This window comes from Nocardioides sp. B129/18, assembly GCF_055282735.1.
Genome location: NZ_JBUZJI010000011.1, coordinates 1 through 55,548, shown reverse-complemented (window position 1 = coordinate 55,548; position 55,548 = coordinate 1). Strand labels below are relative to the sequence as shown.

59 protein-coding genes and 1 riboswitch (1 of these 60 only partly in view) are annotated in these 55,548 nt (G+C 74.3%); of the genes, 4 read left to right on the top strand and 55 right to left on the bottom strand.

All coding sequences use genetic code 11. The annotated features are described in order from the left end of the window. On the top strand, positions 1-123 hold the 3' end of the coding sequence (locus tag ACZDWJ_RS10160) for an aldose 1-epimerase family protein (RefSeq protein ID WP_463520836.1). It extends 789 nt beyond the left edge of the window; the window shows 123 of its 912 coding nt (coding positions 790-912); its start codon lies off the left edge, out of view; the stop codon is at positions 121-123. A gap of 19 nt (positions 124-142) precedes the next feature. Here ACZDWJ_RS10160 and ACZDWJ_RS10155 read toward each other — a convergent pair whose 3' ends face one another. From ACZDWJ_RS10155 to ACZDWJ_RS10145, 3 genes are read right to left on the bottom strand one after another with little or no spacing between them, the layout of a single operon-like run. Beyond that, positions 143-616 carry a PH domain-containing protein gene (locus ACZDWJ_RS10155; protein WP_463520835.1) on the bottom strand — a complete coding sequence of 158 codons (474 nt, stop codon included), beginning with the start codon at positions 614-616 and terminating at the stop codon, positions 143-145. Beyond that, the gene (gene hisG, locus ACZDWJ_RS10150; protein WP_463520834.1) at positions 600-1,448 is read right to left on the bottom strand and encodes an ATP phosphoribosyltransferase; all 849 of its coding nucleotides are present in this window, start codon (positions 1,446-1,448) and stop codon (positions 600-602) included. The genes ACZDWJ_RS10155 and hisG overlap by 17 nt, the downstream gene beginning before the upstream one ends. A gap of 13 nt (positions 1,449-1,461) precedes the next feature. Further along, positions 1,462-1,725, bottom strand: coding sequence for a phosphoribosyl-ATP diphosphatase (locus ACZDWJ_RS10145; RefSeq protein WP_463520833.1), 264 nt, complete (start codon positions 1,723-1,725; stop codon positions 1,462-1,464). A 95-nt stretch (positions 1,726-1,820) separates the two neighbouring features. On the opposite strand from ACZDWJ_RS10145, the gene ACZDWJ_RS10140 reads away from it, so the two are divergent. Beyond that, positions 1,821-2,432 (top strand): GNAT family N-acetyltransferase, encoded by a 612-nt coding sequence (locus ACZDWJ_RS10140; protein ID WP_463520832.1) that lies wholly within the window; start codon positions 1,821-1,823, stop codon positions 2,430-2,432. Between the two features lie 24 nt (positions 2,433-2,456). Here ACZDWJ_RS10140 and ribH read toward each other — a convergent pair whose 3' ends face one another. The 11 genes from ribH to ligD form a co-directional block, all read right to left on the bottom strand. Then, the gene (gene ribH / locus ACZDWJ_RS10135) at positions 2,457-2,936 is read right to left on the bottom strand and encodes a 6,7-dimethyl-8-ribityllumazine synthase (RefSeq protein ID WP_463520831.1); all 480 of its coding nucleotides are present in this window, start codon (positions 2,934-2,936) and stop codon (positions 2,457-2,459) included. Next, entirely contained in the window at positions 2,933-4,198 is a 1,266-nt protein-coding gene (locus ACZDWJ_RS10130) for a bifunctional 3,4-dihydroxy-2-butanone-4-phosphate synthase/GTP cyclohydrolase II (RefSeq protein ID WP_463520830.1), read from the bottom strand. Before ACZDWJ_RS10130 ends, ribH begins: the two co-directional genes overlap by 4 nt. Beyond that, positions 4,195-4,914, bottom strand: coding sequence for a nicotinamide mononucleotide transporter family protein (locus ACZDWJ_RS10125; RefSeq protein WP_463520829.1), 720 nt, complete (start codon positions 4,912-4,914; stop codon positions 4,195-4,197). Before ACZDWJ_RS10125 ends, ACZDWJ_RS10130 begins: the two co-directional genes overlap by 4 nt. After that, positions 4,911-5,501: a riboflavin synthase gene (locus ACZDWJ_RS10120; RefSeq protein WP_463520828.1), complete on the bottom strand. Its 591-nt coding sequence runs from the start codon at positions 5,499-5,501 to the stop codon at positions 4,911-4,913. The genes ACZDWJ_RS10125 and ACZDWJ_RS10120 overlap by 4 nt, the downstream gene beginning before the upstream one ends. Beyond that, entirely contained in the window at positions 5,501-6,538 is a 1,038-nt protein-coding gene (gene ribD, locus ACZDWJ_RS10115) for a bifunctional diaminohydroxyphosphoribosylaminopyrimidine deaminase/5-amino-6-(5-phosphoribosylamino)uracil reductase RibD (protein ID WP_463520827.1), read from the bottom strand. The genes ACZDWJ_RS10120 and ribD overlap by 1 nt, the downstream gene beginning before the upstream one ends. An 82-nt stretch (positions 6,539-6,620) precedes the next feature. Continuing rightward, positions 6,621-6,750: riboswitch (FMN riboswitch) on the bottom strand. A 103-nt stretch (positions 6,751-6,853) separates the two neighbouring features. Continuing rightward, positions 6,854-7,516: a ribulose-phosphate 3-epimerase gene (rpe, locus tag ACZDWJ_RS10110; RefSeq protein ID WP_463520826.1), complete on the bottom strand. Its 663-nt coding sequence runs from the start codon at positions 7,514-7,516 to the stop codon at positions 6,854-6,856. Positions 7,517-7,564: 48 nt separating this feature from the next. Continuing rightward, on the bottom strand, positions 7,565-8,185 hold the full coding sequence (locus ACZDWJ_RS10105; protein ID WP_463520825.1) for a hypothetical protein: 621 nt from the start codon (positions 8,183-8,185) through the stop codon (positions 7,565-7,567). A gap of 30 nt (positions 8,186-8,215) precedes the next feature. After that, positions 8,216-8,647 carry a TY-Chap domain-containing protein gene (locus ACZDWJ_RS10100; protein ID WP_463520824.1) on the bottom strand — a complete coding sequence of 144 codons (432 nt, stop codon included), beginning with the start codon at positions 8,645-8,647 and terminating at the stop codon, positions 8,216-8,218. Positions 8,648-8,714: 67 nt separating this feature from the next. Then, the gene (locus ACZDWJ_RS10095; protein ID WP_463520823.1) at positions 8,715-9,407 is read right to left on the bottom strand and encodes a hypothetical protein; all 693 of its coding nucleotides are present in this window, start codon (positions 9,405-9,407) and stop codon (positions 8,715-8,717) included. Positions 9,408-9,467: 60 nt separating this feature from the next. Beyond that, complete coding sequence (locus ACZDWJ_RS10090) at positions 9,468-10,418, bottom strand: lipid kinase (protein WP_463520822.1); 951 nt, start codon at positions 10,416-10,418, stop codon at positions 9,468-9,470. A 147-nt stretch (positions 10,419-10,565) separates the two neighbouring features. Then, a complete protein-coding gene (gene ligD / locus ACZDWJ_RS10085) occupies positions 10,566-11,522 on the bottom strand; it encodes a non-homologous end-joining DNA ligase (RefSeq protein ID WP_463520821.1) in 957 nt (318 codons plus the stop codon). An 86-nt stretch (positions 11,523-11,608) separates the two neighbouring features. Here ligD and ACZDWJ_RS10080 point away from each other — a divergent pair, with 86 nt between their 5' ends. Continuing rightward, positions 11,609-12,142: a SigE family RNA polymerase sigma factor gene (locus tag ACZDWJ_RS10080; RefSeq protein WP_463520820.1), complete on the top strand. Its 534-nt coding sequence runs from the start codon at positions 11,609-11,611 to the stop codon at positions 12,140-12,142. After that, positions 12,139-12,909, top strand: a complete 771-nt coding sequence (locus ACZDWJ_RS10075) for a hypothetical protein (RefSeq protein ID WP_463520819.1) — start codon at positions 12,139-12,141, stop codon at positions 12,907-12,909. The genes ACZDWJ_RS10080 and ACZDWJ_RS10075 overlap by 4 nt, the downstream gene beginning before the upstream one ends. A 35-nt stretch (positions 12,910-12,944) precedes the next feature. Here the strand turns inward: ACZDWJ_RS10075 and ACZDWJ_RS10070 are convergent, their stop codons facing one another. From ACZDWJ_RS10070 to ACZDWJ_RS09870, 41 genes are all read right to left on the bottom strand, one after another. Further along, a complete protein-coding gene (locus tag ACZDWJ_RS10070) occupies positions 12,945-14,369 on the bottom strand; it encodes an RsmB/NOP family class I SAM-dependent RNA methyltransferase (protein ID WP_463520818.1) in 1,425 nt (474 codons plus the stop codon). Further along, positions 14,362-14,796: an MmcQ/YjbR family DNA-binding protein gene (locus ACZDWJ_RS10065; RefSeq protein ID WP_463520817.1), complete on the bottom strand. Its 435-nt coding sequence runs from the start codon at positions 14,794-14,796 to the stop codon at positions 14,362-14,364. Before ACZDWJ_RS10065 ends, ACZDWJ_RS10070 begins: the two co-directional genes overlap by 8 nt. Continuing rightward, the gene (gene fmt, locus ACZDWJ_RS10060; RefSeq protein ID WP_463520816.1) at positions 14,796-15,728 is read right to left on the bottom strand and encodes a methionyl-tRNA formyltransferase; all 933 of its coding nucleotides are present in this window, start codon (positions 15,726-15,728) and stop codon (positions 14,796-14,798) included. The genes ACZDWJ_RS10065 and fmt overlap by 1 nt, the downstream gene beginning before the upstream one ends. Beyond that, complete coding sequence (gene def, locus ACZDWJ_RS10055; protein ID WP_463520815.1) at positions 15,728-16,285, bottom strand: peptide deformylase; 558 nt, start codon at positions 16,283-16,285, stop codon at positions 15,728-15,730. Before def ends, fmt begins: the two co-directional genes overlap by 1 nt. Positions 16,286-16,357: 72 nt before the next feature. Further along, the gene (locus ACZDWJ_RS10050; RefSeq protein ID WP_463520814.1) at positions 16,358-18,445 is read right to left on the bottom strand and encodes a primosomal protein N'; all 2,088 of its coding nucleotides are present in this window, start codon (positions 18,443-18,445) and stop codon (positions 16,358-16,360) included. Between the two features lie 95 nt (positions 18,446-18,540). After that, positions 18,541-19,737 (bottom strand): methionine adenosyltransferase, encoded by a 1,197-nt coding sequence (gene metK, locus ACZDWJ_RS10045; RefSeq protein ID WP_463520813.1) that lies wholly within the window; start codon positions 19,735-19,737, stop codon positions 18,541-18,543. Between the two features lie 210 nt (positions 19,738-19,947). Then, positions 19,948-21,300 carry a bifunctional phosphopantothenoylcysteine decarboxylase/phosphopantothenate--cysteine ligase CoaBC gene (gene coaBC, locus ACZDWJ_RS10040; protein ID WP_463520812.1) on the bottom strand — a complete coding sequence of 451 codons (1,353 nt, stop codon included), beginning with the start codon at positions 21,298-21,300 and terminating at the stop codon, positions 19,948-19,950. Then, positions 21,206-21,529, bottom strand: coding sequence for a DNA-directed RNA polymerase subunit omega (gene rpoZ, locus ACZDWJ_RS10035; RefSeq protein ID WP_463520811.1), 324 nt, complete (start codon positions 21,527-21,529; stop codon positions 21,206-21,208). Before rpoZ ends, coaBC begins: the two co-directional genes overlap by 95 nt. A 60-nt stretch (positions 21,530-21,589) precedes the next feature. Continuing rightward, on the bottom strand, positions 21,590-22,180 hold the full coding sequence (gene gmk, locus ACZDWJ_RS10030; RefSeq protein ID WP_463520810.1) for a guanylate kinase: 591 nt from the start codon (positions 22,178-22,180) through the stop codon (positions 21,590-21,592). Further along, entirely contained in the window at positions 22,177-22,503 is a 327-nt protein-coding gene (mihF, locus tag ACZDWJ_RS10025) for an integration host factor, actinobacterial type (RefSeq protein ID WP_463520809.1), read from the bottom strand. Before mihF ends, gmk begins: the two co-directional genes overlap by 4 nt. A gap of 130 nt (positions 22,504-22,633) precedes the next feature. After that, on the bottom strand, positions 22,634-23,095 hold the full coding sequence (locus ACZDWJ_RS10020; protein ID WP_463520808.1) for a hypothetical protein: 462 nt from the start codon (positions 23,093-23,095) through the stop codon (positions 22,634-22,636). Beyond that, positions 23,092-23,949: an orotidine-5'-phosphate decarboxylase gene (gene pyrF / locus ACZDWJ_RS10015; RefSeq protein ID WP_463520807.1), complete on the bottom strand. Its 858-nt coding sequence runs from the start codon at positions 23,947-23,949 to the stop codon at positions 23,092-23,094. Before pyrF ends, ACZDWJ_RS10020 begins: the two co-directional genes overlap by 4 nt. After that, on the bottom strand, positions 23,946-24,809 hold the full coding sequence (locus ACZDWJ_RS10010; protein WP_463520806.1) for a tRNA-dihydrouridine synthase: 864 nt from the start codon (positions 24,807-24,809) through the stop codon (positions 23,946-23,948). The genes pyrF and ACZDWJ_RS10010 overlap by 4 nt, the downstream gene beginning before the upstream one ends. Beyond that, positions 24,806-25,684, bottom strand: a complete 879-nt coding sequence (locus ACZDWJ_RS10005) for an iron-sulfur cluster-binding protein (RefSeq protein ID WP_463520805.1) — start codon at positions 25,682-25,684, stop codon at positions 24,806-24,808. The genes ACZDWJ_RS10010 and ACZDWJ_RS10005 overlap by 4 nt, the downstream gene beginning before the upstream one ends. Next, on the bottom strand, positions 25,681-26,763 hold the full coding sequence (locus ACZDWJ_RS10000) for a quinone-dependent dihydroorotate dehydrogenase (protein ID WP_463520804.1): 1,083 nt from the start codon (positions 26,761-26,763) through the stop codon (positions 25,681-25,683). The genes ACZDWJ_RS10005 and ACZDWJ_RS10000 overlap by 4 nt, the downstream gene beginning before the upstream one ends. A gap of 7 nt (positions 26,764-26,770) precedes the next feature. Further along, positions 26,771-30,157: a carbamoyl-phosphate synthase large subunit gene (gene carB / locus ACZDWJ_RS09995; protein WP_463520803.1), complete on the bottom strand. Its 3,387-nt coding sequence runs from the start codon at positions 30,155-30,157 to the stop codon at positions 26,771-26,773. Then, positions 30,157-31,305 carry a glutamine-hydrolyzing carbamoyl-phosphate synthase small subunit gene (gene carA / locus ACZDWJ_RS09990; RefSeq protein ID WP_463520802.1) on the bottom strand — a complete coding sequence of 383 codons (1,149 nt, stop codon included), beginning with the start codon at positions 31,303-31,305 and terminating at the stop codon, positions 30,157-30,159. Before carA ends, carB begins: the two co-directional genes overlap by 1 nt. A gap of 174 nt (positions 31,306-31,479) precedes the next feature. Continuing rightward, positions 31,480-32,493, bottom strand: coding sequence for an NADPH:quinone reductase (locus tag ACZDWJ_RS09985; RefSeq protein WP_463520801.1), 1,014 nt, complete (start codon positions 32,491-32,493; stop codon positions 31,480-31,482). Positions 32,494-32,797: 304 nt separating this feature from the next. Beyond that, the gene (locus tag ACZDWJ_RS09980; RefSeq protein WP_463520800.1) at positions 32,798-34,096 is read right to left on the bottom strand and encodes a dihydroorotase; all 1,299 of its coding nucleotides are present in this window, start codon (positions 34,094-34,096) and stop codon (positions 32,798-32,800) included. Then, complete coding sequence (locus ACZDWJ_RS09975; RefSeq protein ID WP_463520799.1) at positions 34,093-35,022, bottom strand: aspartate carbamoyltransferase catalytic subunit; 930 nt, start codon at positions 35,020-35,022, stop codon at positions 34,093-34,095. Before ACZDWJ_RS09975 ends, ACZDWJ_RS09980 begins: the two co-directional genes overlap by 4 nt. Beyond that, positions 35,022-35,618 (bottom strand): bifunctional pyr operon transcriptional regulator/uracil phosphoribosyltransferase PyrR, encoded by a 597-nt coding sequence (pyrR, locus tag ACZDWJ_RS09970; RefSeq protein WP_463520798.1) that lies wholly within the window; start codon positions 35,616-35,618, stop codon positions 35,022-35,024. Before pyrR ends, ACZDWJ_RS09975 begins: the two co-directional genes overlap by 1 nt. Positions 35,619-35,711: 93 nt before the next feature. Beyond that, complete coding sequence (locus ACZDWJ_RS09965) at positions 35,712-36,851, bottom strand: MalY/PatB family protein (RefSeq protein ID WP_463520797.1); 1,140 nt, start codon at positions 36,849-36,851, stop codon at positions 35,712-35,714. A 49-nt stretch (positions 36,852-36,900) separates the two neighbouring features. Beyond that, the gene (locus ACZDWJ_RS09960) at positions 36,901-38,298 is read right to left on the bottom strand and encodes a dihydrolipoyl dehydrogenase family protein (protein ID WP_463520796.1); all 1,398 of its coding nucleotides are present in this window, start codon (positions 38,296-38,298) and stop codon (positions 36,901-36,903) included. A 106-nt stretch (positions 38,299-38,404) separates the two neighbouring features. Continuing rightward, entirely contained in the window at positions 38,405-38,812 is a 408-nt protein-coding gene (nusB, locus tag ACZDWJ_RS09955; RefSeq protein WP_463520795.1) for a transcription antitermination factor NusB, read from the bottom strand. Beyond that, the gene (gene efp, locus ACZDWJ_RS09950; protein ID WP_463520794.1) at positions 38,812-39,375 is read right to left on the bottom strand and encodes an elongation factor P; all 564 of its coding nucleotides are present in this window, start codon (positions 39,373-39,375) and stop codon (positions 38,812-38,814) included. Before efp ends, nusB begins: the two co-directional genes overlap by 1 nt. Before the next feature lie 102 nt (positions 39,376-39,477). Beyond that, a complete protein-coding gene (locus ACZDWJ_RS09945) occupies positions 39,478-40,323 on the bottom strand; it encodes an SIMPL domain-containing protein (RefSeq protein ID WP_463520793.1) in 846 nt (281 codons plus the stop codon). Between the two features lie 126 nt (positions 40,324-40,449). Further along, complete coding sequence (locus ACZDWJ_RS09940; RefSeq protein ID WP_463520792.1) at positions 40,450-40,890, bottom strand: type II 3-dehydroquinate dehydratase; 441 nt, start codon at positions 40,888-40,890, stop codon at positions 40,450-40,452. After that, positions 40,887-42,059 (bottom strand): 3-dehydroquinate synthase, encoded by a 1,173-nt coding sequence (gene aroB, locus ACZDWJ_RS09935; RefSeq protein ID WP_463520791.1) that lies wholly within the window; start codon positions 42,057-42,059, stop codon positions 40,887-40,889. The genes ACZDWJ_RS09940 and aroB overlap by 4 nt, the downstream gene beginning before the upstream one ends. After that, on the bottom strand, positions 42,056-42,574 hold the full coding sequence (locus ACZDWJ_RS09930) for a shikimate kinase (protein WP_463520790.1): 519 nt from the start codon (positions 42,572-42,574) through the stop codon (positions 42,056-42,058). Before ACZDWJ_RS09930 ends, aroB begins: the two co-directional genes overlap by 4 nt. Positions 42,575-42,576: 2 nt before the next feature. Further along, positions 42,577-43,755 (bottom strand): chorismate synthase, encoded by a 1,179-nt coding sequence (gene aroC / locus ACZDWJ_RS09925; protein WP_463520789.1) that lies wholly within the window; start codon positions 43,753-43,755, stop codon positions 42,577-42,579. A gap of 63 nt (positions 43,756-43,818) precedes the next feature. After that, positions 43,819-44,538: a prepilin peptidase gene (locus tag ACZDWJ_RS09920; protein ID WP_463520788.1), complete on the bottom strand. Its 720-nt coding sequence runs from the start codon at positions 44,536-44,538 to the stop codon at positions 43,819-43,821. Positions 44,539-44,545: 7 nt separating this feature from the next. Then, positions 44,546-45,367, bottom strand: coding sequence for a shikimate dehydrogenase (locus tag ACZDWJ_RS09915; protein WP_463520787.1), 822 nt, complete (start codon positions 45,365-45,367; stop codon positions 44,546-44,548). A gap of 11 nt (positions 45,368-45,378) precedes the next feature. Beyond that, positions 45,379-46,542 (bottom strand): endolytic transglycosylase MltG, encoded by a 1,164-nt coding sequence (mltG, locus tag ACZDWJ_RS09910; protein ID WP_463520786.1) that lies wholly within the window; start codon positions 46,540-46,542, stop codon positions 45,379-45,381. Then, entirely contained in the window at positions 46,539-47,006 is a 468-nt protein-coding gene (gene ruvX / locus ACZDWJ_RS09905; RefSeq protein ID WP_463520785.1) for a Holliday junction resolvase RuvX, read from the bottom strand. Before ruvX ends, mltG begins: the two co-directional genes overlap by 4 nt. A gap of 7 nt (positions 47,007-47,013) precedes the next feature. Then, a complete protein-coding gene (gene alaS / locus ACZDWJ_RS09900; protein WP_463520784.1) occupies positions 47,014-49,713 on the bottom strand; it encodes an alanine--tRNA ligase in 2,700 nt (899 codons plus the stop codon). Continuing rightward, on the bottom strand, positions 49,713-50,039 hold the full coding sequence (locus tag ACZDWJ_RS09895) for a DUF6167 family protein (protein ID WP_463520783.1): 327 nt from the start codon (positions 50,037-50,039) through the stop codon (positions 49,713-49,715). The genes alaS and ACZDWJ_RS09895 overlap by 1 nt, the downstream gene beginning before the upstream one ends. Beyond that, complete coding sequence (locus tag ACZDWJ_RS09890; protein WP_463520782.1) at positions 50,036-50,575, bottom strand: hypothetical protein; 540 nt, start codon at positions 50,573-50,575, stop codon at positions 50,036-50,038. Before ACZDWJ_RS09890 ends, ACZDWJ_RS09895 begins: the two co-directional genes overlap by 4 nt. 11 nt (positions 50,576-50,586) lie before the next feature. Further along, entirely contained in the window at positions 50,587-51,963 is a 1,377-nt protein-coding gene (locus tag ACZDWJ_RS09885) for a replication-associated recombination protein A (protein WP_463520781.1), read from the bottom strand. Between the two features lie 99 nt (positions 51,964-52,062). Beyond that, positions 52,063-53,241 (bottom strand): ABC transporter ATP-binding protein, encoded by a 1,179-nt coding sequence (locus ACZDWJ_RS09880; protein ID WP_463520894.1) that lies wholly within the window; start codon positions 53,239-53,241, stop codon positions 52,063-52,065. Between the two features lie 47 nt (positions 53,242-53,288). After that, the gene (locus ACZDWJ_RS09875; RefSeq protein WP_463520780.1) at positions 53,289-54,386 is read right to left on the bottom strand and encodes an ABC transporter ATP-binding protein; all 1,098 of its coding nucleotides are present in this window, start codon (positions 54,384-54,386) and stop codon (positions 53,289-53,291) included. An 11-nt stretch (positions 54,387-54,397) separates the two neighbouring features. After that, complete coding sequence (locus tag ACZDWJ_RS09870) at positions 54,398-55,405, bottom strand: ABC transporter permease (RefSeq protein WP_463520779.1); 1,008 nt, start codon at positions 55,403-55,405, stop codon at positions 54,398-54,400. Positions 55,406-55,548 lie beyond the last annotated feature (143 nt).

Genomic DNA, 55,548 nt, shown 5'->3' with positions numbered 1-55,548 from the left:
CGTCGCTCCCTGGCGATCGAGCCGATGACCGCCCCGGCCGACGCCTTCAACTCCGGCGAGCACCTGGTGATGCTGGCGCCCGGCGCGGAGCACGCCGCCACGTGGGGCATCCGCGCCCTCTGACGTCGGCTCTGAGCCCGGGTCAGAGGGCCTCGGGCGGCTCGGCCAGGCCCTTCACGCAGGCCCGCAGCTCGCGGACGGCGCGGCGGGCGTGCGTGCCGTCGGAGCCCTGGATGCCGAGCACCGAGAGCGTGGTGCCGTCGGAGAGGTCGAGCGTCACCCACGGGGCGCCCTGCGGCAGCCGCACGTGGACGATCTGCGCCCACTCCAGACGCCGGCGGCGGTAGCCGTTGACGACGAGGAGCCCCTCGCGGGTGGCGGTGGCCTTCGACCGCACGATCGCGTACATGACGACGGCGCCCAGGCCGACCAGGAAGAAGATCGTGCCGATCTGGAAGGCGGTGAACTTGTCGCGGGTCTCCTGAGGGAAGGAGTACCAGCCGACGCCGAAGAGCGTCACCAGCCCGGCGAACAGGATGATGCCGACGATGCGCGGGCCCAGCGGCCGCCACGTGCGGGGCAGCGGCGGCAGCGGGGTCTCAGAGGCGGCAGGCATGGATGCCGGTGAGGAGGATCGCGCGGGCGCCGAGGTCGTACAGGTCGTCCATGAGGCGCTGGGCGCCGTCGCGCGGCACCATCGCCCGGACGGCCGACCACCCCTCCTTGTGCAGCGGGGCCACCGTGGGGCCCTCGATGCCGGGGGTGTGCTTCACGGCCTCGGGGAGCCGGTCGGTGGGGATGTCGTAGTCCATCATCACGTAGCTGCGCGCGACGAGGACGCCCTCGATGCGGCGCTGCACGTGCTCGAACCCGGCCGGGACGGTGCCCGTGCGGCTGATCAGCACCGCCTCGGAGTCCAGCAGGGTCTCGCCGAAGGTCTCCAGCCCCGCTCGGCGCAGCGTGCTGCCGGTCTCGACGACGTCGGCGATCACGTCGGCCACGCCGAGCGCGATGGAGGTCTCCACGGCACCGTCGAGGCGGGTGACGACCGCGTCGATGCCCTGGCGCTCCAGGAAGGCCCGGACGACGCCGACGTAGGAGGTCGCGATGCGCAGGCCCGCGAGCTCGGAGAGCTCGGAGTAGCGGCCGGCGGGGCCGGCGAAGTGGAAGCGGCTGCGACCGAAGCCGAGGCTGAGGATCTCCTCGGCCTTGGCGCCGGAGTCCTGGAGCAGGTCGCGGCCGGTGATGCCGATGTCGAGGGTGCCCTCGCCGACGTACAGCGCGATGTCGCGCGGACGCAGGTAGAAGAACTCGACGCCGTTCTCGGCGTCGACGAGGCTGAGGACCTTGGAGTCCTCGCGCTGGCGGTAGCCCGCCTCGCGCAGGATCTCCGAGGCCGCGACGGACAGCGACCCCTTGTTCGGGACGGCGATGCGCAGGAGTGACATGGGGGGCCTCTCGTCAGAGGTGGGCGTAGACGTCGTCGAGCTCGATGCCGCTGGCGAGCATCAGGCACTGGGCGTGGTAGAGCAGCTGGCTGATCTCCTCGGCCGTGCGCTCGCGTCCCTCGTGCTCCGCGGCCATCCAGGACTCCGCGGCCTCCTCGACCAGCTTCTTGCCGATGGCATGGACCCCGGCGTCGAGGTGACGCACGGTGCCGGATCCATCAGGGCGGGTGCGGGCCTTCTCGCTGAGCTCGGCCCACAGCTCGTCGAACGTCTTCACGGTCGTCGAGCCTACGGGGTCGGGCCCGCCGGTGCCGATTCGGTCTCAGCCGCCCGGCGACCGGTGCGATGCGCGCCACGCGGCAGGATGGGCGGGTGGCCCGCCTCCTCGACCTGCCCTGGCCCTTCGACACCGAGCGCCTGCGCCTGCGCCCGATCCTCGACGCCGACCTCGAGCCCACCTGGGCCTACTGGCGGCTGCCGGAGGTCACCCGCTGGCTGCCGGCCGCGCCGGCCGACCTCGACGCGCACGCCCGCCGGATCCTGGACCCGACCCGCACGCCCCACACGCTGATCGTCGAGCACGACGGCGGGGTCGTGGGCGAGCTGATGCTGCGCGTCGACGACGCCTGGGCGCAGGCCGAGGTCCTCGAGGCCGCGCACGCGCAGCACGCCGAGGTCGGCTACGTCCTGCATCCCGACGCCGGCGGCCGGGGCCTGGCCACCGAGGCGGTGCGGGCGGCCGTCGCGATCGCCCTCGACCCCACGGGCCTGGGCGTGCAGCGCGTCAGCGCGGAGCTGTTCTCCGAGAACGCCGCCTCCGCGCGTCTGCTCGAGCGGGTGGGGCTGCGCCGGGAGTCGCAGGTGCGTGGCGACGCGCTCCACCGCGACCTCGGCTGGTGCGACTCCACCGGCTTCGGGCTCACCGCCGCGGAGTGGACGACGCCGCCCGCCGCCCTCGGCCGCTGGGCCGGGACGGCGGGCTGACCGCTCGGCCGACGTGCCGGGGCCTCAGCCCTGACGGATCGCCTTGAGCAGCCGGGCGGTCTGCAGCGCGGCGGAGGTGGCCTCCAGGCCCTTGTCCTCGGCGGAGCCCTCGAGACCGGCGCGGTCGAGCGCCTGCTCCTCGGTGTCGCAGGTGAGCACGCCGAAGCCGACGGCCACCTGGTGGTCCAGCGCCACCCGGGTCAGGCCGTCGGTGGCGGCCGAGCACACGTACTCGAAGTGCGGGGTGCCGCCGCGGATGACGACGCCGAGCGCGATGACGGCGTCGTAGCCGGCGCCGGCGAGCGTGCCGACGACCACCGGCAGCTCGAAGGTGCCCGGCACGCGCACCTCCCGGAAGGTCTCGACGCTGTGCGCGGCCAGCGCGCGACGGGCGCCGTCGAGCAGCCCGTCCATCACCTGGGTGTGCCAGCTGGCGGCGACGACGGCGACGCGCAGGTCGCTGCAGTCGGTGGCCTCGGTGGTCGGGGCTCCGTGTCCGCTCATGCGTCGGCTCCTTCGTGCAGGTCGCTCACGGCGACGTCGAGGTCGGGCAGCACGTGACCCATGCGGTCACGCTTGGTCAGCAGGTAGGCGAGGTTGTGGTCGTTGGGCCGCGGGGTGAGCGGCACCCGCTCGACGACCTCGACGCCGTACTCCTCGAGGTCGCTGACCTTGTCGGGGTTGTTGGTGAGCAGGCGGACGCTGCCGACGCCGAGGTCCTTGAGGATCTGGGTGGCGGCGCCGTAGTGCCGGGCGTCGGCGGGCAGGCCGAGGTCGAGGTTGGCGTCGACGGTGTCGCGGCCGCCGTCCTGCAGCTGGTAGGCCTGCAGCTTGGCCAGCAGGCCGATGCCGCGTCCCTCGTGGCCGCGCAGGTAGACCACGACGCCGCGGCCCTCGGCCACGACGCGCTCCATGGCCTCCTCGAGCTGGGGGCCGCAGTCGCAGCGCGCGGAGCCGAAGACGTCGCCGGTGAGGCACTCGGAGTGCACGCGGGTGAGCACCGGCTCGCCGGAGCGCAGGTCGTCGAGGTCGCCCGCGACGAGCGCGACGTGCTCGGCGCCGTCGATGGTGATCCGGTAGCCGACCGCGGTGAGGTCGCCGACGCGCGTGGGCAGCCGGGTGACGGCGGCCCGCTCGACGTGGGTCTCGTGGCGGCGGCGGTAGCGGACGAGCTCCTCGATGGAGATCATCGCCAGGCCGTGCTCGTCGGCGAAGGCCCGCAGCTCGGGGGCCCGCTTCATCGTGCCGTCGTCGTTGACGACCTCGACGAGCACGCCCGCCGGGGTGCAGCCGGCGAGGCGGGCGAGGTCGACGGCGGCCTCGGTGTGACCGCGTCGCACCAGCACGCCGCCCTCGCGGTAGCGCAGCGGCAGGACGTGGCCGGGGCGCGTCAGCTCCCACGGCTCGGTGGCGGAGTCGGCGAGGACGCGCGCGGTGTGGGCGCGGTCGGCGGCGCTGATGCCGGTGCTGACGCCGTCGCGGGCGTCGACCGTGATCGTGTACGCCGTGCGCATCTTGTCCTTGTTGTGCGGGGTCATCAGCGGGATCTCGAGCCGGTCGAGCATGTCGCCGGGCATCGGGACGCAGATGACGCCGCTGGAGTGGCGGATCGTGAACGCCATCAGCTCCGGGGTCGCCTTGGCGGCCGCGAAGATGATGTCGCCCTCGTTCTCGCGGTCCTCGTCGTCGACGACGACGACGGCCTTGCCCGCCGCGATGTCGGCGATCGCCCGCTCGACGGAGTCGAGCCGGATGGACGTGGTCATGCGGTCACCTCGTGGGACTGGGGCACGTCGTGCCTCTCGTGGGGGCGGGCGGCGGGGTCGCTCGTGCGGCTGACGCGCAGCCAGACGACCAGACCCCACAGCACCAGGGCGCCGTACACCAGGTAGGGCACGGCGGTCGGGTAGTAGCCGGAGTGCCACAGCAGCGGGACGCCGACGGCGTCGACGGCGATCCAGGCCAGCCAGAAGTCCGTCCAGCCGCGAGCCATGGCGTAGGTGGCGACGACGGAGCCGACGAAGATCCAGGCGTCGCACCAGAAGTACCAGCGCGGCGCGGGCCAGCCGGCGCCGAGGGCGGCGAACACGGCCTGGGCCACGAGCACGCCGGCGGCGGCGAGGGCGAGCGTCGTCAATCGCTCGCGGGCGGTCGCCCAGCGCGGGCTGACGGCCGGGGCGTCGCCGTGGCTGCGGGTCTGCTGCCAGCGCCACCAGCCGAACACGCTCACCGCGATGAACAGCACCTGGCGTCCGGCCTGGCCGAAGAGCGGCACGGGCGCGTCGGCCTCGACGGTGGCGGCGACGAACACCGTGAACAGCAGGGCGTTGCCGACGATGCCGACCGGCCAGGCCCACACCCGACGACGCAGCCCGCCGATCTCGGAGGCGAAGCCGAAGGCGTTGCCGAGGATCTCGCGCCAGGTGATCGGGTGGCCGGCGATGCTGACCGAGGCGTCGTAGAGGCTCGCGAGGCCGCTCATCGTGACCCCAGCAGCTTCTCGACGTACTTGGCGATGACGTCGACCTCGAGGTTGACCCGCTCGCCGGGCTGGCGCAGGCCGAGCGTGGTGCGGGCCAGCGTCTCGGGGATCAGGCTGATCGTGAAGGTCGACTCCCCCGCCTCCACCACCGTCAGGCTGGTGCCGTCGACGGTGATCGAGCCCTTGTCGACGAGGTAGCGGCTCAGGTGCTCGGGCAGGGTGATCTCGACGACCTCCCAGTGCTCCGAGGGGCTGCGTCGCACGACCTCGCCGACGCCGTCGACGTGCCCCTGGACGATGTGGCCGCCCAGGCGGGTGCCGGCGGTGACGGCGCGCTCGAGGTTGACGCGGTCGCCCGGGCCGACGCCGCCGAGGCTGGTCTTGTCCAGCGACTCCTGCATGACGTCGGCGGTCCAGGTGTCCTCGGTGCGCGCAGCGACCGTCAGACAGCAGCCGTTGACGGAGATGGAGTCGCCGAGGCCGGCGTCCTCGAGCACGGTGGTGGCGCGGATGGTGAGCCGCATGGCGTCGCCCTGGGGCTCCACGGAGACGACGGTGCCGAGCTCCTCGACCAGACCGGTGAACATCAGGACTCCTTCACTGGCTCGAGCACGAGCCGGACGTTGGATGGCTCCCCGAGCGTCGAGACGTCGGCGATCCGCAGGGGAAGCGCCTGGTCGATGCCGGTGATTCCCAGGTCGCCCACGACGCTGCGGCCGGCGCCGAGCAGCCTGGGGGCGAGGTAGAGCACGACCTCGTCGACGAGGCCGGCCCGGAGGAAGGCCGCGGCCAGGGTCGGCCCGCCCTCCAGGAAGACGTGGCGGCGCTCGCGCGCCCAGAGCGCCGCGAGCGCCTCGCGGGGGTCGCGGGTGCGCAGGTGCAGGGTCTCGGCGGCGGCGTCGAGCACCCGGGCGCCGGCGGGGATCTCGCGCTCCCCCATCACCGCGCGCAGCGGCTGGCGCTCCAGCGGCGTGCCGTCTGCCTCGCGCACGGTCAGCTGAGGATCGTCCTCGAGGACGGTGCCGGTGCCGGCGAGGACGACGTCGGCCTCGGCGCGCATCCGGTGGGTGTCGCGGCGGGCGTCCTCGTTGCTGATCCAGCGCGAGGAGCCGTCGGCCGCGGCGCTGCGGCCGTCGAGCGTGGCCGCGGCCTTCCAGGTGACGAAGGGACGCTGCAGGCGCATCGCCGCCGACCAGACCCGGTTGACCTGCTCGGCCTCGGCGGCCAGCAGACCGCCCTCGACCTCGATGCCGGCCTCGCGCAGGGTCGTCGCGCCGCCGCTGGCGGTGGGGTTGGGGTCGGACTGGGCGTGGACGACGCGGGCGACGCCGGCGCGGATCAGCGCCTGGGCGCACGGCCCGGTGCGGCCGGTGTGGTTGCACGGCTCGAGCGTGACCACGGCGGTGGTGCCGCGGGCGGCCTCGCCGGCGCGAGCCAGGGCGTCGGCCTCGGCGTGCGGGGTGCCCGCACCGCGGTGGAACCCCTCCGCGACGACGCGACCGTCGTCGTCGAGCAGCACGCAGCCGACCCGCGGGTTCGGCCCCAGCGGGACGCCCGGGGTCGCGGCGAGCGCGAGGGCACGCCGCATCGCGGCGTCCAGCGCGGCTGCGTCGGGGCGGGTCATCGGATCTCCTCGGGTTCCGCTCACGGACCCCGGGGATCACGACCGCACGCGCCTCCGACGGACGTCGGACGCGCGGACAGCAGTGCGTGCGCTTCCCATCCGGACTTTGACCGTCGGTCCAGGAGTTCCACCTGGTCAACCGTCCGCTGGCTGCGGACGGGTCGCGGACTTTCACCGCCGGCTCGGAATTTCACCGACCCCAGAGCACGCGAGCATGTCGCTCGTACCGGCGAGGATAGCCCGCGGGCGTCGACGCGCGCGGCCCGTCTCGGACGTGACGCCGCTCACGTGCGGCTCGTCCGTGGACGCGTGACCTCAGCCCAGAGCGGCCTCGGCGGTCGCCTTCAGCGAGCGCACCATCGCGTCGGGGTCGTCGGCGGAGTAGACCGCGGAGCCGGCGACGAACACGTCGGCCCCGGCCTCGGCGCACCGCTCGATGGTCTCCAGGGAGACCCCGCCGTCGACCTGCAGCCAGGTCTCGATGCCGTGACGCTGCATCATCGCCCGCGCCCGGCGGATCTTCGGCAGGCACAGGTCGAGGAAGCGCTGACCGCCGAAGCCGGGCTCGACGGTCATGATCAGCAGCATGTCGAGCTCGGGGAGCAGGTCCTCGTAGGGCTCGATGGGGGTGGCCGGCTTGAGGGCCATGCTCGCCCGGCCGCCCTGGGCGCGGATCTCCCGGGCCAGGCGCACCGGCGCCTTGGCGGCCTCGACGTGGAAGGTCACCGACGCGCAGCCGGCCTCGACGTAGCCGGGCGCGTGGCGGTCGGGGTCCTCGATCATCAGGTGCGCGTCGAGCGGGATGTCGGTGCTGCGCGCCAGCGCCTCCACCATCGTCGGGCCGAAGGTCAGGTTCGGGACGAAGTGGTTGTCCATGACGTCGACGTGGATCCAGTCGGCGCTGGGGATGCGCGCCACCTCCTCCCCGAGGCGGGAGAAGTCGGCGTTGAGGATGCTCGGCGTGATCTGGAGGCCCACGGGCGCAGATCCTCCCAGATCAGCCGGGCGTCACGGACGGCGGTCGCGTCAGCGGGCGACCCAGCTGCTCAGCGTGACCGGCCGCTCGTCGTCGCCGCCGCCGACGCGGAAGGCGTCGTCGTCGCCGTACTGGTCGCCGTCACCGTCCTCCCGGTAGGCCGCGTCGACCTTCACACCGACACGGACGCGCCAGGGGTCTCCCAGGCAGCTCGCCGGTGCCCGCACGATCATCCCGACCTGGGTGCGGCTGACGACGATGCCCTCGCACGAGAACCGGTGGCCGTTGCGCAGCACGATCACGCTCGGATACGGCGTCTCGGCGCCGGTGCTGACGCCGCGCTCGAAGCCGAAGCGGTCGCCCTTGGACGTGATGACGACGGCCGACCAGCGGCTGTCGACCCCGGAGAACGCCCGCAGGTTGGAGCTGATCGCCAGTTGGTCGGCGGTGTGCCGCACCGTCAGCAGCGTGAGGTCGGGGTTGCGCTGGGTCGTGTCGATGCGCTTCTGAAACCCGGCCGCACGCGAGTAGCTCGTGACCGTGACATCACCGGTGCGATCGGCGTGGCGCAGGGTGTCGGCGTGCGAGGCGGCCGCCGGAAGGGCGACCAGACCGGCCGCGGCGATCGCGATCGGCAGGGACCGGCGGGACAGGAGGCTCCGAGGGCTCATGGTGCCACCCTGCCACAGCCGTCGCCCGGCTCAGCCGCCCTGCGGCACGTGGTCGAGGTCGACGACGAGCGACGTCGGGTCGACGTCGAGCACCTGGAGCGCGCGCACCAGCGCCAGCGCCCCGCGGGGCGCGTCGAGCACCGGGACGTCGCGCAGCCAGGTCGTGAGCTCGTCGTTCCACGGCCGCTCCCAGCCGAGGCGCTCCATCCGCTGCTCCTGCTCGGGGGTCATCGGCCAGGCGCCGCCGAAGCTCGTCGAGCCGACGGTCTCGAGCACCAGCACCGCCTGCCCGGCGGTCGCGCTGACGAAGCGCCGCGGCGGCTGCGGACCACGCCGGCGCCCGAAGAGCCCCCGCGGTCGCTCGACGGGCTCGCCGACGGTGAGCACGTCGTCGAGGTCGAGCGCCAGCAGCGCGCCCACGAGGCGTCTGTTGAGCGCGTCCCAGGCGGACTGCTCGGTCACGGGGTGCCTCTCCGGTCAGGTCGGGTGGGTCGGATGGGTCGGGTGGATCGGGTGGATCGGGTGGCGATCAGCGCAGGGTGATCCGGCCCGACATCGTGCCGTAGCCCTTGCCGGCGTAGAGCTTGTCGCGGTGCTGGGCGGCCCGGGCGGCCGGCGAGGGCCCGGCGCGGAAGGCGTCGTCGTAGGAGACGGCCTCGTGGGAGTCCTCACCGACGATCGGGTAGATCCCCCAGGTCTCGACGCCCAAGCGCACCCAGGACGGACCGCCCAGGCACGCCAGCGGCAGCTCGACGACCAGGCCGGCGTCGTTGTCGACAGACCGGACGTGGCACTTCGCGTTCTTGGTGCCGCGTCGCTCGAAGAAGTTGCCGACGTCGGGCACCTCGTTGCTGTTGACGTAGCGGCCCGCGTGGAAGACACCGCCGGCGGCGGTCGTGATGCGCAGGTCGGCCCGGTAGTCCTCGGAGTAGTCGAACCGGGTGGTGAGGGCGACGCGGAGACGGTCGCCGACCACCGAGACCGTGACTCGACGGATGTCGTTGCCGACGCCGCGCTCGGTGTAGGTGGTGCGACGGGAGTCGGTGTACTCGTAGCGGTACGTGGTGGTGGCGGCATCGTGGGCCGGATCGGCGGCACGCAGCACCACACGGGAGGCGCCGCCCTCCGCGGCGAAGGCGCCGATCGCGCCGGAGGCGAGGAGCGGCAGGCTCACCGCGCCGGCGGCGGCGATCCAGAGACGACGGGCACGAGAACGGGGCATGGGCCCTCCTTGGTCGGGAGCCACGGACCGTAGCACCGCCCCCGCCGACGAGCAGGGAGGTCAGCCGTCGAGACGGGCCGCCCGGCTGCGCTGCGGGACGACGACGTGCACGGCGTTGCGCTCGACGGCGAAGGTCAGCGGGGTCGCGGCGGCGATCTCGCCGTCGAGGTTCACCGGCATCGGCCCCTCGGTGACCACGCGGATGCTGCGGGTGACGACGTGGTGCACCCGCTCGTGCTCGACGAGACGGCCGTCGCGCAGCAGCCGCGCGATCGACACGTGGTCGGAGAGCCGTCCGCGCTCGATGGCGTAGACGTCGAGCAGGTGGTCGTCCACCGACGCCGTCGGCGAGACGGTGTTGCCGCCTCCGTAGTGGACGCCGTTGCCCACCGCCACCTGCAGCAGCTCCCCCAGGACCACTGGCTCGTGGTCGCCGTCGGGGAACTCCAGACGGGCGGCGAAGCCGGGCTGGCCCCGGTAGGCACGGAGGGTCGCCGCCGGGTAGGCCAGCGGTCCGAGCCAGCGCTTGAGCCGCGGCGTCAGGCGGCGGGTGACGGCCACCGAGAGGCCGAGCGAGGCGACGTTGAGGAACGCGTGCGGACCTGCGCGGCCGAGGTCGACGTCGACGACCCGTCCGGCGAGCATCGCCTCGACCGCCGCGACCGGGTCGGTCGGGATCTCCAGGGTGCGCGCGAAGTCGTTCGCGGTGCCCAGGGGCAGGACGCCGAGCACGGTGCGCGTGCCCGCGACGGCGTCGGCCGCGCAGCCGATCGTGCCGTCCCCGCCGCCGACGACGACCAGGGGCGGCCGCTCGGCGACCACCGCGCGCAGGGTCGCCGCGAGGTCGTCCGCGACCTCGACGGCCCGCACCTCGACGCCGCCTGCGCGCAGCGCCCGCTCCACGCCCGGCCACGCGGCCGCGCCCCGGCGGGACCCGCGGTTCACGACCACCGGCACCGGGCCGGCGTCGACGAGCGCGCGGACGGACAGGGGGTGCTCGAGGGGGGTCATGTCCTCGAGCCTCCCCAGCCCAGGTGAGGGCACCCTGAGCGGCGCCTGTGGGCTCCACCAGATCACCTCGCACGCCTCGCCGTCCGGTGCAGGGGTCTCGACGAGCTCGACCACCCGACCCCGCACCTCACCGCGGACACGGGCAGATCACTCCTCGGGGGGCGTCTGCGCTCCGTCCCGCTCGTCGCGCTCGGCCCAGGCCAGCAGGGGCGCGAGGTCGAAGGGGTGGGCGTCGAGGTCGGCGTGGAGGTCGCCGATCTCGGCGAACCGGGCGGGCACGGTGCGGATCGTGAGGTCGCGCGGGTCGGCGTCGTCGATCTCCTCCCAGCGCAGCGGCGTCGAGACCCGGGCGTCGGGGACGCCGCGCACCGAGTAGGCCGCGGCGATGGTGTGGTCGCGGGCGTTCTGGTTGTAGTCGACGAAGAGCGCCGCGGGGTCGCGGTCCTTGGTCCACCACGTGGTGGTGACCTCCGAGGGCGCGCGCCGCTCGACCTCGCGGGCGAAGGCCAGGGCCGCCCGCCGCACCTCGGAGAACCCGTGGTCGGGCGGGACCCGCACGTAGACGTGGAGGCCCTTGCTGCCACTGGTCTTGGGGAACCCGACGGCGCCCAATTCGTCGAGCACCTCGTGCACGACGTGGGCCACCCGCCGCACGCGGGCGTAGTCGCACTCGGGGCCGGGGTCGAGGTCGATGCGCCACTCGTCGGGCTCCTCGGTGTGGCCCCGGCGACTGTTCCAGGGGTGGAACTCGACGGTCGACATCTGCACCGCCCACAGCACCGCGCCGAGCTCGGTGACGCAGAGCTCGTCGGCGGTGCGGTTCCAGCGGGGGAAGTGCAGCTGCACGGTCTCGACCCACGGCGGAGCCCCGGCGGGCAGGCGCTTCTGGTGGACCTTCTCCCCCGCCAGCCCCTTCGGGAAGCGGTGCAGCATGCAGGGCCGCTCCCACAGCGCGGCGACGATGCCCGGGCCGACGGAGCGGTAGTACTCGACGAGATCGAGCTTGGTGGCGCCGATCTCGGGGAAGTAGACCCGCTGGGGGTTGGAGACCCGCACGACGCGGTCGTCCACCTCGATCTCGACGGCGGGAGTGCTCGCAGGCATGGGACGAACCTAGGCCGCCTCGCCGGAAGATCGCAGCAACTCGGGTGTCACACGAGGCGCGCACGGCGCGTCAGAGGAGCATGACCATGACCGCTGAGCAGGAGTTCGAGGAGTTCGTGCGGGCCACCGCACCACGGCTCCACCGGGCGGCCTACCTGCTGGCCGGCGAGCACCACCTCGCCGAGGACCTCACCCAGGCCACCTACGCCAAGGTCTACGCGTCCTGGCGGCGGGTCCGTCGGGCCGACGATCCGCTCGCCTACGCCAGGACGATGCTGCTCAACACCTTCCTGTCCCACCGTCGACTGCGCCGCTCGGGCGAGCTGCCGACGGACTTCGACGCAGCCGACCACCGGCTGCGTCCCGACACCGGGGGCACCGACCCCGGTCTCCGCGTCGACCTCGAACGGGCGCTGGCCACGCTGCCGCCGCTCGACCGCGCGATCGTCGTCCTGCGCTACTGGGACGACCGCAGCGTCGAGGAGACCGCCCAGGAGCTCGGCATGAGCGCCGTCGCCGTGCGCGCTCGCGCCCACCGCGCGCTGCGCCGGCTGCGGCCCCTGCTCTCGGAGACCGACGCGGCCGCCCTGCTCACCCTGCCCGAGAGGATCACCCGATGAACCGCCGCGAGCACCTCGCGTCCGCCCCGCTCTCCGACGTCGAGGAGGCCTCGCTGGGGGCGCGCCTCGGCACCGCGCTCCACGAGCCGACGCCGGCGCCCGACCTCGACCGGCTGCTCACCGTCTCGGTGGCCCGCGGCCGCCGCATCCGCCGTCAGCGCCGGCTGCTGGTGGCCGGCTCGGCGGTCGCCGCCAGCGTCGCCGTCGCCGCCGCCGTCATGTCGCTGCCCGACGGCAGCACCCGCGCCGTCGACGTCGAGCCCGCCGTGCAGCCGACCCTCGTCGGCACCACCTTCGCGCCGGAGCCCTCGACCCTGCCGAGCACGTCGCCGAGCAGCACGCCGTCGGCGTCCACGCCGCCGGCCGTCGTCACCCCGCCTCCGACGCACGCCGCCAGCCCGTCCCACCCGCCCGCCGCGTCGCCGTCGCTCTCCCTGGCGCCGGCCGCACCGGCCACCGACGCACCGAGCCGCACGCCCTCTCTGTCACCCACGCCCACCGGGTTCCCGGTGCGCGTGGAGAAGGCGGGCTGGACCTGCTCGGACCCGCAGGACGAGAAGTTCATCTGCACCCGCGCGTCGAAGCAGGTGCAGGTGACGGTGCGGCCGAAGAGCCAGTACACCGCGTACACGTCCGACCCCGACAAGCAGACGCCCGGCCAGTACGTCAGCGCGATCCACCGCGACGTCTTCGCCGTGGTCACCGAGCCGTACGGCGACGCCGCCCTGTGCCAGGAGATCGGCGACGCGCTGGTCTGGGCCTCCTGAGCCTCGACGCGCGCAGCACGATCAGTCCTCGCGCATCAGTCCTTGCGCAGCAGCGCCAGGAACATCGCGTCGGTCTGGTGCCGGTGTGGCCACAGCTGCAGGCTCCCCGCCAGCGGGCCTGCGGCGTCGGCGAGCTGCGGGAGCACCGGGGCGAGGTCCTCGAGGACGACGCCGGGGTGCGCTGCCAGGGCCGTGCTGACGACGTCGGCGGTCTCGGAGAGCACCGGCGAGCAGGTGGCGTAGAGCACGACGCCGCCCGGACGGACGAGCTCGAGGGCCGCGCCGAGCAGCTGCACCTGCAGGAGCACCAGGCCCAGGACGTCGTCGGGACGCCGTCGCCACCGGGCCTCCGGACGCCGCCGCAGCGCGCCCAGCCCGGTGCAGGGCGCGTCGACGAGCACCCGGTCGGCCGAGCCCGGAGCCAGGGGCGGACGGGTGCCGTCGGCGGTGACGACCCCGGCAACCCCCGGCGGCGTGACGCCGCCGCCGAGGCCGAGGTTGCGGGCCACGAGCCGGGCCCGGTGGTGCTGGCGCTCGATCGCGACGAGGCGGGCGCCGCGCTCGGCGGCCAGGGCGGCGAGGAGCGCGCTCTTGCCGCCGGGGCCGGCGCAGAGGTCGACCCAGGTGGCGTCCGATCCCTCGAGCGGTGCCGCCGCAGCGGCGATCGCGACCAGCTGGGACCCCTCGTCCTGGACGCCCGCGTCCCCCGCGGCCACCGCGGGCAGCGCGCCGGGGTCGCCGCCGTCGAGCACGACGCCGTAGGGCGACCAGACGGTCGGGGTGCCGGGCAGCGAGGCGCGGTCGGCCCGGCCCGGACGCGCGACGAGGGTGACCCGCGGCGAGACGTTGTCGGCGGCGAGGAGGTCCTCGACCTCGGAGCCGCGCTCGCCGAGCGCCCGCCGCAGCTCGCGGACGACCCAGGCGGGGTGGGAGTGCACGAGCGCCGCCCGGGCGTCGGCGTCGCCCTCGCCGTCGGCGAGCTGGGCGATCCAGGCGTCGAGGTCCTGCCCGGCCACGCGACGCAGCACGGCGTTCGCGAAGCCGCCTGCACCGTGACCCGCGACCGAGCGCACGAGATCGACGGTGGTGGAGATCGCCGCGTGCGGGGGCACCCGCATCGCCAGCAGCTGGTGGACGCCGAGGCGCAGCGCGTCGACGACCTTGACCTCGACCTTGCGCAGCGGACGGTCGATGCAGGCTCCGAGGATGGCGTCGTAGGTGCCCTGGCGGCGGATCGTGCCGGCCGCGAGCTCGGTGACGAACGCGGCGTCGCGGCCGCTCAGCCCGCGAGAGCGCAGGACGGCGGGCAGCACCAGGTTGGCGTAGGCGTCGTCGGCGCGCACCGCGGTGAGCACCTCATGCGCCGCGGCCCGGGCCGGATCGACGCGCGGTCGGCGTCCGGCAGACTGCGCGCCGCGGCCGGCGGGGCGGCGAGCGCCGGAGGAGCGCTGGTCAGGCATCGCCGAGCAGCCCCCTCACCAGGGTCTTCGGGGCGCGCGTGGCCCACGCGTCGGTGAGCACCTCGGCGAGCTCGGCGCGGGTGATCTCGCCGAGACGGGCCTGGCTCACCAGCACGGCGTTGCTGCGGTGGCGTCGCAGATGCTCGATGGTGAAGAAGGGCGATGCGGGGTCCTCGACGAGCGCCGCATGCTCCGCGGGCCCGGCGGTCTCGATGACGAGCAGGTCGTCGAACGGCTCCCCGGTGACGGGATCGAGGGCATCGTGCGCACGCGGACGGTGACGTGCGAAGCCCTTGCCGCGCACCAGATAGGTCGGGACGTCGCCCCACGACGTGCCGAGCACGACCTCGGGCAGCCCCAGGCAGATCTCCTCGACGTCCGAGGTCCGCGCCGGGCGGTCGCCGCCGGGCGTCGGCGGCAGCGGCATCAGGCGTCCTCGAACCGGGTGCCGCTCTCGACCCGGGCGCCGCGCGCCCAGTCGGCCGCGCCCATCTGCTTCTTGCCGAACGGCTTGACCTCGCCCAGGCGCACCGGGACGGTGCCGGTGCCGACGAGCACCTCGCTCTTGGAGACGACCAGCTCGCCGGGCGCCACGGCCGGGGCGTCGGCCACGGGCACGACGGGACCGACCTTGAACCGCTCGCCGTCGAGCAGCGTCCAGGCGCCGGGGCCGGGCGTGCAGGCGCGCACCCGGCGGTCGACGGCGACGGCCGGCTCGGTCCAGTCGACGCGGGCGTCCTCGACGAGGATCTTCGGCGCCATGCTGACGCCGTCCTCCTGCTGCGGACGCGCCTCGATCGTGCCGTCGGCGATGTGGTCGAGCGTGGTGACCAGCAGGCCGGCACCTCCCTCGGCGAGACGGCCGAGGAGGTCGCCGGCGGTGTCGGTGGGCCGGATGCGCTCGGTCATGACGCCGAACACCGGGCCGGCGTCCATCGCCTTGACGATGCGGAAGGTGGTGGCGCCAGTGACCTCGTCGCCGGCCCAGATGGAGTGCTGCACGGGCGCCGCGCCGCGCCAGGCCGGCAGACACGAGAAGTGCAGGTTGACCCAGCCGTGCTCGGGGATGTCGAGCGCCGACTGCGGCAGCAGCGCCCCGTAGGCGACCACCGGGCAGCAGTCGGGACGCAGCGCGCGCAACGCCTCCTGGAACTCCGGGTCGCGCGGGTGCTCGGGCTTGAGCACCGGGACGCCGAGCTCCTCGGCGCGCTGGGCGACCGGGCTGGCGACGAGGCGGCGGCCGCGGCCGGCCGGGGCGTCGGGACGCGTGACGACGCCGACGAGCTCGTGCTGCGACGCGGCGATCGCCTCGAGCGAGGGCACGGCGACCTCGGGGGTGCCGGCGAAGACGACGCGCATCAGAAGGCCCTTCCGCCCGTGGCGTGCGGGCTGATCTTGATCGTGGGGGTGGTGGGACGGCCGTCGAGGCCGAACCACTCCGACTCGCGGATCTCGCGCATCGCGACCTTGCGGGCCTCGGCGTCGAGGCGGTCGAGAAAGACGATGCCGTCGAGGTGGTCGGTCTCGTGCTGGATGGCGCGGGCCAGGAGGTCGCTGCCGTCGATGACGACCGGCTCGCCGTGCATGTCGAAGCCGGTGGCGACGACGGTGCGCGCGCGCACGCAGTCGATGGTCAGGCCCGGGATCGAGAGGCAGCCCTCGGGGCCGTCCTGGGTCTCCTCCCCCAGCCGCAGCTGCGGGTTGACCAGGTGACCGACGACGCCGCCGACGTGGTAGGTGAAGACCCGCAGGCCGACGCCGATCTGCGGGGCGGCGAGGCCCGCGCCGGGCGCGGCCAGCATGGTGTCGGTGAGGTCCTCGACCAGACGCCGCAGCTCCTTGTCGAAGTCGACGACCTCCGTGGCCGGTCGACGCAGGACCGGATCCCCGAAGAGTCGGATCGGCTGGACGGCCACGCGGTTCCCCTCTGCTCGACGCGACGTGCTCGTGGACGGGCCCCTCGCGCACGATGCGCGCGGCCCGAGGGGTCAGTCTAGGGAGGGTGGGTCGACCTGGATGCGCACCGGGTCGAGGCGGCGGGCCGCACGCGCCCGCTGCAGCTCGCCGAGGGCGTGCGAGAGCGCCGCTCCCCGAGCGCGCGGCACCCGGACGACGATCCGCGCGAGGTCGTCGTCGGCGCCCTCGCCGCAGGGCACCGGGCCGAGCACCTCGGCCCCCTCGGGGGCGTCGAGGAGCACGAGGGCGTCGTCGAGGGCACCGGGCGCGCCGGTGAGGGTGGCCAGCCGCGAGGCGGGCGGCAGGTGCGCCTCACGCCGCAGCTCGGCCTCGCGCAGGGCGAAGCCGGCGGGATCCCAGCGCACGAGCGCCTGGATCGCCGGGTGGGCGGGGTCGCCGACGATCAGCCCGCGACCACCCGAGCGCACCAGGCCGAGGGCCCGCGCCCAGCGACGCACGGCCTCCTCGTCGCCGCGCAGCTCGGGGCGCCCCAGCCACAGCCAGGTGTCGAGCACGACGACGGCGGCGTAGCCCGCGGCGGCGACCGGCTCGGCGCCCGGGGTCGCCACGACGATGGCGGGGCGGTCGGGCACGTCGTCGAGGATCGCCGTGCCTCCGGAGGTGCGGACGGTGACGCCCGGGAACGTGCGGCCGAGCTCCTCGGCGGTGCGCTCCTCGCCCAGCACGGGCGCGCGCAGGCCGCGGTGGCCGCAGACCGCGCACGACCAGGGGCTGGCCTCCGTGCCGCACCAGCGGCAGGCCGGCGGGGCGAGCGCGGAGGTCTGGGCGAGCGGTCCCTCGCAGGCCGCGCAGCGCGCGGGCGTGCGGCAGCGCTCGCAGGCCAGCGACGCGGCGTACCCGCGGCGCGGGGTCGAGACCAGCACGGGGCCCTCGGCCAGCGCCGCGCGGACGACGTCGTGCACCTGCCGCGGCATGCGCGCCGTGCGGGCGAGCGGGTCGCGTCGCAGATCGTGCTCGGAGGCGCCGCTGACCTCGGTGCGCAGCGCCGAGCGCAGCACCTCGCGGGTGGGCAGGAGGTCATGGGCCCACCCGGTGCGCACGAGGAGGTCGGCCTCGACCGAGCGGGCGAAGCCGCCGACGAGCACGGCCGCTCCCTCGGCCTGCGCGCGCAGGAGCAGGACCTCCCGGGTGTGGGGGTAGGGCGCGCGCGGCTCGGCGTGGAGGTCGTCGCCGTCGTCCCAGATCGCCACCAGGGCGAGGTCGACGACCGGCGCGAAGGCGGCCGCACGGGTGCCGACGACGATGCGCCGCTCGCCGCGCCGGGCCTGCAGGAAGGCCCGGTAGCGGCGCGCGGGCCCGAGGTCGGCGGTGAGCGTGACGTGGGAGTCGGGCCCGGCCAGCGCGGTGAGCGCCGCGGAGACCCGTGCGACGTCGCGGTGGTCGGGCAGGCACAGCACGACGCCGCCGGGCGCGGCGAGCGCGGCGGTGGCCAGGAGGCGGGCCCAGTCGGCGCCGGGCGGCGGGTTCCAGACCGCGCGGGGCGCCCGGGCGGCGGCCAGGCCGCGCACGAACGCCGGGCCGTGCTCGTGGTGGGCCCAGGCGGCCTCGGCCTCGTCGGTGGCGATCGTGACCGCGACGGCCTCGCTCGGGCCCTCCTTCTCGACCGTCGCGTGCCGCGGGGGCACCGCGAGGCGCAGGACGTCGGTGCGGGTGCCGGCGTAGCGCTCGGCGACGGCCTCGGCCGCGGCGACGATCTCGGGGGCGAGCACCGACTCGGTGCCGACCACGCGCCGCAGCGGCTGCAGGCGTCCGGGGTGATCGCTGACGGCCACCCGCTCGAGCAGCCAGCCGTCGGCCTCCTTGCCGGCGAACCGGACCTTCACCCGCACGCCCGCCCGAGCGGCCTCGGCCAGCGCCACCGGCACGGCGTAGTCGAAGACCTTGTCGAGGTGGGCCGGGCCGACGTCGACCAGCACCCGCGCGACGGGCAGCTCGTCGGTGATCTCGGCCTCCGCCGAGCGGCGCTCGCGGGTGGCCCGGGCCTTGGCCTGCGACTCCGCGACCGTGCGCCGCAGCATGCCCGGCAGCTCAGGCTGCTCGGGCTGCCGGGGCTGCCGGGGCTGCGCGCCGGCGGCGGCGTCGGGACGGGCGGGGCTCACGAGGGGGTGTCTATCAGCCGGCGGCGACACGACGCGGCCCTCCCCTCCGCCGGTGGCGGTGGGGAGGGCCGGACGTGCGTGGCGTCGGGTCGGCGTCAGCCGGCGACCGCGGCCTTGAGGGCCTCGGCGCGGTCGGTGCGCTCCCAGGTGAACTCCGGCAGCTCGCGGCCGAAGTGGCCGTAGGCGGCGGTGCGGGCGTAGATCGGCCGCAGGAGGTCGAGGTCGGCGATGATCGCGGCCGGGCGCAGGTCGAAGACCTGGAGCACGGCGCGCTGGATCTCCTCGTCTGGGACGGTGCCGGTGCCGAAGGTCTCGATGAACACGCCGACCGGCTGGGCCTTGCCGATGGCGTAGGCGACCTGCGCCTCGCAGCGGCGCGCGAGGCCGGCGGCGACGACGTTCTTGGCCACCCAGCGCATGGCGTACGCGGCCGAGCGGTCGACCTTGGACGGGTCCTTGCCCGAGAAGGCGCCGCCGCCGTGGCGGGCCATGCCGCCGTAGGTGTCGACGATGATCTTGCGGCCGGTGAGGCCGGCGTCGCCCATCGGGCCGCCGACGACGAAGCGGCCGGTGGGGTTGACCAGCAGCCGGTAGCCCTCGGAGGGGATGTCGAAGGAGGCGAGCACGGGGTCGATGACGTGCTTCTTGATGTCGGGCTGGAGCGTGGTGGCCAGGTCGACGTCCTCGGCGTGCTGGGTGGAGAGCACGACGGTGTCGATGCGCACGGGCCGGTTGTCGGCGTCGTACTCGATGGTGACCTGGGTCTTGCCGTCGGGACGCAGGTAGGCGAGCGTGCCGTCCTTGCGCACCGCCGAGAGCCGCTCGGAGAGCGTCTGCGCGATCTTGATCGGCAGCGGCATCAGCTCGGGGGTGTCGTCGCAGGCGTAGCCGAACATCAGGCCCTGGTCGCCGGCGCCCTGCTTGTCCATCGCGTCGACGGACTCCTCCAGGCGCGACTCGTAGCCGGTGTCGACGCCCTGGGCGATGTCGCCGGACTGGCCGCCGATGGCCACCATGACGCCGCAGCTGGCGCCGTCGAAGCCCTTCTCGGAGTGGTCGTAGCCGATCTCGAGGATGCGCTCGCGCACGATCTGCTTGACGTCGACGTAGCCGGTGGTGCTGACCTCGCCGGCCACGACGACCAGGCCGGTGGTGAGCAGGGTCTCGACCGCGACGCGGGCGTGGGGGTCCTGGGCCAGCATGGCGTCGAGGACGGAGTCGCTGATCTGGTCGGCGATCTTGTCGGGATGGCCCTCGGTGACGGACTCCGAGGTGAACAGACGACCGGACACAGGCACTCTCTCTCACTGGCGGTTGCTCGGGCGGGGTGGGACTGCGAGTCACCCTAGCCCGCGGGCCGAGGCCCTCGGCACGGGGTGCGCACCGACGGGACGGGTGATCGGTGGCGACGTGGTGGGCCGCCAGGGGCAGCCTGTCACCGGGTCCGGTTCGGAGCCGCTCCCCCGCCCGGATGGGCGACGGAGCGGCCGGACGAGCCGGGGTCAGCGGACCGTGCGCAGGACCTCGTCCCAGATGGCGTGGGCCAGGCGGCCCTTGGTGCCGTGCGGGACGGCGACGCTGCGGCCGTCGGCGCCGAGGATGACGGCCTCGTTGTCGGCGCTGCCGAAGACCGCGCCGCCGCTGACGTCGTTGACCACCAGGAGGTCGCAGCCCTTGCGGGCCAGCTTCGCGCGGGCGTGGTCGAGGACGCCGCCGTGGGCGTCGCCGGTCTCGGCCGCGAAGCCGACGACCACGGCGCCCGGACGGGCCCGCTCGGCGGAGATCTCGGCGAGGATGTCGGGGTTCTGCACCAGCGAGAGCGCCGGCGCGGAGCCGTCGTCGGCCTTCTTGATCTTCGCGGTGGCGACCTCGGCGGGACGGAAGTCGGCGGGCGCCGCGGCCATGACGATCGCGTCGGCCTCGGGAGCAGCGGCGAGGACGGCGTCGTGGAGCTGCGCGGTGGTCTCGACGCGCACGACGTGGGCGCCGGCGGGGTCGGGCAGCGTGACGTTCGCGCCGATCAGCGTCACCGTGGCGCCGCGGGAGAGGGCCGCGCGGGCCAGCGCCCAGCCCTGCAGGCCCGAGCTGCGGTTGCCGAGGAAGCGGACGGGGTCGAGGTACTCGCGGGTGCCGCCGGCGGTGACGAGCACGTGACGACCGGCGAGGTCGGCCTCGCCGACGCCGCGGGCGAGCACCTCGCGGGCGACCTCGACGATCTCGGCCGGCTCGGGCAGCCGGCCCTTGCCGGTGTCCTTGCCGGTGAGACGGCCCTCGGCCGGCTCGAGCACGAGCACGCCGCGCGAGCGCAGCGTCGCGACGTTGGCCTGGGTGGCCGGGTGCTCCCACATCTCGGTGTGCATGGCCGGCACGAGCACGACCGGGCACCGGGCGGTGAGCAGGGTGTTGGTGAGGAGGTCGTCGGCCAGGCCGTGCGCGGCCTTCGCGAGGAGATCGGCGGTGGTCGGCGCGACGACGACGAGGTCGGCGGTCTGCCCGATGCGCACGTGCGGCACCTCGTGGACGGCGTCCCACACCTCCGCGGAGACCGGCTTGCCCGAGAGGGCCGACCAGGTGGGGGCGCCGACGAACTCGAGCGCGGCGGCGGTGGGGACGACGGTGACGTCGTGCCCGGACTCGGAGAGCCGACGCAGGACCTCGCAGGCCTTGTAGGCCGCGATCCCGCCGCCGACCCCGAGAACGACGCGCGACCGCGCCCCCTCGGGGGACGCGGTCGCGTCGGTGGTGTCGGTGCTCAGCGGGTCACTCGCTGAGGAAGTCCGTGGCCGCGGCCTCGGCAGCGGCGGCCTCGGCGGCGAGCTCGGCCGGGTCGACGGCCTCGCACGTGAGGAGGTCATCGCCGATCTCGCGCAGCGCGATCGAGAGGGGCTTCTCCTGGACCTGGGTCTCGACGAGCGGGCCGACGTACTCGAGCAGGCCCTCGCCGAGCTGGGAGTAGTAGGCGTTGATCTGACGGGCGCGCTTGGCCGCGTAGAGCACCAGCTGGTACTTGCTGTCGGTCTTGGAGAGCAGGTCGTCGATCGGGGGGTTGGTGACCCCCACGGCTGCGATGGTGGGCGAAGACACGCGGGTTTGCCTCACTGGTCGTCGGGCGGTGGAGCACTGGGCCGTGATGGCCCGGGCAGGTCAGGCGCGCTCGGACGGAGGCGCAGACCTCATCAAGGCTACCAACTCCTCGGCGGCGGCACGAACTTCGTGGTTGACGATCGTGACGTCGAACTCCGCCTCGGCGGCCAGCTCGAGCCGCGCGGTGGCCAGGCGGCGCTCCCGCTCGTCCTCGGTCTCGGTGCCGCGGCCGACGAGCCGGCGCACCAGCTCCTCCCAGCTGGGCGGGGCGAGGAAGACGAAGCAGGCCTCCGGCATCGAGGCCCGGACCTGGCGGGCACCCTGCAGGTCGATCTCGAGCATCGCGGACCGGCCGGCGGCCAGCGCCTCCTCGACGGGCCGGCGCGGCGTGCCATAGCGCGCGACCTGGTGGACGACCGCCCACTCGAGCATCTGGTCCTCGGCGACGAGCCGGTCGAACTCGGCGTCGTCGACGAAGTGGTAGTGGACGCCGTCGACCTCGCCGGGCCGCGGGGCCCGGGTGGTGGCGGAGACGGAGATCCAGACGTCGGGATGCAGCTCGCGGACCGCCGCGGCCACGGTGCCCTTGCCGACCGCGGTGGGTCCGGCCAGGACGATCAGGCGGCTGGGGGCCTCCGGTGCGGCGCTCACCCGGCGTCCGGGGCGCCGAACTCCTTCTCGAGCGCGGCGACCTGCTTGGCCCCGAGCCCGCGGACGCGCCGGCTCTCGGCGATGCCGAGGCGCTCCATGACCTGACGCGCGCGGACCTTGCCCAGCCCCGGCACCGACTGGAGGAGGTCGACGACCTTCATCTTGCCGATGACCTCGTTGGTCTCGCCCTCGCGGAGGACCTCGACGACCGAGACGCCGGAGTTCTTCAGGCGGTTCTTCACCTCGGCCCGCTCCCGCCGACTGGCCGCGGCCTTCTCGAGGGCGGCCTGGCGTTGTTCGGGCGTGAGGGGCGGGAGAGCCACGGAAGATCCTTCAGATCGCGGTCAGGGTGGGGGTCAATCTAGTCACGTCCGCTGAGCGCGGGCAACGAGGGTCCCTGCGCGGACGGGCGCCGGTCGGATGCCGGGCGGGCCGCGCTCTCCGCGCCCGCTCTCAGCGGCTGAGCGGGGTCTGGCACACGTCGCGCACCTGCTGCTGCACCGCCGAGAGCGCGGCCTGGGTCTCCGGCCGGGCGAGCTCGGTGGCGGCGGCGGTGATGGCGTCCTGCTCGGCCTTCGTGACGTCGGCCGGCGGGTCCTCGGCGTCGTAGGCCGCCGGGTCGACGCCGGCGTCGCGCAGCGCGTCGCGCAGGGCGGTGAGCCGGCCGACGACCTGCTGCCACTCGTCGGCGATGTCGTCGGGCGCCTTGTCCTGGAGGTCGCGCAGCGCCGGGAGGACGCGCAGCAGCGAGGTGGAGCCGCCCCGGGCGACGGCGTCGGAGATCTCGGTCTGGTGCGAGCGCACGGCGTCGCAGTAGTCGCCGGTGCCGCCCGAGCAGGACGCGAGCGCCGGCGTCAGGCCGGCGAGCAGCGCCGCGGCGAGCAGGCCGCGGACGGGCCCGGTCGGCCGCGTCATCGCAGACCCGCGAGCGCCTCGTGGGTGCGCGCCACCGCCGCGCGCATCGCGCCGGCGTCGGGCCCGGCGGCGAGCAGCTCGCGCGAGGAGCTGACCAGCACCCGCGGTGCTGCGACCCCGAACACGCGACGCAGGTCGTCGACGGTGCCGCCCTGGGCGCCGAAGCCGGGAGCGAGCAGGGCGCCGCCGCAGTCGAGGTCGACGCCCTGCTCGGGCGTGGGCGGGGCGATCGTGGCGCCGACGACGGCGCCGAACGAGCCGAGGCCGCGGCCGCCGGTCTCCTCGCGGTTCAGCGCGGCCAGGTGGCCGAGCATGGCGCCGGCGACGGTGCCGCCCTCGACCCGGGCGTGCTGCACCTCCGGGCCCTCGGGGTTGGAGGTGAGGGCGAGGACGAACAGGCCCGCGCCGTGGCGGCGGGCGGTCTCGACGAACGGCGTCAGGGAGCCGAAGCCGAGGTAGGGGCTCACGGTGGCGGCGTCGGCGGCCAGCGGGCTGGCGGGGTCGAGGTAGGCGTCGGCGTAGGCCTGCGAGGTGGAGCCGATGTCGCCGCGCTTGACGTCGAGCAGCACCAGCGCGCCGGCCTCCCTGCCCCGCGCGATCACGCGCTCGAGCACGGCGACGCCCCGCGCGCCGAAGCGCTCGAAGAAGGCCGACTGCGGCTTGATGACCGAGCACACGGGCGCGAGCGCCTCGGTGGCGGTGAGGGCGAAGCGCTCGAGGCCCGCGACGTCGTCGTCGAGGTCCCAGGCGCGCAGCAGGCCGGCGTGCGGGTCGATGCCCGCGCACAGCGCTCCCCGCTCGGCCATCGCGGCCTCGAGCCGGGCGCCGAACGGGACGGGGGCGGGTGCGGTCACGGGGCTCCTCCGGTGGCGGGCGGGGCGGGCGGGCCCGGCGCGAGGCCGAGCCCCTCCAGGATGCGGGTGGGGGCGAGGGGATCGTGCAGCACCGCGGAGCCGACCTGCACCGCGACGGCGCCGAGGTCGAGCAGGGCCCGCGCGTCGGCGGCGGTGGCGACTCCGCCTCCCGCGACGACGTCCAGGCCGGGCAGCGCCTCGCGCACGAGGGCCACGCAGCGCCGCGAGACCGCCGCGATCGCCGGCCCCGACAGCCCGGCCGGACGCCCGTCGGGCAGGGCCGCGGGCACCGGCCCACCGACGACGACGGCCTGCGCACCGGCCTCGGCGGCGGTGCGGGCGGCCTCGACGACGCGGGCGGCGTCGGGACGCAGCTTGGCCAGCAGCGGGACGCCGGGCGGCAGCTCGCGGGCGACCGCGCCGACGGCGCCGGCCACCTGGAACGGCTCGCGGGCCTCGAAGAGACCGTGCGCGGCGGCGTCGGGGGTGGCGAGGTCGACCTCGAGCGCGGCGACGCCAGGCAGCTGGCCCAGACGACGGGCGAGCTCGGCGAGGTCGCCCAGCTGCGCGCCCGCCACGGAGACGACGACCCGCGCGCCGAGGCGCACCAGCTCGGGCAGCTCGACGGCGAGGAAGGCGTCGAGGCCGGGGTTGGGGTGGCCGACGGAGTGCAGGAGCCCGGCGGGCGCCTCGAGGATCCTCGGCATCGGCGCGCCGGGGCGGGCGGTGAGGGTGATCGAGCGGGTGACGAGCGCGCCGACGGAGTCCAGCGGCGTGTAGGGGTGCAGCTCGCGCGCGGCGCAGCCGGCCGCGAGCATCACCGGGTTGCGCAGGGTCAGCCCCGCCACGACGACGCTCATGCGCCCGCCCCGGCCGTGCCGCTCGCTCCGCCGTGGGCCTCCGGGAGCAGCCGCCCGGCGCGGAGGTCGTCCCAGCGGACGCGGTCGCCGCGCAGCACCGGGCCCTCGGCGCAGGCCCGCACGACGCGCGGGGCGCCGTCCTCGGTGACCACCGGCACCGGGCACCCGCCGCACAGGCCGGTGCCGCAGGGCGTGGGGTGCTCGAGCGCGGTCTGGCTCCAGGCGCCGTGCTCCTCGGCGGCCAGCGCCGCGGCGTGCAGGCTCGGGGCGTCGCCGGCGGCGTAGACGACCTGGGCCTCGGCGCGACGCACGGCCTCGCCGACGACGTCCGCGATCCGCCCGCGCTGGCCCACCGAGCCGTCCTCGGTGACGACCGTGACGGCACGCGCGGTGCGCCGTGCCTCGAGCGCGGAGACGAGGTGCGCCTCGTCGCGGGCGCCGAGGAGCAGCGAGACCGGGCAGCCGCGCTCGCGCAGCCGCTCGGCGAGCCCGTGCAGGGCGGCCGCGGCGTGCCCGCTGCCGACCAGGAGCGTCGAGACCGGCTCCTTCGGCAGGGCGAACGGGCGCCCCAGGGGGCCGGTGACGGCCAGCCGCTCCCCCACCGCGAGGGCGGCGATGCGGCGCGTGCCGAGGCCGACCGGCTCGACGACGACCTGCACCGCCGCGCCGTAGCCGCCGATGGGCTGCACCTTGTGGATCCACAGCGCCCGACGGGCCAGGTGGGTGGGCACCTGCTCGTCCGGGCGATCGACGCCCACGGCCAGGAACGTGCCGGGCCGGAACCGCTCGCCCACGCCGGGCGCGACCAGGGTCAGGTGCTGGTAGGCACCGATCCGCTTGGTCATCAGCACCTCGGCGGTGACGTGCAGGCTCATCCGCGCGCCGCAGCCCCTCCGGCGACCTGCGGGGCCGCGAGCGCCCGCGCCACGCGGCGCGGCCACAGCGGGCCCTCGTAGATGAACGCCGTGTAGGCCTGGACGAGGTCGGCGCCCGCCGCGAGCCGGGCGACGGCGTCGGCCGGGGTGCTGATGCCGCCGACGCCGATCAGGGTGAGGTCGGCGCCGACGCGGGCGCGCAGGCGACGCAGCACCTCCTCGGAGCGCGCGGTGAGCGGCGCGCCGGAGAGGCCCCCGGCACCGGCGGCCTCGACGACGGAGGCCGCGGTGCGCAGGCCGTCGCGGGCGATGGTGGTGTTGGTGGCGATGACGCCGTCGAGCCGCAGCGCGAGCGCGAGGTCGGCGACGGCGTCGACGTCCTCGTCGGCGAGGTCGGGCGCGATCTTCACCAGCAGCGGGACGCGGTGCTCCGGCGAGGCGGCGTCGGCGACGCCGCGCACGTGGCGCAGCAGCGGCTCGAGACGCTCGACGGCCTGCAGGGTGCGCAGGCCCGGGGTGTTGGGCGAGGAGACGTTGACGACGAGGTAGTCGGCGTAGGGCGTCAGCAGCCGGGCCGAGCGCTCGTAGTCGGCCTCGACGGCCGCCTGGTCGTCCTCGGGCACCACCTTCGACTTGCCGATGTTGACCCCGAGCACCGGGCCGGGACGCCCGCGGCGGGTGCGGGCCCGCTCGGCCAGCCGGGCGGCCACGGCGTCGGCGCCGTCGTTGTTGAAGCCCATCCTGTTGACCACCGCGCGGTCGGCCGGCAGCCGGAACAGCCGCGGCTGCGGGTTGCCCGGCTGCGCCAGGCCCGTGACGGTGCCGATCTCGACATGCCCGAAGCCCAGGCCGCCGAGGGCGTCGATGCCCACCGCGTTCTTGTCGAACCCGGCCGCCAGGCCCAAGGCGTTGGGGAAGGTGAGCCCCAGCGCCCGCACGGGCGCTCCCGGCGTCGGGAGCGCCCGCAGAGCGGGGGTGGCCGCACGGATGGCCGCGAAGCCCTGGTGGTGGGCGCGCTCGGGGTCCGCGTGCACCAGCACGCGGTCGAAGAGCTGGCGGTACACCACGGATCCGCTCACCGGCCGCTCACCGTCCGGCGCGGACCGTCTCGGCCCACTCCTGCAGGGAGCGGACGCCGATGTCGCCGCGGCGCTGGGCCTCGATGCCCTGCACCGCCGCGCCCAGGCCCTGGACGGTGGTGATGCACGGGACGTTGGCCATGACCGCCGCGGTGCGGATGTCGTAGCCGTCGAGGCGGGCCTGGCCCGACTCGCCACCGCCGGCCGCGCCGTAGGGCGTGTTGACGATCAGCTGGATCTCACCGGCCTGGATGAGCTGCACCGTGGTGGGCTCGCCGTCGGGGCCGGGGCCCTCGAAGTGCTTGCGCACGACCGTGCAGGCCACGCCGTTGCGGCGCAGCACCTCCGCGGTGCCCTGCGTCGCGAGGATCTCGAAGCCGAGGTCGGCGAGCACCTTGACCGGGAAGATCATCGAGCGCTTGTCGCGGTTGGCCATCGAGACGAAGATCCGGCCGCCGTCGGGCAGCGGCCCGAAGGCCGCGGCCTGCGACTTGGCGAAGGCGGTGCCGAAGTCGCGGTCGAAGCCCATGACCTCGCCGGTGGACTTCATCTCCGGGCCGAGCACGGTGTCGACCTGCTGGCCGTCGGGGGTGCGGAAGCGGTTGAAGGGCATGACCGCCTCCTTCACCGCGATCGGCGCGTCGGCCGGCAGGCGACCGCCGTCGCCGGTGGCCGGCAGGACGCCCGCGGCGCGCAGCTCGGCGATCGACTCGCCGAGCATGACGCGGGCCGCGGCCTTGGCCAGCGGCGTCGCGGTGGCCTTGGACACGAACGGCACCGTGCGGCTGGCGCGCGGGTTGGCCTCGAGGACGTAGAGGATGTCCGAGCTCAGCGCGAACTGGATGTTGAGCAGGCCGCGCACCCCGACGCCGCGGGCGATGGCCTCGGTGGCCTCGCGGATGCGGGCGATCTCGCGCTCGCCGAGGGTGATCGGCGGCAGGGCGCACGAGGAGTCGCCGGAGTGGATGCCGGCCTCCTCGATGTGCTCCATGACGCCGCCGAGGAAGAGGTCCTCACCGTCGAAGAGCGCGTCGACGTCGATCTCGACGGCGTCGTCGAGGAAGCGGTCGACGAGCACCGGCGCCGCCCGGGAGATCAGCCCGCCCTCGACGTGCTTCTCGAGGTAGTCGCGCAGGGAGTCCTCGCCGTAGACGATCTCCATGCCGCGTCCGCCGAGCACGTAGGAGGGCCGCACGAGCACCGGGTAGCCGATCTCGGCGGCGATCTCGCGCGCCTCGCCGAAGGTGGTGGCGGTGCCGTGCTTGGGCGCCACCAGGCCGGCCTCGGCCAGGACGCGACCGAAGGCGCCACGCTCCTCGGCGAGGTCGATGGCGTCCGGGGAGGTGCCGACGATGCGCACGCCGTTGGCCGCCAGACCCTGGGCCAGGCCCAGCGGCGTCTGGCCGCCGAGCTGGCAGATGACGCCGGCCACCGGGCCGGCCTGCTGCTCGGCGTGGACGATCTCCAGGACGTCCTCGAGGGTGAGCGGCTCGAAGTAGAGCCGGTCGGAGGTGTCGTAGTCGGTGGAGACGGTCTCGGGGTTGCAGTTGACCATCACGGTGTCGTAGCCGGCCTCGCTCAGCGCGAGGGAGGCGTGGACGCAGGAGTAGTCGAACTCGATGCCCTGGCCGATGCGGTTGGGGCCCGAGCCGAGGATGATCACGGCCTCCCGCTCGCGCGGCAGCACCTCGGTCTCCTCGTCGTAGGAGGAGTAGTGGTACGGCGTGGCTGCGGCGAACTCCGCGGCGCAGGTGTCGACGGTCTTGTAGACCGGCCGGATGCCCAGCGCGTGCCGCACGCCGCGGACGACGTCGGCGGTGGTGCCCCGGATGCGTCCGAGCTGCTCGTCGGAGAAGCCGTGCCGCTTGGCCAGGCGCAGCAGCTCGGGGGTGAGCTCGGGCGCCTCGATGAGCGCCTGGGCGACCTCGTTGATGAGGGCGAGCTGGTCGACGAACCACGGGTCGATGCGGGTGGCGTCGAAGACCTCCTCGGCGGTGGCGCCGGCGCGCAGGGCGTCCATGACCTTGCGCAGGCGGCCGTCGTGGGGGGTGCGGATCTCGGAGAGCAGGGCGTCCTTGTCGAGGTCGACGAAGGCCTGGCTCCAGTCGAAGGGCGCCTGCTTGCTCTCCAGCGAGCGCAGCGCCTTCTGCAGGGCCTCGGTGAAGTTGCGGCCGATCGCCATCGCCTCGCCCACCGACTTCATGTGGGTGGTCAGCGTCGGGTCGGCGCCGGGGAACTTCTCGAAGGCGAAGCGCGGCACCTTCACCACGACGTAGTCCAGCGTCGGCTCGAAGGAGGCCGGCGTCGAGGAGCCGTCGGGGCGGGTGGTGATGTCGTTGGGGATCTCGTCGAGGGTGTAGCCGATGGCCACCTTCGCCGCGATCTTCGCGATCGGGAACCCGGTGGCCTTCGAGGCCAGGGCCGAGGACCGCGAGACGCGCGGGTTCATCTCGATGACGACGACGCGGCCGTCCTTCGGGTTGACGGCGTACTGGATGTTGCAGCCGCCGGTGTCGACGCCGACCGAGCGGATGATGCCGATGGCGAGGTCGCGCAGGTGCTGGTACTCGCGGTCGGTGAGGGTCATCGCGGGCGCGACGGTGATGGAGTCGCCGGTGTGCACGCCCATGGGGTCGAGGTTCTCGATCGAGCAGATGATGACGACGTTGTCGGCGGTGTCGCGCATCACCTCCAGCTCGTACTCCTTCCAGCCGATGATCGACTCCTCGAGGAGCACCTCGGTGGTCGGGCTGGCCGAGAGGCCGGCGCCGGCGATGCGGCGCAGGTCGGCCTCGTCGTAGGCGATGCCCGAGCCGGTGCCGCCCATGGTGAAGGAGGGTCGCACGACGACGGGGTAGCCGCCGAGGTGGTCGACGGCGTCGAGGCACTTCTGCAGGCCGTGGGCGACCTGGGCGCGCTCGTCGGCGTCAGGCAGGTCGTCGGCGTTGCAGATGACCGAGCGGGCCACCTCGCCGCCGAGATCCTCGACGATGCCCTTGAAGATCTGGCGGTTCTCGCCGCGGTCGATGGCCTCCACCGAGGCGCCGATGAGCTCGACGCCGTACTTCTCCAGGACGCCGTTCTTGTGCAGCGCGATGGCGGCGTTGAGGGCGGTCTGGCCGCCGAGGGTCGCGAGCAGGGCGTCGGGGCGCTCCTTGGCGATGACCTTCTCGACGAACTCCGGCGTGATCGGCTCGACGTAGGTGGCGTCGGCGAACTCGGGGTCGGTCATGATCGTGGCCGGGTTGGAGTTGACCAGCACCACGCGCAGGCCCTCGGCCTTGAGGACGCGGCAGGCCTGGGTGCCGGAGTAGTCGAACTCGCAGGCCTGGCCGATGATGATCGGGCCGGAGCCGATCACCATCACGGACTGGATGTCGTCGCGCTTGGGCATCAGGCCCGGCCCTCCATCAGGTCGCAGAAGCGGTCGAAGAGGTACGCGGCGTCGTGGGGTCCGGCCGCGGCCTCGGGGTGGTACTGGACGGAGAACGACCGCAGGCGGCCGTCGGCGTCGCGCAGCTCGAGGCCCTCGACGACGTCGTCGTTGAGGCAGACGTGGCTCACGGTGGCGCTGCCGTAGGGCGTCTCGGTGGCGCGGTCGAGGGGCGCGTCGACGGCGAAGCCGTGGTTGTGCGCGGTGACCTCGACCTTGCCGGTGGTGCGGTCCATGACCGGCTGGTTGATGCCGCGGTGGCCGTAGGTGAGCTTGTAGGTGCCGAAGCCCAGCGCGCGGCCGAAGAGCTGGTTGCCGAAGCAGATGCCGAAGTAGGGCAGGCCGCGCTCGAGGGCGGCCTGGAGCAGCGCGACCTGGCCGGTGGTGGCGGCGGGGTCGCCGGGGCCGTTGGAGAAGAACAGCCCGTCGGGGGCGACCGCGAGGACGTCCTCGATGCTCGCGGTGGCGGGCAGGACGTGCACCTCGATGCCGCGCTCGGCCATGCGGTGCGGCGTCATCGACTTGATGCCGAGGTCGAGAGCGGCCACGGTGAACCGCTTGGTCTCGCCCCACGGGCCGGGCTGGGCCGGGACGACGTAGGCGGCGTCGGTGGAGACCTCGCCGGAGAGCTCGGCGCCGGCCATCTCGCCGGAGGCGAGCACCTTCGCGAGCAGCGCCTGCGGGTCGGTCTCGACCGTGGAGATGCCGGCGCGCATGGCGCCGCGCTCGCGCAGGTGGCGCGTCAGGGCGCGGGTGTCGATGCCGCTGATGCCGACGACGCCGTGCTCGCGCAGCTCGTCGTCGAGGGTGCGGCGGGCGCGCCAGCTCGACGAGACCCGGGCGGGGTCGCGGACGACATAGCCGGCCACCCAGATGCGACGCGACTCGGGGTCCTCGTCGTTGACGCCGGTGTTGCCGACGTGCGGGGCCGTCATGGTGACGATCTGGCGGTGGTACGAGGGATCGGTGAGGGTCTCCTGGTAGCCGGTCATGCCGGTGTTGAAGACCGCCTCGCCGAACGTCTCACCGGACGCGCCGTAGGACTCGCCGCGGAAGACCCGTCCGTCCTCCAGGACGAGGATCGCCGGCGTGGGGGCGTGCGAGAGCAACGCCTACCTCCTTCTCCGCCTCACGGGACGGGTCGTTAAAGGATGTCGAGCGGCGTCAGCCTAGCAGCGGAGACGGGCCTCCCCCGCACCGCGTGTCCGCCCGTCGGGCAGGCGTCCTGTCAGCGTCCCGGCGGGTGCTCGAGCGGGGGTGCGGGCGGGCGCGCGGGGGCCTGCTCAGGCCTCGGGAGCGACGTCGAGGAGCACCTTGCCGACGATGCCGCCCTCGACGTCGTCGTGGGCCGCGGCGGTCTCCTCGAGCGGGCGGTGGTGCAGCGGCAGGCCGGCCTGCTCCCCCACGTCGATGGCGCCCTCGCCGATCGCCTCGGTGATGTCCTCGGCGGCGGCGCGCAGCAGGCGCGGGTCGAGGGTGTAGAGGATGACGAACTGCCAGCGCAGGTTGCGGCTGAAGGTCGCGCGCAGCGGCAGGACGAGCTCGTCGCCGCCGTTGTTGGCGTAGACCGCGACGGTGCCGTGCACGCGGGTGACGGCGAGGTCGAGCTCGGCGTTGACGGCCGGCGCCACCTCGGCGACGAGGTCGACGCCGTCGGGAGCGATGGCGAGGATCTGCTCGGCGGCGTCGCCCTCGGTGTAGGTGACGACGTGGTGGGCGCCGGCGGCCTGCGCCAGCCGGGCCTTCTCCGGTCCGCTGACGGTGGTGATGACGGTGGCGCCGGCCCACCGGGCCAGCTGGATGGCGGCGTTGCCGACCGCGCCCGCCCCGCCGGCCACCAGCACCGTCTGCCCGGCCATGCTGCCCGGCGAGAGCCGGGCGACGTCACCGGAGGTGAGCAGTCGGTGGGCGGTGACGAAGGGGACGCCGAGGCTGGCGCCGAGGTCGAACGAGGCGGCGTCGGGCAGCGGCACGACCCGCTCGGCCGGCTGCACGGTGAGCTCGGTGGCGGTGCCGTACGGGCGGCCGTGCTGGGCCAGCAGCAGCCACACGCGGTCGCCCGGCGCGACGTGCTCGACGCCCGCGCCGACCGCCTCGACGACGCCCGCTGCGTCCTGGCCGGGGCTGACCTCGTCGTGGCCGGACATCATCCCGGCACGGAACTTCCAGTCCGTCGGATTCACCCCCGCCCGCACGACCCGCACGAGCACCTCACCGGCCCCCGGCGTCGGCTCGGGACGCTCCACGACCTCGAGCACGGACGACGGACCGGTCTGGCGGTAGACGACTGCACGCATGTCTCGCCCAACGTCCCCTCCCCGGCCCGGTGTTCCCTCGAGGGGGTGTGGACGGGAGGTGGCTGGGCTCGATCGCGCGGTTTCATCGGCTGGCCGATGAAACTGGCGCCTGCACGGTAAGGCTTCATCGTCCAGGTGCCAGGTTCGTGCGCAGGGCTCTAACCTGCACCTGTGGACGGCCTGCGTCGGACGACGGGGTGTGGACGGGAGACGGCCGGCGTGTGGCGGGAGACCGGCGTGTGCGTTTCAGCGGCTGGCCGCTGAAGCTTCGGCGGTCGACCGCCGAAGCTCTCAACCGCCCCGCTCAGCCCACCAACGCCCCACCGAGCACCGTCGGACGCCCGCGCAGCAGCGTGGCGACGACGGCCCCGCGCAGCTCGCGGCCGTGCCAGGGGTTGTTGCGCGAGAGCGACACCGAGGCGTCGCGGTCGACGACGACAGCGGCGGCGGGGTCGACCAGCGTCAGGTTCGCCGGGGCGCCGACGACGAGGTCGGCGCCGTGGTCGGCGAGGCCGGCGATGCGGGCGGGGTTGGTCGACATCACGCGGGCCACGCCTGCCCAGTCGAGCAGGCCGGAGTCGACCATCACCGAGGCGACGACGGGCAGCGCGGTCTCGAGGCCGAGCATGCCGAAGGCGGCGTCGACGAAGGCGTGCTCCTTGTCGTGGCGGGCGTGCGGGGCGTGATCGGTGGCGACGGCGTCGATGGTGCCGTCGGCCAGCGCCGCGCGCAGGGCGGCGACGTCCTCGTCGGGGCGCAGCGGCGGGTTGACCTTGAACGTGGGGTCGTAGCCGGCGAGCAGGTCGGTGGTGAGCAGCAGGTGGTGCGGGGTGACCTCGGCGGTGACCGCGATGCCCTGCGACTTGGCCCAGCGCACCACCTCGACGCTGCCGGCGGTGGACACGTGCGCGATGTGCACCCGCGAGCCGGTGTGGCGGGCGAGCATGACGTCGCGGGCGACGATGACCTCCTCCGCGACGCCGGGCCAGCCGGGCAGGCCCAGGCGCCCGGACAGCTCGCCCTCGTGGCAGCAGGCGCTCGGCCCGGCCAGCGACGGATCCTGCGCGTGCTGGCTGACCACGCCGCCGAAGGCCTTGACGTACTCCAGCGCCCGGCGCATGACGCGGGCGTCGGCGACGCAGCGGCCGTCGTCGGAGAAGACCCGCACCCGGGCGCGGGAGCGGGCCATCAGCCCGAGCTCGGCGAGCTCCTCGCCGCCGAGGGCCTTGGTGACGGCGCCGACGGGCTGGACGTCGACGAGCCCGGCGGCGCGGCCGAGGTCGTGGACGCGCTCAGCCGCCTCGGCGGTGTCGGTGACCGGGCTGGTGTTGGCCATCGCGAGCACGGCGGTGAACCCGCCGACGGCGGCCGCACGGGAGCCGGTGAGGACGGTCTCGGCGTCCTCGCGACCCGGCTCGCGCAGGTGGGTGTGGAGGTCGACGAGGCCCGGCAGCGCGACGAGGCCGTCGGCGTCGATCACCTCGGCGTCGGCGGCCGAGACCGAGCCGATCTCGGCGATGGCGCCGTCGACGAGCAGCAGGTCGGCGGCCTCGCCGCCGAGCAGGCGGGCGCCGCGGACGAGGGTCTTCGAGGGCGTGGTCACGAGGCCTCCCCGGCGAGCAGGTGGTAGAGCACGGACATGCGGATCGCGACGCCGGCGGAGACCTGCTCGAGGATCGCCGACTGCGCGGCGTCCGCGGCGTCGGCCGCGATCTCGAGGCCGCGGTTCATCGGGCCGGGGTGGCAGATCGGGACGTCGGGGCCGAGCACCGCGAGTCGGTCGCGGGTCAGGCCGTAGCCGACGGCGTACTCGCGGGCGCTGGGGAAGAACCCGCCGCTCATCCGCTCGCGCTGGACGCGCAGCATCATGACGGCGTCGGCCTTCGGCAGCACCTCGTCGAGGTCGTAGGAGGTGGCGAAGCCGGCCGCCTGCGACCACGGTCCGACGCCGCTGGGCATCAGCGTGGGCGGGGCGACGACGGTGACCTGCGCGCCGAGGCGGGTCAGGCAGCCGATGTTGCTGCGGAAGACCCGGCTGTGGGTGAGGTCGCCGACGATGACGACGTGACGACCCTCGAGCGATCCGAGGCGCCGGGTGAGGGTGTAGGCGTCGAGCAGCGCCTGGGTGGGGTGCTCGTGGGTGCCGTCGCCGGCGTTGATGACCGCGGCGTCGACCCACTGGGAGACCTGCAGCGCCGAGCCGCTGGCGCCGTGACGCATGACGAGGGCGTCGACGCCCATCGAGGCGATGGTCAGCACGGTGTCGCGCAGGCTCTCGCCCTTCGACGTCGAGCTGCCCTTGCCGGTGATGTTGATGGTGTCGGCCGAGAGCCACTTGCCGGCGATCTCGAAGCTCGACCGGGTGCGCGTGGAGTCCTCGAAGAACAGGTTGATGACGGTGCGCCCGCGCAGCGCGGGGAGCTTCTTGACCTCGCGGCGCTGCACGTCGTGCATCTCCGCGGCGGTGGTGAACAGGGTGGTGATGTCGTCGACGTCGAGGTCGTCGATCGAGAGGAGGTGCCGCTTCATCAGCTGATCCACACGCCTTCCTGGCCGTCGGTCTCCTGCAGGCGCACCATGACGCGCTCGGTGCGGGCGCTGGGCAGGTTCTTGCCCACGTGGTCGGCGCGGATCGGCAGCTCGCGGTGCCCGCGGTCGACCAGCACGGCCAGGCGCACGGCGTCGGGCCGGCCGAGGTCGTTCATCGCGTCGAGCGCGGCGCGCACGGTGCGCCCGGAGTAGAGGACGTCGTCGACCAGGACGACGGTGCGCCCGTCGATGCCGCCGGGCGGCAGCGCGGTGGGCTGCGGGCCACGGGCGGGGTGACGACGCAGGTCGTCGCGGTAGAGCGTGATGTCGAGGGAGCCGACGGGCACCTCGGCGCCCTCGGTCTCGGCGATCCGCCGGGCGACGCGCTCGGCGAGGCCGACGCCGCGCGTCGGGATGCCGAGCAGGACGAGCCCCTCGTGGCCCTTGTTGCGCTCGAGGATCTCGTGCGAGATGCGGGTCAGCGCCCGGGCGATGTCACGGGCGTCGAGGACGACGCGGCCCTCGGGTGCCTCGGGGGCGCCCGCGTGCGAGGCGGGGTCTGGCTGGTCGGCGCTGGCCGACGGCGACGTGATCACGTGCCGGATCTCCTTCTCCGCCTCACAGGACGGCTCGTTAAAGGACGACGGAGGTCACCCTACCGCCCCGGCACGCGTCGGTGACGCGCCGCGTCAGCCCAGCGCCAGCGCGAGCCGCCGCACGATCTCGCGCAGCCGCTCCTCGCTGGTGGCGATGTTGACCCGCACGTGGCCGGCGAGGCCGGGGTGGAAGGCGTGGCCGGCGTTGACCTGCACCCGCCCGCGCTCCAGCGCCACGGCGGCGGGGTCGTCGTGGCCGTAGGCGCGCAGGTCGACCCAGGCCAGGTAGGTGGCCTCCAGGGGACGCATCCGCGCCTGCGGCAGGTGCTCGGCCAGCAGCGCGACGAACAGGTCGCGCTGGGCGGCCAGCCGCACCCGCAGGGCGTCGAGCCAGGCGTCGCCGTGACGGTAGGCGGCCAGGGCGGCCTCGACGCCGAGCACCGACCAGGAGTCGTTGCGCGCGGTGTCGGCGCCGACGAGCCGGGCGCTCAGCGCGGGGTCGGCGGTCACGAGCTGGGCGCACTTGAGCCCGGCGACGTTGAACGCCTTCGACGCCGCCACCAGCGCGACCGCGTGGTCGGCGGTGCCCTCCAGCGAGAGGTACGGGACGTGCTCGCGGCCGTCGAGGGTCAGCGGGGCGTGGATCTCGTCGCTCACCACCCAGCCGCCGTGCCGGACGACGACGTCGCGCACGCCCTCGAGCTCGGCCCGGGTGAACACCCGACCCCACGGGTTGTGCGGCTGGGTCAGCAGCAGCACCCGAGCACCGGCGGCGAAGTGCCGCTCGAGCTGGTCGAGGTCGAGCTCGGCGCGCGCGGCGCCGGGGTCGACGACGAGGTCGAGCCGCTCGCGTCCGCAGATCTGCGCGATCGCCAGCTGCGGGTGGTAGCCGGGCACCGGCATCACGAGGGGGCCCGGCGGCACCAGGACGTCGAGGGCCAGCCGGACCCCGGCGGTGACGTCGACGGTGGCCACGACCTGCTCGGGATCGACCACGTGGCCGAACTGGCGCTGCGCGAAGCCGGCGTAGGCCTCCCCCAGCGGGCCGCCGCCGACGAACGCCGGATACCCGGTGCGTCCGGCCGTGACCGCTCGCAGCAGCGCCTCGGTGATCGGCTCGGCGAGGGCGTAGTCCATCTCGGCCACCCAGGCCGGGAGCACGTCGGGCTCGGCGAGCCCCCACTTGCACACCAGCGCCTCGCGGGCCTCGTCGTCGGTGAGATCGCGGATCACGGCCCCACCCTCCCACGGGCGGTCCGCGCGGGTCCGACCGCGGACGCCGTCAGTCGAGCTCCTCCAGCAGCCCGCCCACCGCGGTCTCGATGGCGCGGTGGAAGGTCGGGTAGGCGTAGATCATCGTGCCGAGGGTGGCGACCGGGACCTCGGCGTGCACCGCCAGGGCGAGCAGGCCGAGGATCTCGCCGCCGGCGGGTCCCATGGCGGTGGCGCCGACGAGCACGCCGCGGTCGGCGTCGGCCACGAGCTTGATCAGGCCACGTCCGCCGGGGCCGTGCATGAAGCCGCGCGAGGACTGCTCCAGCGGGGTCGAGGCGACGACGACGCGCACGCCGGACTCCCGGGCCGCGCGCTCGGTGAGCCCGACGCCGCCGACCTCGGGATCGGTGAAGGTGACGTGCGGGACGGCGTGGTAGCGCGCCGGGGGCCCGTCCTCGCCGACGACGTCGCGCCGGGCGATGGCCGACTGGTACATCGAGAGGTGGGTGAACGCGCCGTGCCCGACGACGTCGCCCACGCCCCACAGGCCCTCCGCGCCGACGACGCGCATCCGCTCGTCGACCTCCAGGCTGCGGGCGGCGGGGTCGAGGCCGACGGTCTCGAGGCCGAGGTCGTCGAGGTTCGGGGTGCGGCCGGCGGCCACCAGGATCCGGTCGGCGCGCAGGGTCTCCCCCGCCAGCTCGACGACGATCTCCTGGCCGTCCTGCGACACCGAGGTCATCTCGGCGTCGGTGATCACGCGCAGGCCCTCGTGGGCCAGCAGCTCGCCGAGCAGCTCGCCCGCCTCGGGCTCGACGGGGCCGAGCAGGCGCGGGCCGTGCTCGAGGATCGTCACCCGGACGCCGAAGCGCGCCATCACCTGCGCCATCTCGCAGCCGATGGGCCCACCGCCGACGACGATGAGCGAGCTCGGCAGCGAGTCGGCCTGCACGATCTCCCGGTTGGTCCAGTGCGGCACGTCGGCCAGGCCCGGCACGGGCGGCAGCGCCGGGCGGGTGCCGGGGTTGAGCACGACGCCGCGGGCGGCCTCGAAGGAGCGGACGGTGCCGTCGGCGAGCTCGACGTCGACGCGTCGCTCGCCTGCCAGGCGTCCGACGCCATGGAGCACGGTGGCGCCGGCGTCCTCGAGACGACGCACGGCGACGGCGTCGTCCCAGTGATCGGTGGCCTGCGTGGCGATCCGCTCGGCGACCGGGCTCCACGACCGGGTGACGCTGACCTCGCCGGCCAGCTCGCCGACGCGCTGGGCCTCGGCGAGCACGTCGGAGGCGCGCACCATCATCTTCGTCGGCACGCATCCGTAGTAGGGGCACTCACCGCCCACGAGGTGCTTGTCGACGGCCACGACGCGCAGCCCCGCCTGCGCCGCACCGGTGGCCAGGGCCTCGCCGCCCGGGCCGAGTCCGATCACGACGACGTCGACCTGCTCGCGCTCCTCGCTCATGGGCCCACCCTCCCAGCACGGTCGGAGCCGGAGGCAGACCCGAACGGCTGAGGGCCGGCCCCCGCCGATGCGGGAGCCGGCCCTCGGCCGTGGTGGTGCGAGGCGCTCAGACGAGCGTCGCCTTGTCGCGCTGGATCGAGCCCAGCACGCCGTTGACGAACTGCGGGCTGTCGTCGGTGGAGAGGTCGCGCGCGAGCGCGATGGCCTCGCTGACCGCGACCCCCTCCGGCAGGTCCTCGGCCCACAGCAGCTCCCAGACGCCGATGCGCAGGACGTTGCGGTCGACCGCGGGCATGCGGGCCAGCGTCCAGCCCTGGGCGTACTCGCCGAGGAGGGCGTCGATGCGCTCGTGGTGCTCGACCACGCCGCGCACGATGACGCCGGTGTAGTCGTTGGTCGGGCCCTCGCCGTCGGCGACGGCGCGCTCGAGCGCCTCGACCGCCGACTCCTCGCGGATCTCGGAGGCGAAGAGCAGGTCGAGCGCGCGCTTGCGGGCCTTGGAGCGGGCGGACATCAGGCCTTGACGCGACCCAGGTAGGAGGAGTCGCGGGTGTCGACCTTGACCTTCTCACCCTGGTTGACGAAGAGTGGCACCTGGATCTCGTGGCCGGTCTCGAGGGTGGCCGGCTTGGTGCGGCCGGTGGCGGAGTCGCCGACGACGCCGGGCTCGGTGTAGGTGACGAGCAGCTCGACGGAGGCCGGGAGCTCGATGAACAGGACGCGGCCCTCGTTGGTGGCGACGATCGCCTCCTGGTTCTCGAGCATGAAGTTCGCGGCGTCGCCGACGATCTCCGGGCCGACCTCGATCTGGTCGTAGCTCTGCACGTCCATGAAGACGTAGCTGGTGCCGTCGTTGTAGAGGTACTGCATGGTGCGGCGGTCGACCGTGGCGGTCTCGACCTTGGTGCCGGCGTTGAACGTCTTGTCGACGTTCTTGCCCGACTCGACGTTGCGCAGCTTGGTGCGCACGAAGGCGGGGCCCTTGCCCGGCTTGACGTGCTGGAACTCGACGACGGACCAGAGCTGGCCGTCGATGTTGAGGACCATGCCGTTCTTGAGGTCGTTGGTGGATGCCATGGCGCGCGCTTCAGCCTTCTTCTCAGCGGGTGGGAGGCCCGGAGCCCACCCGGCCGCGGACGGCACGGGCGGGGCTCCTGGGACGACAGCGCAGCCTACTGCCTACCGGGCGTCGTCCCCGAACTCCCAGACCACCTGCACCCGGACGGTGAGGTCGTCCTTGCCCGCGCGGATGACCACGGCGTCGAGGTCGTCGAGCGCCTTCGCGGAGGCGCGCTGCAGCGCGTAGCCGCCGCTCGGCGTCGAGCCGCTGGGGCCGGACTCCCGCAGCGTCAGCACCCGGCCCAGGCCCTGACCGGTGGCCTTCGCGTACTGGCGGGCCTTCTCGGTGGCCTCGGCGACGGCCTCGGTGCGCGCCTTCTCCTGCGCCTTCGCCGGGTCCCCGACCTCGAGCCGCAGCCCGCTGACGCGCACCGCGTTGCCGCCCGAGGCCACCGCGGCGCTGACGGCCCTGCCGCCGACGCTCAGCCTGCGCACGAGCACCTGGGCCTGCTGGGTGACCCGGTAGCCGACGAGCCGCGGCTCGCCCCGCCCGGAGTAGTCGTACTCCGGCTCCATGTCCAGGCCGGAGGTCTGCAGGTCCGAGCGGGCGACGCCGGCCTTGCGCAGCGCGATGAAGACCCGCTGGATGCGCTTGCTGGTGTCGGCGAGGGCGGTGTCGAGGTCCTCGCGCACGAGGGTCACCGAGAGGCCGAAGGCCAGCTGGTCGGGGACGACGCTGGCGGTGCCGGAGCCGGTCATCGTCAGGGTGCGGGCCTCGCCGGCCAGGCCGTCGGCCGCCGTCGGGCTCGGGGACGGCGACGCGGCGACCGCGCCCGAGCCGTCGCTGCCGATCAGGTAGGCGACGGCCAGGGCGAGCACCGCGACGGCGGCCGCCAGGCCCTTGAGCCAGGAGCCGGTGCTCGGGGAGCTGGTCGACGCGGGAGCGGACGGGGACGACTGGTCCATGGGGAACGCCTCTCGGTGCCCGGCCGGTCGCCGGGATCTGGGCACTCGGACGCGGCGGGCGCCCGCGCGGTTCCCCGCCGAGTCAGCCGAGCATCAGCCGAGGGTCAGCCGAGCATCAGGCCAGCGTCAGGCGAGACGTGCGGCGACGACGCCGAGCGCGCGCCGGTAGCCCTCGACGCCCAGGCCCGCGACCACCTCGACGGCGTGCGGGGTGATCACCGAGGTGTGGCGGAAGACCTCGGGCCGCTCCAGCGGCTCGCTGAGGTGCACCTCCACCAGCGGCGCCTCGAGCTGCGCGCAGGCGTCGTAGATGGCGTAGGAGTAGTGCGTCCAGGCGCCGGCGTTGAGGACGACCGAGGTGCGGTCGTCGGCGGCGGCGTTGAGCCAGTCGACCATCACGCCCTCGTGGTTGGTCTGACGCACCTCGACGTCGAGACCGAGCTCGGCGCCCCAGCCGACGCAGAGCTCGGCGAGCTCGGCGTGGGTGGTGGTGCCGTAGATCTCGGGCTGACGACGGCCGAGCCGGCCGAGGTTCGGGCCGTTGAGGACCAGGACGGGCGTGCTCACGAGGCGGCTCCGGCGAGCGCGGCATAGGCCTCGCGCAGCACCTGCTCGTCGGGCCCGGGCAGCACGCGCGGTCGCAGGACGTCGCCGTCCTGGGCCAGCACGATCAGCCGCAGCCGGGCGCCGCGGGACTTCTTGTCGACGCGCATGGTGGCGAGCAGCTCCTCGAACGGGGCGGCGGCGTAGCCGACCGGCAGTCCGACGCGGCCGTACGCGCTGCGGTGCCGGGCGAGCGTGGCGGCGTCGATGAGGCCGACGCGGTGGGCGACCTCGGCGACGAAGACGCTGCCGATGGCCACGGCCTCGCCGTGGCGGATCCGGTAGCCCTCGGCGCGCTCGATGGCGTGGGCGAGGGTGTGGCCGTAGTTGAGGGCCTCGCGGCCGGGGTGGCCGCCGTGCTCCTCCGAGCCGCCGGACTCCTTGAGGTCGGCGACGACGACGTCGATCTTCACCGCGATCGCCCGCTCCACGAGCTCGCGGAGGACCGGGCCGGCGGGGTCGAGCACGGCGTCGACGTCGGCGGTGTGCTCCACCAGCGCGAGGATCGCGGGGTCGGCGATGAAGCCGCACTTGACGACCTCGCCCATCCCGGCGACCAGCTCGGCGCGGGGCAGCGTGGCCAGCAGCGCGAGGTCGCAGAGCACTCCCGAGGGCTCGTGGAAGGAGCCGACGAGGTTCTTGCCGGCGCCGGTGTTGATGCCGGTCTTCCCGCCGACGGCGGCGTCGACCATCGCCAGCAGGGTGGTGGGCACGTGCACGACCCGCACGCCGCGCAGCCAGGTGGCGGCGACGAAGCCGCCGAGGTCGGTGGTGGCGCCGCCGCCGAAGGTGACGACGGCGTCGGAGCGGGTGAACCCGGCCTCGCCGAGCGCCTCCCAGCAGGTGACGGCGGTGGCGGCGGTCTTGGCGTCCTCGCCCTCGGGCACCGCCACGACGGTGACGGCGTAGCGCTCCTCCAGGGCGGCCAGCAGCGGCGCGGCGAGCTCGCGCAGCGCCTCGGCGACGACGACCGCCACCCGGGTGGGCGCGGCGCCGAGGAGGTCGACCACCTGCGCGCTCACCCCGTGGCCGACGACGACGTCGTAGGGCGACGCGCCGCCGACGTGGAGGACGGTGCTGGCGTCGGTGCTGGGCTGGGTGCTGGGCTGGGTGCTGGGCTGGGGGGTGCTCATGCGGGGTCCTCCAGGGCGGTGAGGCCGGCCTCGACGGCGTCGGCGACCTCGTCGGGGGTGCGGCCGTCGGTGTCGACGACGACCCGAGCCACCGACTCGTAGACCGGCGTGCGCTCGTCGAGCAGCTGCTTGATGCGGCCGCGCACGTTGCCGAGCAGCAGCGGACGCGACGTGCCCAGCCCGACGCGGTCGGCGGCGGCCGAGAGCCCGACGCGGAGGAACACCACCGGGTGCGCGGCGAGCGCGGCACGGGTGCCGGCGTCGAGCACCGCTCCCCCGCCGAGCGCGAGGACGCCGTCGTGCTCGGCGAGCGCGCGGGCCACGGCGTCGCGCTCGAGCTCGCGGAAGCGCGGCTCGCCGTCGTCGACGAAGATGTCGGAGACGCTGCGGCCCTCGGACGCCTCGACGTCGGCGTCGGTGTCGCGCACCGCCAGCCCCCAGCGCGCGGCCAGCAGGCCGGCGACGGTGGTCTTGCCGGCGCCCATGGGGCCGACCAGCACGGCGCGGGGGCTCATGCTCACCGGTACTTCAGCGACGCCAGGTACGACTCGGCGTTGCGACGCGTCTCGGCCACGGAGTCGCCGCCGAACTTCTCCAGCACGGCGTCGGCCAGCACGAGCGCCACCATCGCCTCGGCGACGATGCCCGCGGCCGGGACGGCGCAGACGTCGGAGCGCTGGTGGTGGGCCACGGCGGCCTCGCCGGTGGCGACGTCGACGGTGCGCAGGGCCCGCGGCACGGTGGCGATGGGCTTCATCGCGGCACGCACGCGCAGGATCTCGCCGGTGGTCATGCCGCCCTCGGTGCCGCCGGAGCGACCCGAGGTGCGACGGATGCCCTCGGGCGTCGGCTCGATCTCGTCGTGGGCCAGGGATCCGGGAGTGGCGGCGAGCTCGAAGCCGTCGCCGACCTCGACGCCCTTGATGGCCTGGATGCCCATGAGCGCGCCGGCCAGACGTGCGTCGAGCCGGCGGTCCCAGTGGACGTGGGAGCCCAGGCCCGGCGGGAGGCCGTGAACGACGACCTCGACGACGCCGCCGAGGGTGTCGCCGTCCTTGTGGGCCTGCTCGATGCGCTCGACCATCGCCGCGCTGGCCTCGGGGTCGAGGCAGCGCACGGGGTCGGCGTCGAGGCGCTCGACGTCGTCGGCGGCGGGCACGGAGCCCTTCGGCGCCGGCACGCCGCCGAGCTCGACGACGTGGGAGACGATGCGGGCGCCCACGGCCTGCTCGAGGAAGTTCGACGCGACGCGGCCCAGCGCGACGCGGGCGGCGGTCTCGCGGGCGGAGGCGCGCTCGAGGATCGGGCGGCTCTCCTCGAAGTCGTACTTCTGCATGCCGGCGAGGTCGGCGTGGCCCGGACGCGGGCGGGTCAGCGGCGCGTTGCGCGCGAGGGCGTCGAGCTCCTCGGCGTCGACGGGGTCGGCCGCCATGACCTTCTCCCACTTCGGCCACTCGGTGTTGCCGACGATGAGGGCGACGGGGCCGCCCTGGGTCTCGCCGTGGCGCACGCCGCCGGAGATCGTCACCTGGTCCTGCTCGAACTTCATCCGGGCGCCGCGGCCGTAGCCGAGGCGACGGCGCGCCAGGGAGTCGGCGATGTCGTCGGTGGTGACCCGGACGTGGGCGGGCAGCCCCTCCAGGACGGCGACCAGGGACGGGCCGTGGGACTCGCCCGCAGTGAGCCAACGCAGCATGGGCTCATCCTTCCATGCGGGCCGACGACGTCCGGCACCTGCCGTCGGCCGCGAGACCCCCGCTCAGCCCAGCAGCCGGCCGACGACCGGTCCGAGCACGGCGCCGACGACGAGCGCGGGGCCGAACGGCAGCGCGCGACGCAGGTAGCCGCGGTCGCGACGCACCAGCGCGAGCACCAGGCTCGGCAGGCCCAGCACGAGGAAGGCCAGATAGAGGCCGGCGAGGGTCTCGGCCACGCCGATCCGCCCGAGCAGCAGCCCGAGCACCGCGGCCAGACGGACGTCTCCGAAGCCCAGCCCGGAGGAGCGCAGCCACCACAGCGCCCAGAAGACGCTGCGCGCGACCACGCCGCACAGCACGGCCCGCAGCAGGTCCTCGCTGTCGCCGACCACCACGGCCTCGGCCGCCAGCACCACGAGCGCGTAGCCGGTGGCCGCGCGCACGACGACGGCCGGGAGCAGGCGGGTGCGGGCGTCGACCACGGCCAGCGCCACCAGGACGGGCACGAGCGGCAGCCACAGCAGCCACGGCCAGCCGGCGGGGACCCCGGTGGCGACGACCGCGCCGGCCAGCACCGTCCACCCGGCGATGCGCGGCCCCAGCCACGGCTCGGCGGCGACCTCCGCGAAGGTCGGCGGCTCGGGCTCGTCGGGCGGGCGCGAGTCCGACGGCGGCGGGTCGACGACGCGAGCGATCAGGCGCGGCGCCAGCAGCCCCGCGAGCGCACCGGCGCCGACGGCCGCGACGCCGGTGAGGGCGACGACGGGCTCGAGGCCGCTCACCGGAGGCTCACGCGTCCGCGGCGCCGGAGCGCTCGGCCAGCGCCCGCTCCCCCGCCGCCCGCATGGTCGCCAGCGGGGCGGCGAGGCCGGTGAAGGCGGTGAACTGCAGGGCCGCCTGGTGCACGAGCAGGTCGAGGCCGCCCACGATCGAGGAGCCGGCCAGGCGGGCGGCCTGCGCCAGCGGGGTCGGCCAGGGCTCGTAGAGCGCCTCGAACACCAGGGGCGTCGCGGCCCAGCGGGCGAGGATCTCCGGCGTCTGGGCGTCGGCCGGGATGGTGGAGACCAGCGCGTCGGCGCGCGGGACGTCGTCGAGGGGCCGCGCCTCGACGAACGGCGTCGCCGGGTGCGCCGCGATCGCCTCGACGGTCGCCCGCGCGCGCTCGGGGCTGCGGGCCAGGACGACGACCTCACGCACGCCGAGCTCCACCAGCGCGAGGCCCACCGACGCCGCGGTCGCGCCGCCGCCGAGCACGGCGGCGGCCTCGAGCGGACCGTCGTAGCGCTCGCCGATCGCGGCGATCGCACCCGGCAGGTCGGTGTTGTCGGCGTGCCGCTCGCCGTCGGCGAGCACGAGCGTGTTCGCGGCGCCGGCGAGGAGGGCGACGTCGCTGACCCGCGTGGCGAGCGGGAGCACGACGCGCTTGAGCGGCATCGTCAGCGAGAGCCCGCGCCAGGTGTCGTCGAGGCCGTCGAGGAGGGTCGCCAGGCCCGTGGCGTCGACGCGCACCGGGTCGTAGGTCCAGTCGAGGCCGCAGGCCTCGTAGCCCGCCCGGTGCAGCACCGGCGAGAGCGAGTGGTCGATGGGGTCGCCCAGGACGGCGCAGCGCACGCTCAGGCCCCTCAGCAGCGATCCGACTCGTTCGCGCAGTAGCGCTGCAGCTCGGCCTTGTACTCCAGGAAGGTGTCGTAGGAGTCGGTGAACTTGGTCTCCCCGGTGGCGAGGTTCACCGTCACGTAGAACAGCCAGTCGCCGGTGGCCGGGTTCGCCGCGGCCTCGAGCGCGGCGTCGCCGGGAGCCTCGATCGGGCCGGGCGGCAGGCCCGGGTTGCGGTAGGTGTTGTACGGGCTGTCGACCTGCAGGTCCTGCGAGGTCGGCACGGCCACGAGCGAGCGGCCCAGGGCGTAGTTGACGGTGGCGTCGATCTGAAGGAGTCCGTTGGTGGGCGGGCCCGTCGTCTTCAGCCGGTTGTAGATGACGCGGGAGATCTTGGCGGCGGCGTCGCCGCGACCCTCGGCCTCGACGAGGCTGGCCACCGTCATGAGCTCGGCGGGCGTGAGGCCCAGCCGCGACGCGCTGCCCTCGAGGTCGACGTCCTGGGCCGCCTGCTTCCAGCGGGTCACCATCGCGCGCAGCATCTGGGTGGCGGTGGCCTTCGGCGCGAAGGAGTAGGTCGACGGGAACAGGTAGCCCTCGGCGTCGCCCCGGGCGTACGACGGCAGCCCGAGCGAGGAGGAGCGCAGCGCCTTGCTGAAGGCGGCGTTCGAGACGTCGGTCTTCTCGACGAGGATCGCGATGGTCTGCTTGACCGTCAGGCCCTCGGGGATGGTCACCTTGGTGGCCACGATGTTCGCGGGGTCGACGAGCACGTCGATCGCGTCGGCGGCCTTCATCCTCTTCTTGAGGTCGTAGGTGCCGACCTGGATGCCGGTGACGTCGGGGTTGGAGCTGGCCGCCCCGACGCAGGCGTCGACCGAGGCCACGACGTCGGCGGCCGCCATCGTCCGGCAGATCGCGGTGGCGGAGTCGCCCGAGCGCACCTCGATCGCGACGCTGCCTGAGCCCGGGCCCGCGTAGTCCTCGCCGCCGCCGAAGCGGTCGCCGATCCAGTCGACGGTCTTGGTGCCGCCCCAGTAGAGGGCGCCGCCGAGCAGCGCCAGCACCACGAGACCGACCAGGCACCCCGGGAGGCGGGACTTGCGTCGACGCCGACGGCCGCCGATCGGCGTCGGGTCACCCAGCACGCCGAAGGCGTCGCTCTCGGGCCGGGGGTCGGGCTGGCTCATGCAGGCTCCTCCACGATCTCTCCCGGCGCGCTGCCGGAGGAGCGCTCGGTGTCCAGGGCGTGCTGAAGGATCAGCACCGCCGCCGCCTGGTCGATGACCTCACGGCGCTTCTGTCCCTTGCGCTGGTCGCGGAGCATAGCCTCCGCGCTCACGGTGGTCAGCCGCTCGTCGACCAGGCGCACCGGCACCGGCGCGACCCGAGCGGCGAGGACGGCCGCGAACTCGCGCACCTTGGCCGCCGCCGGTCCCTCGCGGCCCGACAGCGAGCGCGGCAGGCCGACGACCACCTCGACGACGGTCGACTCCTCGGCGATGTCGCGCAGGATCCGGGCGATCCGGGCGAGGTCGCCCTTGCCGCGCCGCACCGTCTCGACCGGGGTCGCGAGGAGACCGGACGGGTCGCTGCGGGCGACGCCGATGCGGGCGTCGCCGGGGTCGATCCCGAGACGTACTCCGTGCCGCACGCCGTCCTCAGCCGGCCGCGACGCGGCCGACCTCCGTCGCCACGAGCGCCACGGCCTCGTCGACGCGGCTGGCGTCGGTGCCGCCGCCCTGCGCGACGTCGGCCTTGCCGCCGCCCTTGCCGCCGAGCAGCGGGCCGAGGGCGCGGACGAGGTCGTTGGCCGAGAGGCCGCGGGCGCGGGCCTCGTCGTTGGTGGCGGCCACCACGCTGACCTTGCCGTCCTGCACGCCGAGCACGACGACGACGCCGGGCTCGCCCTGCGGCAGGCGGCCGCGGACGTCGAGGGCGAGCGTGCGGACGTCGCCGCCGCCCGCGCCGTCGACGCGGTGGGCCACGACCTTGACCGGGCCGATCTGCTGGGCGCCGGCGGCCAGCTCGGCACCACCGGCGAGCAGCTGCGCCAGGCGCACCCGCTCGATCTCCTTCTCCGCGCCCTTGAGCCGCTCGACGAGGTCGCCGACGCGGCCGACGAGATCGTCGGGCTGGGCCTTGAGCAGTCCGGTGAGCTGGCTGACGACGTCGCGCTCGCGAGCCAGGTAGGCGAAGCCCTCGACGCCGGTGAGGGCCTCGATGCGGCGGTTGCCCGAGCCCACGGAGGACTCGCCGGTGACCACCACGGTGCCGATCTGGCTGGAGTGGTCGACGTGGGTTCCGCCGCACAGCTCGCGCGACCAGGGGCCGCCGATCTCGACGACGCGCACCTGCGACTCGTCGTAGGTCTCGCCGAACAGGGCGATCGCGCCCCAGTCGCGGGCCTGCGGGAGGGTCATGTACTGCCAGGAGACCGGCAGGTCGGCGCGCAGCGCCTGGTTGCTGACCTGCTCGATGTCGCGCACCTGGGCCTCGGAGAGACCGGTGGTCCAGCCGAAGTCGAGGCGCAGGTAGCCGGGACGGTTGAAGGAGCCGGCCTGCAAGGCGGTGGGGCCGAGCACCTCGCGCAGCGCGGCGTGCACGACGTGGGTGCCGGAGTGCGCCTGCCGGGCGCCGAGACGCCACTCGGGGTCGACGCGGGCGTGCAGGGTGGCGTCGGCGGTGAGCTCGCCGTCGAGCACCCGCACCTGGTGGACGACCAGGCCCTTGATCGGACGCTGGACGTCGAGCACCTCCAGGCTGCCGCCGTCGAAGTCGAGGCGGCCGGCGTCGGCGGCCTGACCGCCGGACTCGGCGTAGAACGGGGTGCGGTCGAGCACGACCTCGCCGACCGTGCCGCTGGCCAGCACCGGGGTGGCGGCCCCGCCGGAGAGCAGCGCGAGGACGCGCGACTCGGTCTCGAGGGTGGAGTAGGCCAGCCACTCGGTGGGGCCGTGGGCATCGAGGATGCCGCGGTAGACGCCGGTGTCGGCGTGCTGGCCCTTCTTGGCGCGGGCGTCGGCCTTGGCACGCTCGCGCTGCTCGGCCATGAGGGCGCGGAAGCCCGGCTCGTCGACGCTGAGGCCGGCCTCGGAGGCCATCTCGAGCGTGAGGTCGATCGGGAAGCCGTAGGTGTCGTGCAGCGCGAACGCGCGCTCGCCGGAGAGGCGCGACTCCCCCGCCGCCTTGGTCTCCTCCGCGGCGGCGTCGAAGATCTGGGTGCCGGCCGCGAGCGTCTTGCGGAAGGCGTCCTCCTCGGCGTAGGCCACCTGGGCGATGCGGGCCCAGTCGGTGAGGAGGTTCTCGTAGGTCTCGCCCATCTTGTCGCGCGAGATCGGCATCAGCTCGGGCAGCACGCGCTGCTCGCAGCCCAGCAGCCGCATCGAGCGCACCGCGCGCCGCAGCAGGCGCCGCAGGACGTAGCCGCGACCGTCGTTGCCCGGGGTGACGCCGTCGCCGATGAGCATCATCGAGGAGCGGACGTGGTCGGCGACGACGCGGAAGCGGACGTCGTCCTCGGCGTTCGCGCCGTAGCGCTTGCCGGTGAGCTCCTCGGCCTTGGCGATGACGGGGTAGACCACGTCGATCTCGTACATGTTGGCCTTGCCCTGCAGGAGCAGCGCGACGCGGTCCAGGCCCATGCCGGTGTCGATGTTCTTCTTCGGCAGCGAGCCGGCGACGTCGAAGTCGGACTTCGAGCGCACGGCGCTGAGCTCGTCCTGCATGAAGACGAGGTTCCAGATCTCCAGCAGGCGGTCCTCGAGCGCGACCGGCATGTCGGGGCCGAGCGTCGTGGGGTCGAAGTCCGGGCCCCACTCCGGGCCGCGGTCGTAGAGGATCTCCGAGCACGGGCCGCCCGGACCCGGCACGCCCATCGACCAGTAGTTCTCCTTCGGGCCGAGCTGGACGATGCGCTCGCGCGGGAGGCCGGTGGCCTTCATCCACAGCGCGATGGCGTCCTCGTCGCCCACCAGCACCGACGGGTAGAGGCGGTCGGCATCCAGGCCGTAGCCGCCCTCGGCGACGGGCTTGGTGATGAGGTCCCACGCCAGCTCGATGGCGCCTTCCTTGAAGTAGTCGCCGAAGGAGAAGTTGCCGCACATCTCGAAGAACGTGCCGTGGCGGGTGGTCTTGCCGACGTCCTCGATGTCAGGCGTGCGCACGCACTTCTGGATGCTGGTGGCGCGGGAGTACGGCGGGGTCTCCTGGCCGAGGAAGTACGGCTTGAAGGGCACCATGCCGGCCGGGACGAACAGCAGGTTGGGGTCGTCGGCGAGCAAGGAGGCCGAGGGCACCACCGTGTGACCGTTCCGCTCGAAGTGAGCGATGAAGCGGCGTCGGATCTCCGCGGTGTCCATCAGTGGGTGCCTTCCTGTCCTGCGGTCTGGGGATGCTGGGAGTCGTCGGATGCGGGCGGGGCCACCAGCGGCGCGGGATCGCGACGCGGCGCCTGCAGCTCGCGGTGGGCGCCCGGCGGCGCGATGCCGAGGCGGCGACGCAGCCCGGGCTCGGCGTCGGCGCGGCCCTGGGCGACCTCGTCGCGCACCATCCGCGCGCCGACGCTCAGCGCGCGGAGGCGGTCCTGGAGCCCGTCGGCGGTCAGGACCTCCGCGGCCCGGCGGACGCGCACCATCGCGTAGACGGTCGCGCCGGCACCGGCGGCGAACCAGAGGCTGCGGCTCACAGGGTCACCGCCGCGCGCTGCCGCGCCTCCCACTCACGTCGCGCCTGGCGCAGGTCGGAGCGGCGCTGCCGGCGGGAGCGCTTGACCTCCCGGCGCATCTCGGCGCGGATGCGGGCGCGGTTCTCCGGCGCGAGGGCGCGGCGCACGCCGAGGGCGAGCGAGCCGAGCTGCACGACAGACTCGCGCAGGACGAGGTCGGCGAAGAGCGGCGCGTCGATGCGCACCGCCTCCTGCTCGGCCAGCGACGCCTCCGGGTCGGCCTCGAGCTCGCCGAGGTGCGTGATCACGTGCGCGGCGAGCACCGGCTCGGCGGCGACGGTGGGCGCCACGGCGGCCGGACGCTCCAGACGCTGCAGGCGCTCCTCGAGCGCGGCCCGGGCGACCTCGCCGGCCGCGACCTCCGCCAGGAGCGCGGCGAACGCGGCGTCACGACGTCGCGCGTGGAGCGCCAGCGCGAGCACGCCGGCCAGGGCCAGGAGCCCGAGCACCAAGACGCCCACGCCGGCCCAGCCGGGGATCGACCACTGCTCGCTCACGATGCCCGACCCTATCGCGATCCCTGGCCGCGGATGATCCGGCGTACCCGCTCCCAGCGCTCCTTGATGCCGGCCTCGGCGCCGTGGGAGGTGGGGCGGTAGTACGCGGCGTCGCGGACCGGATCGGGGGCGTACTGCTGCTCGGCGATCCCGAACGGCTCGTCGTGGCTGTACTTGTAGGGCGTCGCGGCGCCTGAGGCGTGGCCCAGGCGCTTCGCGCCGGCGTAGTGGCCGTCGCGCAGGTGCGGCGGCACGGTGCCGAGGCGACCGGCGCGGACGTCGGCGCTCGCCGCGGCCAGCGCCGTGGTGACGGCGTTCGACTTCGGCGCCACGGCCAGGGCGATGGTGGCGTGGGCCAGGTTCAGCCCGGCCTCGGGCATGCCGATCAGCTGGACGGCCTGGGCCGCGGCCACCGCCGTGGTCAGGGCGGTGGGATCGGCCAGGCCGATGTCCTCGCTGGCCGAGATCACCAGGCGCCGCGCGATGAAGCGCGGGTCCTCCCCCGCCTCGATCATCCGGGCCAGGTAGTGCAGGGCGGCATCGGCGTCGGAGCCGCGGACGGACTTGATGAAGGCGCTGACGACGTCGTAGTGCTGGTCGCCGTCGCGGTCGTAGCGCACCGCGGCCTGGTCGACGGCCCGCTCGGCGACCGCGAGGCTGATCTCGTCGGCTCCGGTGGAGGTCGCAGCGCCCGCCGCGGCCTCGAGGTAGGTGAGCGCGCGCCGGGCGTCGCCGCCGGCGAGCCGCACGAGATGGTCGGCGGCGTCGTCGGCCAGGGTGAGCGCGCCGTCGAGGCCGCGCTCGTCGGCCAGCGCCTGCTCGATCACGGCACGGACGTCGTCGTCGGTGAGCGGCTCGAGCCGCAGCAGGAGCGAGCGCGAGAGCAGCGGCGAGATCACCGAGAAGAAGGGGTTCTCGGTGGTCGCGGCCACCAGCGTCACCCAGCGGTTCTCCACGCCCGGGAGCAGGGCGTCCTGCTGAGCCTTGGAGAAGCGGTGCACCTCGTCGACGAAGAGCACGGTCTCGCGTCCGGTGGCCACGAGCTCGGCGCGTGCGGACTCGATCGCGGCCCGCACCTCCTTGACGCCGGCGCTCACCGCGGAGACCTCGACGAAGCGGCGGTCGGTCTGACGGCTGACGATCGCCGCGATCGTGGTCTTGCCGGTGCCCGGCGGACCCCACAGCAGCAGCGAGAGCGAGCGCTGGTCGTCGATCAGCTGGCGCAGCGGCGAGCCGGGCTCGCGCAGCTGCCCCTGGCCGACGAGCTCGTCGAGCGTGCGCGGGCGCATCCGCACCGCCAGCGGCTCCGAGGCGTGCCCGGTGGCCTGCAGCGAGCCGGCGCCGCCGGCCGCCCGCGGCGCACCGGGCGCGTCGAAGAGTCCGTCCATGGGGTCAGTCTGCCGTGCGGGCGTCGCGGGCGAGCCGGGGGCCGCACGCCGCAGGGGCGGCCCGGCGTGCTGCCGGACCGCCCCTGCGGGAGGTGGGGATCAACCCTGGACGACCGTGCGGTTGTTGAGGTCGAACCAGGTGTCGGAGTAGCCGGGGCCCGTGGGGAGCTCGGTGACCGACTCCGCGCCCGGGTCCGGGCTGCCGTGCTGGTCGACGCCGAGGAGCCGCGTCGTGATCGGCTGCTCCGGCGCCTTCCCGAGCTCGCCCGGGAAGTGACAGGCGACCTTGTGCCGCGGGCCGATCTGCAGCAGCGGCGGCTCGACCTTGGCGCAGATCTCCTGCGCCAGGTGGCAGCGGGTGCGGAACCGGCAGCCCGAGGGCGGGTTGATCGGGCTGGGCACGTCGCCGGTGAGGCGGATCCGCTCGCGGCGTCCGCCCACCGCGGCCTGACGCACGTCCGGCACCGCGGAGAGCAGCGCCTGGCTGTAGGGGTGCGAGGGCCGGTTGTAGAGCGAGTCGCGGTCGCCGATCTCGACGATCTTGCCCAGGTACATGACCGCGATCTCGGGGCAGAAGTGCCGCACGATCGCCAGGTCGTGGGCGATGAAGAGGAAGGCGATGCCGAACTCCTTCTGCAGGTCCTGCAGGAGGTTGACGACCTGGGCCTGGATGGAGACGTCGAGCGCGGAGACCGGCTCGTCGGCGACGAGCACCTTCGGGTTCAGCGTGAGCGCACGGGCGATGCCGATGCGCTGACGCTGACCGCCGGAGAACTCGTGCGGGTAGCGGTTGTAGTGCTCGGGGTTGAGGCCCACGATCTCCAGGAGCTCCTGGACGCGCGGCAGGATCTTGTCCTTGGGCAGGATCTGGTGGATCGCCAGGGGCGCTCCGATGATCGAGCCGACGGTGTGCCGCGGGTTCAGGGACGTGTAGGGGTCCTGGAAGATCATCTGGATCTCCCGGCGCAGCGGCTTGAGCCGACGCTCGGGGATCGTGGCGATGTCCTGGTCGTCGAAGCGGATCGAGCCGCCGGTCGGCTCGTAGAGCCGGGTGACGAGGCGACCCGTCGTCGACTTGCCGCAGCCGGACTCGCCCACCAGGCCGAGGGACCCGCCCTCACGCAGCTGGAAGGAGATGCCGTCGACGGCCTGGACGTGGCCGACGGTGCGACGGATCAGCCCGGAGCCCTTGACGGGGAAGTACATCTTGAGGTCGTCGACCTCGAGGACCGGCTTGGCGTCCAGCCGCAGCTCGGTGGGAGCGTGCGCCTCCAGCACCGGCTCGGGCAGGCCGTCGCCGGGCTCGGTGGTCAGGTCGTCGGTGCTCAACGGTCGTTCTCCACAGCGTCGGGGGCGATCACGGGGAGGAGCTCCTCGTGGAAGATCGCCCGGGGGTCCTCGAGGTGGCAGCGCTTGAGGTGGCCGGCGTCGCCCGCGCCCGGCACGAGCTCGGGGAGCTCGGTGCGGCAGCGGTCGTCGGCGACCCGGTCGCGGAAGGCGCAGCGCGGGTTGAACGCGCAGCCCGAGGGCGGGTTCAGCAGGCTCGGCGGCGCGCCCGGGATCGGGATGAGCGCGGCGTCGGTGTCGCCCGAGACGTCCGGGACGCTGGAGAGCAGTCCCCACGTGTAGGGCATCTGCGGGTCGGTGAGCAGCTCCTTGGTGGTGCCGTACTCGACGCCCCGGCCGGCGTACATGACCAGCACCTCGTCGGCCATCTCCGCCACCACGCCGAGGTCGTGGGTGATGATGATGATCGCGGAGTTGAACTCCTTCTGCAGGTCCTGCAGCAGGTCGAGGATCTGGGCCTGCACGGTGACGTCGAGCGCCGTGGTGGGCTCGTCGGCGATGAGCAGCGAGGGGTCGTTGACCAGGCCCATCGCGATCATCGCCCGCTGGCGCATGCCGCCGGAGAACTGGTGCGGGTAGGCGTCGACGCGCTGGTCGGGCTGCGGGATGCCGACGCGATCGAGCATCTCGATCGCCCGCGTGCGGGCGACCTTCTTGCTGACGTCGTGGTGGACCCGGTAGGCCTCGATGATCTGCGCGCCCACCGTGTAGTAGGGGTGCAGGGCCGAGAGCGGGTCCTGGAAGATCATCGCGACCTCGCGGCCGCGCAGGCGCCGCATCTCGGCCTCGTCGAGGCCGAGCACGTCGGTGCCGCCGAGGCGGATCGAGCCCGAGAGCTTCGCGGTGCTGCCGCGGAACAGGCCCATGATCGCCGAGCTCGAGACGGACTTGCCCGAGCCCGACTCCCCCACGATGCCGAGGGTGCGGCCCCGCTCGAGGGAGTAGTCGAGCCCGTCGACGGCCTTGACGATGCCGTCGCTGGTCGGGAAGTGGACCTTCAGGCCCTCGACGACGAGCAGCGGCTCGTCGGAGGACCGGGCGCTGCTGCCGCTCGGGGCGGTCTGGATGGTGCTCATGATGCTCCTCCTCAGCCCAGTCGGACGCGCGGGTCGATGACGGCGTACAGCAGGTCGACGACGATGTTGGCGATGATCACGAAGGTGGCCACCAGCAGGACGACGCCCACCACCACCGGCAGGTCGAAGCGGCCGATCGAGGCGGTCGCCAAGCGGCCCAGGCCGTCGAGGGAGAAGACGTTCTCGGTGATGATCGCACCGCCCAGCAGGCCGGCGAGGTCGAGGCCCGACATCGTCACCAGCGGCGTCAGCACGGCGCGCAGGGTGTGCTTGCCGACGACCACGCGCTGGGTCAGGCCCTTGGCGCGGGCGGTGCGGATGTAGTCCTCGGTGCTGGTCTCGAGCACGAAGGCGCGCGTGATGCGGATGTAGCCGGCGATGTAGAGCAGGGCGAGCGTGATCGCCGGGAGCAGCAGGCCGGTGAGCCAGGCCCACGGGTTGCTCAGCAGCGAGGTGTACTTCGGCGCGTCGAAGAGCGCCGGACTGATGGTGAGGTACTGCAGGAAGAGCAGACCGATGAAGAACGAGGGGAAGGCGTAGGCGATCAGCGAGATGCCGACGATGCCGCGGTCGAGCAGCGTCGCCTTGCGCAGCGCCGCCACGATGCCCAGCAGCACGGCCACGACCATCCAGATGACGAAGGCGATGATCGCGAGCGAGGCCGAGACGGGCAGTCGCTCCTTGATCAGCGCGGTGACCGTGGTGCCGTAGTACTTCGAGATGCCCAGGCACGGGGCGGGGCACTCGGTGCGGAACTTGTCGTCGGTGACGCTCTTGTCCTCGGGGAACGAGCGGCCGGCGACGATGCCCTTGGCGAACTTCGCCCACTGGGTGGCGATCGGCTGGTCGTAGCCGAGCGCCTTCTTGGTGTCGAGCAGCTGCTGCTCGGTGCACTTGGTGCCGCACGCGTAGCGCTCCGGCTGGGGCGAGCTGGCGAAGAAGAGCACGTAGGTGACCATGCTCATCACCACCAGCATCAGCGCGCCGACCAGGATGCGGCGCAGGGCGTAGGCGAACACGTAGGTCCCCTCGTGGTGTCGGTGTGCCGGCCCTCGGGGTGCGAGGACCGGGTCGGTCGGTGGTACAGGAGCGGGATCGGCGCGGGAGTGGTGCGCCCTCCTCCGCCCGCAGAACCGGGTGGCTCGTCCCTCGACGAGCCACC

Coding starts and splice junctions, on each gene's coding strand:
- ACZDWJ_RS10070 (WP_463520818.1), bottom strand. CDS start 14,369: ATGCCTGACCAGCGCTCCTCCGGCGCTCGCCGCCCCGCCGGCCGCGGC.
- ribD (WP_463520827.1), bottom strand. CDS start 6,538: ATGACCCGCCCCGACGCAGCCGCGCTGGACGCCGCGATGCGGCGTGCC.
- ACZDWJ_RS10090 (WP_463520822.1), bottom strand. CDS start 10,418: ATGACCCCCCTCGAGCACCCCCTGTCCGTCCGCGCGCTCGTCGACGCC.
- ribH (WP_463520831.1), bottom strand. CDS start 2,936: ATGAGCGGACACGGAGCCCCGACCACCGAGGCCACCGACTGCAGCGAC.
- alaS (WP_463520784.1), bottom strand. CDS start 49,713: ATGGACACCGCGGAGATCCGACGCCGCTTCATCGCTCACTTCGAGCGG.
- ligD (WP_463520821.1), bottom strand. CDS start 11,522: ATGCCTGCGAGCACTCCCGCCGTCGAGATCGAGGTGGACGACCGCGTC.
- ACZDWJ_RS10155 (WP_463520835.1), bottom strand. CDS start 616: ATGCCTGCCGCCTCTGAGACCCCGCTGCCGCCGCTGCCCCGCACGTGG.
- nusB (WP_463520795.1), bottom strand. CDS start 38,812: ATGTCCGCCCGCTCCAAGGCCCGCAAGCGCGCGCTCGACCTGCTCTTC.
- ACZDWJ_RS09945 (WP_463520793.1), bottom strand. CDS start 40,323: ATGGACCAGTCGTCCCCGTCCGCTCCCGCGTCGACCAGCTCCCCGAGC.
- aroC (WP_463520789.1), bottom strand. CDS start 43,755: ATGCTGCGTTGGCTCACTGCGGGCGAGTCCCACGGCCCGTCCCTGGTC.
- ACZDWJ_RS10125 (WP_463520829.1), bottom strand. CDS start 4,914: ATGAGCGGCCTCGCGAGCCTCTACGACGCCTCGGTCAGCATCGCCGGC.
- ACZDWJ_RS09975 (WP_463520799.1), bottom strand. CDS start 35,022: ATGAAGCGGCACCTCCTCTCGATCGACGACCTCGACGTCGACGACATC.
- ACZDWJ_RS10075 (WP_463520819.1), top strand. CDS start 12,139: ATGAACCGCCGCGAGCACCTCGCGTCCGCCCCGCTCTCCGACGTCGAG.
- ACZDWJ_RS10080 (WP_463520820.1), top strand. CDS start 11,609: ATGACCGCTGAGCAGGAGTTCGAGGAGTTCGTGCGGGCCACCGCACCA.
- ACZDWJ_RS09985 (WP_463520801.1), bottom strand. CDS start 32,493: ATGCGTGCAGTCGTCTACCGCCAGACCGGTCCGTCGTCCGTGCTCGAG.
- hisG (WP_463520834.1), bottom strand. CDS start 1,448: ATGTCACTCCTGCGCATCGCCGTCCCGAACAAGGGGTCGCTGTCCGTC.
- ACZDWJ_RS10105 (WP_463520825.1), bottom strand. CDS start 8,185: ATGAGCCCTCGGAGCCTCCTGTCCCGCCGGTCCCTGCCGATCGCGATC.
- coaBC (WP_463520812.1), bottom strand. CDS start 21,300: ATGACCTCCTCACGTGCGAGGCCGTCGACCCGGCCGAGCTCGCCGCCG.
- ACZDWJ_RS10130 (WP_463520830.1), bottom strand. CDS start 4,198: ATGACCACGTCCATCCGGCTCGACTCCGTCGAGCGGGCGATCGCCGAC.
- ACZDWJ_RS10120 (WP_463520828.1), bottom strand. CDS start 5,501: ATGTTCACCGGTCTGGTCGAGGAGCTCGGCACCGTCGTCTCCGTGGAG.
- ACZDWJ_RS10010 (WP_463520806.1), bottom strand. CDS start 24,809: ATGAGCGTCGTCGTGGCGGGGCTGACCCTGCGCAACCCGGTGATGCTC.
- ACZDWJ_RS10095 (WP_463520823.1), bottom strand. CDS start 9,407: ATGCCCCGTTCTCGTGCCCGTCGTCTCTGGATCGCCGCCGCCGGCGCG.
- ACZDWJ_RS09930 (WP_463520790.1), bottom strand. CDS start 42,574: ATGAGCCCCCGCGCCGTGCTGGTCGGCCCCATGGGCGCCGGCAAGACC.
- ACZDWJ_RS10020 (WP_463520808.1), bottom strand. CDS start 23,095: ATGACGCGGCCGACCGGGCCCGTCCGCGGCCTGCTCGCCGCGGCGCTG.
- efp (WP_463520794.1), bottom strand. CDS start 39,375: ATGGCATCCACCAACGACCTCAAGAACGGCATGGTCCTCAACATCGAC.
- carB (WP_463520803.1), bottom strand. CDS start 30,157: ATGCCCAAGCGCGACGACATCCAGTCCGTGATGGTGATCGGCTCCGGC.
- mltG (WP_463520786.1), bottom strand. CDS start 46,542: ATGAGCCAGCCCGACCCCCGGCCCGAGAGCGACGCCTTCGGCGTGCTG.
- ACZDWJ_RS10065 (WP_463520817.1), bottom strand. CDS start 14,796: ATGCCGCTGCCGCCGACGCCCGGCGGCGACCGCCCGGCGCGGACCTCG.
- ACZDWJ_RS09875 (WP_463520780.1), bottom strand. CDS start 54,386: ATGAGCACCATCCAGACCGCCCCGAGCGGCAGCAGCGCCCGGTCCTCC.
- ACZDWJ_RS09960 (WP_463520796.1), bottom strand. CDS start 38,298: ATGAGCGAGGAGCGCGAGCAGGTCGACGTCGTCGTGATCGGACTCGGC.
- fmt (WP_463520816.1), bottom strand. CDS start 15,728: ATGCGCGTCGTCTTCGCCGGCACCCCCGAGGTCGCCGTGCCCTCGCTC.
- ACZDWJ_RS10005 (WP_463520805.1), bottom strand. CDS start 25,684: ATGAGCCTGCACGTCACCGCCGAGGTGCTGATGACCAAGCGGATCGGT.
- ACZDWJ_RS09885 (WP_463520781.1), bottom strand. CDS start 51,963: ATGGACGGACTCTTCGACGCGCCCGGTGCGCCGCGGGCGGCCGGCGGC.
- aroB (WP_463520791.1), bottom strand. CDS start 42,059: ATGAGCACCCCCCAGCCCAGCACCCAGCCCAGCACCCAGCCCAGCACC.